At 64.9% G+C, this 55756-nt stretch carries 54 protein-coding genes (1 of these 54 cut by a window edge); 25 read left to right on the forward strand and 29 right to left on the reverse strand.

Features of this window, described 5'->3' with window-relative positions:
* Positions 1–96: 96 nt before the first annotated feature.
* The 9 genes from pqqB (at position 97) to ACFRAU_RS08000 (ending at position 8473) form a co-directional block, all read left to right on the forward strand.
* Complete coding sequence (gene pqqB / locus ACFRAU_RS07960) at positions 97–990, forward strand: pyrroloquinoline quinone biosynthesis protein PqqB (RefSeq protein WP_377999584.1); 894 nt, start codon at positions 97–99, stop codon at positions 988–990.
* Between the two features lie 9 nt (positions 991–999).
* Positions 1000–1692: a pyrroloquinoline-quinone synthase PqqC gene (gene pqqC / locus ACFRAU_RS07965; RefSeq protein ID WP_377996209.1), complete on the forward strand. Its 693-nt coding sequence runs from the start codon at positions 1000–1002 to the stop codon at positions 1690–1692.
* Positions 1679–1957 carry a pyrroloquinoline quinone biosynthesis peptide chaperone PqqD gene (gene pqqD / locus ACFRAU_RS07970; protein WP_377999466.1) on the forward strand — a complete coding sequence of 93 codons (279 nt, stop codon included), beginning with the start codon at positions 1679–1681 and terminating at the stop codon, positions 1955–1957. Before pqqC ends, pqqD begins: the two co-directional genes overlap by 14 nt.
* Positions 1950–3131, forward strand: coding sequence for a pyrroloquinoline quinone biosynthesis protein PqqE (gene pqqE / locus ACFRAU_RS07975; protein WP_377996207.1), 1182 nt, complete (start codon positions 1950–1952; stop codon positions 3129–3131). The genes pqqD and pqqE overlap by 8 nt, the downstream gene beginning before the upstream one ends.
* Positions 3128–3670 carry a manganese efflux pump MntP family protein gene (locus ACFRAU_RS07980; RefSeq protein ID WP_377996206.1) on the forward strand — a complete coding sequence of 181 codons (543 nt, stop codon included), beginning with the start codon at positions 3128–3130 and terminating at the stop codon, positions 3668–3670. Before pqqE ends, ACFRAU_RS07980 begins: the two co-directional genes overlap by 4 nt.
* Before the next feature lie 572 nt (positions 3671–4242).
* Entirely contained in the window at positions 4243–4458 is a 216-nt protein-coding gene (locus ACFRAU_RS07985; RefSeq protein WP_377996205.1) for a hypothetical protein, read from the forward strand.
* 117 nt (positions 4459–4575) lie between these two features.
* The gene (locus tag ACFRAU_RS07990) at positions 4576–6135 is read left to right on the forward strand and encodes a catalase (RefSeq protein WP_377999467.1); all 1560 of its coding nucleotides are present in this window, start codon (positions 4576–4578) and stop codon (positions 6133–6135) included.
* A 569-nt stretch (positions 6136–6704) separates the two neighbouring features.
* Entirely contained in the window at positions 6705–8111 is a 1407-nt protein-coding gene (locus tag ACFRAU_RS07995) for a LytTR family transcriptional regulator DNA-binding domain-containing protein (RefSeq protein WP_377996203.1), read from the forward strand.
* A gap of 83 nt (positions 8112–8194) precedes the next feature.
* Positions 8195–8473, forward strand: a complete 279-nt coding sequence (locus ACFRAU_RS08000; protein WP_377999468.1) for a hypothetical protein — start codon at positions 8195–8197, stop codon at positions 8471–8473.
* Between the two features lie 180 nt (positions 8474–8653).
* Here the strand turns inward: ACFRAU_RS08000 and ACFRAU_RS08005 are convergent, their stop codons facing one another.
* The 6 genes from ACFRAU_RS08005 to ACFRAU_RS08030 all read right to left on the reverse strand — a co-directional run bounded on the left by ACFRAU_RS08005 (position 8654) and on the right by ACFRAU_RS08030 (position 16353).
* A complete protein-coding gene (locus tag ACFRAU_RS08005; RefSeq protein ID WP_377999469.1) occupies positions 8654–10810 on the reverse strand; it encodes a glycogen debranching N-terminal domain-containing protein in 2157 nt (718 codons plus the stop codon).
* 336 nt (positions 10811–11146) lie between these two features.
* Entirely contained in the window at positions 11147–12595 is a 1449-nt protein-coding gene (locus ACFRAU_RS08010) for a sugar porter family MFS transporter (RefSeq protein ID WP_377999470.1), read from the reverse strand.
* 25 nt (positions 12596–12620) lie between these two features.
* Entirely contained in the window at positions 12621–13586 is a 966-nt protein-coding gene (locus ACFRAU_RS08015) for a sugar phosphate isomerase/epimerase family protein (RefSeq protein ID WP_377999471.1), read from the reverse strand.
* Between the two features lie 148 nt (positions 13587–13734).
* Positions 13735–14733, reverse strand: a complete 999-nt coding sequence (locus ACFRAU_RS08020; RefSeq protein WP_377996198.1) for a LacI family DNA-binding transcriptional regulator — start codon at positions 14731–14733, stop codon at positions 13735–13737.
* 116 nt (positions 14734–14849) lie between these two features.
* The gene (locus tag ACFRAU_RS08025) at positions 14850–15761 is read right to left on the reverse strand and encodes an SMP-30/gluconolactonase/LRE family protein (protein ID WP_377999472.1); all 912 of its coding nucleotides are present in this window, start codon (positions 15759–15761) and stop codon (positions 14850–14852) included.
* Between the two features lie 412 nt (positions 15762–16173).
* A complete protein-coding gene (locus ACFRAU_RS08030; protein ID WP_377996196.1) occupies positions 16174–16353 on the reverse strand; it encodes a hypothetical protein in 180 nt (59 codons plus the stop codon).
* A gap of 414 nt (positions 16354–16767) precedes the next feature.
* On the opposite strand from ACFRAU_RS08030, the gene ACFRAU_RS08035 reads away from it, so the two are divergent.
* From ACFRAU_RS08035 to ACFRAU_RS08045, 3 genes are all read left to right on the forward strand, one after another.
* Positions 16768–17112: a hypothetical protein gene (locus ACFRAU_RS08035; RefSeq protein WP_377999473.1), complete on the forward strand. Its 345-nt coding sequence runs from the start codon at positions 16768–16770 to the stop codon at positions 17110–17112.
* Positions 17113–17242: 130 nt separating this feature from the next.
* Positions 17243–18193 carry a cation diffusion facilitator family transporter gene (locus ACFRAU_RS08040; protein ID WP_377996194.1) on the forward strand — a complete coding sequence of 317 codons (951 nt, stop codon included), beginning with the start codon at positions 17243–17245 and terminating at the stop codon, positions 18191–18193.
* Between the two features lie 148 nt (positions 18194–18341).
* Positions 18342–19154, forward strand: a complete 813-nt coding sequence (locus tag ACFRAU_RS08045; RefSeq protein WP_377999474.1) for an SDR family NAD(P)-dependent oxidoreductase — start codon at positions 18342–18344, stop codon at positions 19152–19154.
* A gap of 85 nt (positions 19155–19239) precedes the next feature.
* Here the strand turns inward: ACFRAU_RS08045 and ACFRAU_RS08050 are convergent, their stop codons facing one another.
* The gene (locus tag ACFRAU_RS08050; protein ID WP_377999475.1) at positions 19240–20064 is read right to left on the reverse strand and encodes an NADPH-dependent oxidoreductase; all 825 of its coding nucleotides are present in this window, start codon (positions 20062–20064) and stop codon (positions 19240–19242) included.
* 365 nt (positions 20065–20429) lie between these two features.
* On the opposite strand from ACFRAU_RS08050, the gene ACFRAU_RS08055 reads away from it, so the two are divergent.
* Positions 20430–21707, forward strand: a complete 1278-nt coding sequence (locus tag ACFRAU_RS08055) for a flavin-containing monooxygenase (protein ID WP_377999476.1) — start codon at positions 20430–20432, stop codon at positions 21705–21707.
* 242 nt (positions 21708–21949) lie between these two features.
* On the opposite strand, the gene ACFRAU_RS08060 is transcribed toward ACFRAU_RS08055, so the two are convergent.
* From ACFRAU_RS08060 to ACFRAU_RS08070, 3 genes are read right to left on the reverse strand one after another with little or no spacing between them, the layout of a single operon-like run.
* Positions 21950–23122 (reverse strand): M20 family metallopeptidase, encoded by a 1173-nt coding sequence (locus ACFRAU_RS08060; protein ID WP_377999477.1) that lies wholly within the window; start codon positions 23120–23122, stop codon positions 21950–21952.
* Positions 23112–23783 (reverse strand): DUF1028 domain-containing protein, encoded by a 672-nt coding sequence (locus tag ACFRAU_RS08065; RefSeq protein ID WP_377999478.1) that lies wholly within the window; start codon positions 23781–23783, stop codon positions 23112–23114. Before ACFRAU_RS08065 ends, ACFRAU_RS08060 begins: the two co-directional genes overlap by 11 nt.
* On the reverse strand, positions 23780–24202 hold the full coding sequence (locus ACFRAU_RS08070) for a RidA family protein (protein ID WP_377999479.1): 423 nt from the start codon (positions 24200–24202) through the stop codon (positions 23780–23782). The genes ACFRAU_RS08065 and ACFRAU_RS08070 overlap by 4 nt, the downstream gene beginning before the upstream one ends.
* Positions 24203–24321: 119 nt before the next feature.
* On the opposite strand from ACFRAU_RS08070, the gene ACFRAU_RS08075 reads away from it, so the two are divergent.
* Positions 24322–25251, forward strand: coding sequence for a LysR substrate-binding domain-containing protein (locus tag ACFRAU_RS08075; RefSeq protein WP_377999480.1), 930 nt, complete (start codon positions 24322–24324; stop codon positions 25249–25251).
* Between the two features lie 216 nt (positions 25252–25467).
* Positions 25468–26829 (forward strand): MFS transporter, encoded by a 1362-nt coding sequence (locus tag ACFRAU_RS08080; RefSeq protein ID WP_377999481.1) that lies wholly within the window; start codon positions 25468–25470, stop codon positions 26827–26829.
* Between the two features lie 68 nt (positions 26830–26897).
* Here ACFRAU_RS08080 and ACFRAU_RS08085 read toward each other — a convergent pair whose 3' ends face one another.
* Both ACFRAU_RS08085 and ACFRAU_RS08090 read right to left on the reverse strand, forming a co-directional pair.
* Complete coding sequence (locus ACFRAU_RS08085) at positions 26898–27506, reverse strand: TetR/AcrR family transcriptional regulator (protein WP_377999482.1); 609 nt, start codon at positions 27504–27506, stop codon at positions 26898–26900.
* Between the two features lie 102 nt (positions 27507–27608).
* On the reverse strand, positions 27609–29621 hold the full coding sequence (locus ACFRAU_RS08090; RefSeq protein WP_377999483.1) for a primary-amine oxidase: 2013 nt from the start codon (positions 29619–29621) through the stop codon (positions 27609–27611).
* Between the two features lie 144 nt (positions 29622–29765).
* Between ACFRAU_RS08090 and ACFRAU_RS08095 the strand changes: the two genes are divergently transcribed.
* The 3 genes from ACFRAU_RS08095 to ACFRAU_RS08105 all read left to right on the forward strand — a co-directional run bounded on the left by ACFRAU_RS08095 (position 29766) and on the right by ACFRAU_RS08105 (position 33419).
* On the forward strand, positions 29766–30233 hold the full coding sequence (locus ACFRAU_RS08095) for a hypothetical protein (protein WP_377999484.1): 468 nt from the start codon (positions 29766–29768) through the stop codon (positions 30231–30233).
* A gap of 47 nt (positions 30234–30280) precedes the next feature.
* Positions 30281–31777, forward strand: coding sequence for an aldehyde dehydrogenase family protein (locus ACFRAU_RS08100; protein ID WP_377999485.1), 1497 nt, complete (start codon positions 30281–30283; stop codon positions 31775–31777).
* A gap of 133 nt (positions 31778–31910) precedes the next feature.
* The gene (locus ACFRAU_RS08105; RefSeq protein WP_377999486.1) at positions 31911–33419 is read left to right on the forward strand and encodes an APC family permease; all 1509 of its coding nucleotides are present in this window, start codon (positions 31911–31913) and stop codon (positions 33417–33419) included.
* Between the two features lie 108 nt (positions 33420–33527).
* Here ACFRAU_RS08105 and ACFRAU_RS08110 read toward each other — a convergent pair whose 3' ends face one another.
* Positions 33528–34478 (reverse strand): helix-turn-helix transcriptional regulator, encoded by a 951-nt coding sequence (locus tag ACFRAU_RS08110; RefSeq protein ID WP_377999487.1) that lies wholly within the window; start codon positions 34476–34478, stop codon positions 33528–33530.
* 63 nt (positions 34479–34541) lie between these two features.
* Here ACFRAU_RS08110 and ACFRAU_RS08115 point away from each other — a divergent pair, with 63 nt between their 5' ends.
* A complete protein-coding gene (locus ACFRAU_RS08115; protein WP_377999488.1) occupies positions 34542–35696 on the forward strand; it encodes an epoxide hydrolase family protein in 1155 nt (384 codons plus the stop codon).
* Positions 35697–35787: 91 nt separating this feature from the next.
* Here the strand turns inward: ACFRAU_RS08115 and ACFRAU_RS08120 are convergent, their stop codons facing one another.
* Entirely contained in the window at positions 35788–35985 is a 198-nt protein-coding gene (locus tag ACFRAU_RS08120; RefSeq protein ID WP_377999489.1) for a putative quinol monooxygenase, read from the reverse strand.
* Between the two features lie 54 nt (positions 35986–36039).
* Between ACFRAU_RS08120 and ACFRAU_RS08125 the strand changes: the two genes are divergently transcribed.
* Complete coding sequence (locus ACFRAU_RS08125; protein ID WP_377999490.1) at positions 36040–36381, forward strand: hypothetical protein; 342 nt, start codon at positions 36040–36042, stop codon at positions 36379–36381.
* Between the two features lie 311 nt (positions 36382–36692).
* Here ACFRAU_RS08125 and ACFRAU_RS08130 read toward each other — a convergent pair whose 3' ends face one another.
* The 6 genes from ACFRAU_RS08130 to ACFRAU_RS08155 all read right to left on the reverse strand — a co-directional run bounded on the left by ACFRAU_RS08130 (position 36693) and on the right by ACFRAU_RS08155 (position 41695).
* A complete protein-coding gene (locus tag ACFRAU_RS08130) occupies positions 36693–38012 on the reverse strand; it encodes a flavin monoamine oxidase family protein (RefSeq protein ID WP_377999585.1) in 1320 nt (439 codons plus the stop codon).
* Positions 38013–38093: 81 nt separating this feature from the next.
* Positions 38094–38519, reverse strand: coding sequence for a universal stress protein (locus ACFRAU_RS08135; protein WP_377999491.1), 426 nt, complete (start codon positions 38517–38519; stop codon positions 38094–38096).
* Between the two features lie 129 nt (positions 38520–38648).
* Positions 38649–39515, reverse strand: a complete 867-nt coding sequence (locus tag ACFRAU_RS08140) for a substrate-binding periplasmic protein (protein WP_377999492.1) — start codon at positions 39513–39515, stop codon at positions 38649–38651.
* A gap of 74 nt (positions 39516–39589) precedes the next feature.
* Positions 39590–40252, reverse strand: a complete 663-nt coding sequence (locus ACFRAU_RS08145; protein WP_377999493.1) for an amino acid ABC transporter permease — start codon at positions 40250–40252, stop codon at positions 39590–39592.
* The gene (locus tag ACFRAU_RS08150; protein ID WP_377999494.1) at positions 40252–40899 is read right to left on the reverse strand and encodes an amino acid ABC transporter permease; all 648 of its coding nucleotides are present in this window, start codon (positions 40897–40899) and stop codon (positions 40252–40254) included. Before ACFRAU_RS08150 ends, ACFRAU_RS08145 begins: the two co-directional genes overlap by 1 nt.
* Before the next feature lie 4 nt (positions 40900–40903).
* Positions 40904–41695: an amino acid ABC transporter ATP-binding protein gene (locus ACFRAU_RS08155; RefSeq protein WP_377999495.1), complete on the reverse strand. Its 792-nt coding sequence runs from the start codon at positions 41693–41695 to the stop codon at positions 40904–40906.
* A 486-nt stretch (positions 41696–42181) separates the two neighbouring features.
* Between ACFRAU_RS08155 and ACFRAU_RS08160 the strand changes: the two genes are divergently transcribed.
* Both ACFRAU_RS08160 and ACFRAU_RS08165 read left to right on the forward strand, forming a co-directional pair.
* Positions 42182–42949, forward strand: coding sequence for an SDR family NAD(P)-dependent oxidoreductase (locus ACFRAU_RS08160; protein ID WP_377999496.1), 768 nt, complete (start codon positions 42182–42184; stop codon positions 42947–42949).
* A gap of 61 nt (positions 42950–43010) precedes the next feature.
* Positions 43011–44714, forward strand: coding sequence for an amino acid permease (locus ACFRAU_RS08165; RefSeq protein WP_377999497.1), 1704 nt, complete (start codon positions 43011–43013; stop codon positions 44712–44714).
* 85 nt (positions 44715–44799) lie between these two features.
* Here ACFRAU_RS08165 and ACFRAU_RS08170 read toward each other — a convergent pair whose 3' ends face one another.
* From ACFRAU_RS08170 to ACFRAU_RS08210, 9 genes are all read right to left on the reverse strand, one after another.
* On the reverse strand, positions 44800–45504 hold the full coding sequence (locus tag ACFRAU_RS08170) for a cache domain-containing protein (RefSeq protein WP_377999498.1): 705 nt from the start codon (positions 45502–45504) through the stop codon (positions 44800–44802).
* Entirely contained in the window at positions 45501–46304 is an 804-nt protein-coding gene (locus ACFRAU_RS08175; RefSeq protein ID WP_377999499.1) for a FadR/GntR family transcriptional regulator, read from the reverse strand. Before ACFRAU_RS08175 ends, ACFRAU_RS08170 begins: the two co-directional genes overlap by 4 nt.
* 229 nt (positions 46305–46533) lie before the next feature.
* Positions 46534–47298, reverse strand: coding sequence for a hypothetical protein (locus ACFRAU_RS08180; protein WP_377999500.1), 765 nt, complete (start codon positions 47296–47298; stop codon positions 46534–46536).
* Positions 47299–47496: 198 nt separating this feature from the next.
* Positions 47497–48747 carry a type II toxin-antitoxin system HipA family toxin gene (locus ACFRAU_RS08185; protein ID WP_377999501.1) on the reverse strand — a complete coding sequence of 417 codons (1251 nt, stop codon included), beginning with the start codon at positions 48745–48747 and terminating at the stop codon, positions 47497–47499.
* Positions 48744–48998 (reverse strand): helix-turn-helix transcriptional regulator, encoded by a 255-nt coding sequence (locus ACFRAU_RS08190; protein ID WP_377999502.1) that lies wholly within the window; start codon positions 48996–48998, stop codon positions 48744–48746. The genes ACFRAU_RS08185 and ACFRAU_RS08190 overlap by 4 nt, the downstream gene beginning before the upstream one ends.
* Positions 48999–49085: 87 nt before the next feature.
* Complete coding sequence (locus ACFRAU_RS08195; RefSeq protein ID WP_377999503.1) at positions 49086–50327, reverse strand: NAD(P)/FAD-dependent oxidoreductase; 1242 nt, start codon at positions 50325–50327, stop codon at positions 49086–49088.
* Positions 50328–50382: 55 nt separating this feature from the next.
* Positions 50383–50667 (reverse strand): aldo/keto reductase, encoded by a 285-nt coding sequence (locus ACFRAU_RS08200; RefSeq protein WP_377999504.1) that lies wholly within the window; start codon positions 50665–50667, stop codon positions 50383–50385.
* Entirely contained in the window at positions 50664–50786 is a 123-nt protein-coding gene (locus ACFRAU_RS08205) for a hypothetical protein (protein ID WP_377999505.1), read from the reverse strand. The genes ACFRAU_RS08200 and ACFRAU_RS08205 overlap by 4 nt, the downstream gene beginning before the upstream one ends.
* Before the next feature lie 133 nt (positions 50787–50919).
* Positions 50920–52380, reverse strand: coding sequence for an MFS transporter (locus ACFRAU_RS08210; protein WP_377999506.1), 1461 nt, complete (start codon positions 52378–52380; stop codon positions 50920–50922).
* 93 nt (positions 52381–52473) lie between these two features.
* On the opposite strand from ACFRAU_RS08210, the gene ACFRAU_RS08215 reads away from it, so the two are divergent.
* The 3 genes from ACFRAU_RS08215 to ACFRAU_RS08225 all read left to right on the forward strand — a co-directional run.
* A complete protein-coding gene (locus tag ACFRAU_RS08215) occupies positions 52474–53352 on the forward strand; it encodes a helix-turn-helix transcriptional regulator (protein ID WP_377999507.1) in 879 nt (292 codons plus the stop codon).
* A gap of 93 nt (positions 53353–53445) precedes the next feature.
* Positions 53446–54060, forward strand: a complete 615-nt coding sequence (locus tag ACFRAU_RS08220) for a carbonic anhydrase (RefSeq protein WP_377996156.1) — start codon at positions 53446–53448, stop codon at positions 54058–54060.
* A gap of 101 nt (positions 54061–54161) precedes the next feature.
* Positions 54162–55756, forward strand: the 5' portion of a protein-coding gene (locus ACFRAU_RS08225) for a glycoside hydrolase family 15 protein (RefSeq protein ID WP_377999508.1). Its footprint extends 223 nt past the window's final position; only the first 1595 of its 1818 coding nucleotides appear in the window; its start codon is at positions 54162–54164; its stop codon lies beyond the right edge, outside the window.

The raw sequence follows: 55756 nt of genomic DNA on the forward strand, positions 1-55756 counted from the left end.
CCTTGGTGCAAACAAATTATACTAATGGGGGGGGGTCCCGGACCAACACCGGCCCCGCCCCCCCACCGGCCACACAGCGAAAGGATGTAACCGGTGATGCTCACGCGCATACTGGGATCGGCAGCCGGAGGAGGATTCCCCCAGTGGAACTGCGCGTGCCCACAGTGCCGGGCGGCACGGAGCGGCTCGCGACCCTGCGTCGCACGCTCCCAGTCGTCCATCGCGGTCAGCGCTGACCGGCAGCAGTGGTTCCTCTTCAACGCCTCACCCGACATCCAGTCACAAATAGAGTCCTTCGAGTCCCTGCATCCCGACGACGGCAGTGTGGCTCGGATGCAGGCCGTGCTGCTGACTGACGCCGAGCTTGACCACACGCTCGGCCTGCTCTTGTTGCGGGAGGGTCGCGGACTGGAGGTTCACGCGACGGAGTCGGTGTACGAGACCCTCACCTCGGGAACCGGGATACTGCGGACGCTCGAAGCGTACTGTCCGGTCACGTGGCGACCGGTGGTGCCCGGCACCGAGATGGTGCTAGGCCAGGGGCTGTCGTATCGCGCGTTCGACGTCCCCACCAGCAAGAAAATGCGCTTCCCGGGGGCTGCGGAGAACGGTCGGGTCGTGGGCTACCGCGTCACTGACACCGCCAGTCGTCGAAGCTTGGTCTACCTCCCTGGCGTGCAGCAGCTCACGCCCGACATCCTCGAGGAGCTGGCGGGCTGCTCCGCCTTGCTGGTCGACGGTACCTGCTGGCTCGACGACGAGATGCCCAGGCTCGGCCTGGCCAGCAAGACTTCGCGTGACATGGGACACGTACCGATCGATGGGCCGGGAGGCAGCCTTGAGCTGCTGTCGCCGCTACCCATCGATCGCAAGATCTACATCCATATCAACAACACCAATCCGATTTTGCTCGACGACTCGCCGGAACGACTCCACCTCGCCCGGCATGGCATGGAGGTCGCCGTGGACGGGCTGGAACTGGAAATCTAAGGAGCAACGATGACGGCAGTACTCACACCCGATGAACTCGAGGAGTCGCTCCGCGCGCACGCCAAGCAGTACCACAGCGAGCACCCCTTCCATCGTCGGATGAACCAGGGACAGTCCAGCCGCGAGGAGATCCGGGGGTGGGTGGCCAACCGCTTCTACTACCAAGTGAACATTCCCCGGAAGGACGGGGCGATCCTCAGCAGCTGCCCGGATAGTGAGGTACGGCGCCGCTGGGTCCAGCGGATCATTGACCACGACGGCACCACCGAGGGAACCGGCGGGATTGAGTCGTGGCTGCGTCTAGGTGAGGCCGTTGGCCTGACACGTGAGGAGCTCGAGGACTCACGGCACCTGCTCCCCGGTGTGCGATTCGCCGTCGACGCCTACGTCAACTTCACACGCACCCGTCCATGGGTGGAAGCGGTGGCATCCTCACTGACCGAGTTGTTTGCACCCGATCTCATGGCAGAGCGGCTCTCAGCATTCGAACGCCACTACACCTGGATCGACCCACAGGGGCTCGCCTATTTCCGGGCTCGCATTACCCAGGCGCCCCGCGACTCTGAGCACGGCCTTGAGATCGTGCGGAAATACTGTGTCACTCCAGAAACGCAGGCAGCGGCGGTGGCGGCACTGTCCTTCAAGTGCGACGTGCTGTGGAGCATGCTCGATTCGATTGACCAGGCTTATGGAAATCGTTAACGGGGCCGCCCGGCCGCGGTTGGCTCCACACGTGCGGATGGTCTTCAACGCCGCGCGCGGGGAATACGCGCTGCTCTCACCAGAGACGATTTTGGCCATCAACCCCACCGGCGCCGCGATCGTGGAGTTGTGCGACGCCAAGCGGACAGTCGCAGAGATCGAGGCCGAATTGCGCCGCCGATACGACCAGGTCGCCGACGGCGACGTTCAACGCTTCGTGACGGCCCTCGTCACCAAGCACGGCATGGAGGTAGACCATGGATAAGCCCTACGGGCTGCTCGCTGAGCTCACGTACTCCTGTCCACTGCAGTGCGGCTACTGCTCCAATCCCCTCCAGCTCGACGACTATCGTGACGAGCTGAGCACCGAGGAGTGGCAGCGAGTATTTGCCGAGGCTGCCGACCTGGGTGTGCTCCAGCTTCACCTCTCAGGCGGCGAGCCGCTGCAGCGCCACGACATCGTCGACCTGGTGCAGTGCGCCAACCAGTTGGGCCTGTACACCAACCTGATCACCAGCGGGCTCGGCCTATCCACCCGTCGAGCCGAGCAACTCCGCAAAGCAGGCCTCGACCACGTGCAGCTCAGCATCCAGGCCGATGAACAATCCCTGTCCGACGAGATCGCCGGCACCGTCTCGTTCGAGCGAAAGCACGTGGCCGCGCGGCTCATCAAACAGCTGGGATGGCCACTAACCCTCAACGTTGTGCTGCACCGGCAGAACATCGACCGGATCGGCGGCATCCTCGAGATGGCGCAGGCGATGGAGGCCGACCGTATAGAGCTGGCAAACACGCAGTATGCCGGCTGGGCAGGACCTAACCAGGCCGAGTTGCTCCCGACCAGCGACCAGCTGGAGCGAGCCGAGGCGTCGGTACGGGCGGCTCGAGATCGGTTCGGGGACCGGATGGAGATCATCTACGTCATGCCCGACTACTACAGCAAGTACCCCAAGCCCTGCATGGATGGCTGGGCGAGTCGCCAGTTCACCGTGGTGCCCAACGGCGAGGCCCTGCCCTGCCCGGCCGCCCATGAAGTCGCCCGCAGCCTTGAACTAGCCCCTGCCAGTGTCCGCGAGCACTCTCTGGAGTGGATCTGGGAGAAAGCACCACTGTTTCAGCAGTTCCGCGGCGACGCGTGGATGCCGGACCCGTGCCGCAGCTGCGATCGCAAGGACATCGACTTCGGCGGCTGTCGCTGCCAGGCCCTGGCGCTCACCGGCGACGCTGCCAGGACAGACCCGGTCTGTCACCTCTCGCCGGACCACGGACTGGTCGAGGCGGCGGTGGCGGCAGCAAACGACCCGATGCGGCCGCAGGCCGGCTCTGTGATTCCCCGCCAGCAGGCGGGCCGCACGAAACGGGCGATTGCCCCGACGCAGGGAAGGACGGGGAGGACGCCCGTCCCGCTGTCCGCCACCGTGTTGAAAGGAATATCATGATCGCCCTGATAGGACTCGGATTCGCCCTGGGCCTTGACAACTTTCGGACATCGATCGCACTCGGGGGACTCAAACCGACCTGGCGCCAGTCCATCAGGACTTCCCTGATTTTCGCCGCATGGGATGGCCTGGCACCGGTCGTTGGGCTGCTTATCGGTGAGTACTTGAGCACCAAGATCGAGGGCACGGCCGGGATGATCGGGGCGGTCGGCCTTGCCGGATACGGCCTGTGGGTAACCGTCAAGGCGCTCCGGTCACCGGAGAATGCCGACCTTGACTTGAAGACGGCCAGGCGATGGCTGCCCGTGCCGTTGAGCATCGACAACGTGGCTGCGGGTGCAACGCTTGGCCTCGCAGGCTATTCGCCGTGGATTGCACCCTTCCTTTTCGCCTTCACCACTTTCGTGATGGCGGTCGCTGGACACCAGATCGGCCGCACGGTCGCCAACTTCATCCCCCGCCTTCGTACGGACCTGCTGTCCGGACTCGCGCTCGTGGTGATGGCGGGCCTCATGGTCGCGGGCGTGGAAGCTGACTGATGATGCAGAACACCGACCTGCGCGACCGGGGAGAAGAAAGTGTGCGCCCACCGTGCTACCACTGTGGGGAGCCCTACACCTTGGGGGATGCCGGCCGGCACGCAGAGCCAGTCAGCTGCGATGTCTGTACGCGCTGCAAGATGATGCCCGCTTGCTACACGTGCCGGAACATGTACTGCCCCTGCGATGTGCACCAACACGGAAAGGCTTAGCTCCAGGATTAACGCCGACGCAGGCCGCACCGGTTCGTCTAAGGAATAGGACATGAATCAACAAACACAGGAACCCCCCGGGGGACGTACCAGACTACCCGACCAGCAGCCTGTCCCGGACTGGGCTTCTCTGCAGCCCGGCGACTGCGTTGAGGTCTCGCCCGTCGACTCGATCCTGTATGTGGCCTATGTGGACGACCGCTCAGACGACGGCGGACTCATATGGGTGGTCGAGAGCGGAACAGGGTGCCGTCGTCTGTTTGTTCGTGATGATCCCGTCATGCTGTATTCGATTCGATCTAAAACATTGCCCACCCCAACGTTGGTGGAGCCTACTCTCTCGGAAGGAAGCTGTTAATCATGCCTACTCACGCCACCGGGCATTTGGAAGTCCTCGTTACCGACCCCGGTCGATTGTACGATTTGCTCGACGATGCAGAGGCCGAACTCCGGCAGGTATTGTCGACCGAATGCTGCGCCGGCATCCTGGTCACCCGCCACAATCCTGGCCGGTACACTCTCACGCTCAGCGACGCGGTTCCCTTCGGAGAGACGCGCGAACAGATACTCTCGTGACCGCCGGCCGATGACCCCGCTGCCTGTCGAAGGTTAGTGGACAACAAAGTCTGGAACGGATTGTAGGACCGTCCTCTCCTCAAAAATCCAAGTCGCCGTCTAAGAAATAGGAGAATAATGACTGCCATTTCAACGACCCAGTCAGGTGCGCCGGTTACGTCCGATGCGCATTCGAAGGCTGTCGGTGCTGACGGCGCGATCATCCTCACGGATCACTACCTGGTGGAGAAGCTCGCCCAGTTCAACCGCGAGCGGGTTCCGGAGCGTGTGGTGCACGCCAAGGGCGGCGGCGCGTTCGGCACGTTCAAGGCCACCGAGGACGTCTCCAAGTACACCAAGGCGGCGTTCCTGCAGCCCGGTGTGGAGACCGAGATGCTGATCCGTTTCTCCTCGGTCGCGGGCGAGAACGGTTCCCCGGACACGTGGTGTGACCCGCGCGGTTTCGCGGTGAAGTTCTACACCTCCGAGGGCAACTACGACCTCGTGGGCAACAACACCCCGGTATTCTTCATCCGCGACGGCATCAAGTTCCCGGACTTCATCCACTCCCAGAAGCGCCTGCCCGGCACGCACCTGCGTGACGCGGACATGCAGTGGGACTTCTGGACCCTGTCCCCGGAGTCGGCACACCAGGTCACCTGGCTGATGGGTGACCGCGGCCTGCCGGCGTCCTGGCGTGAGATGCAGGGCTACGGCTCGCACACCTACCAGTGGATCAACGCCGAGGGCGAGCGGTTCTGGGTCAAGTACCACTTCCGCTCCAACCAGGGCGTGAACTCGATCACCGGCGAAGAGGCCGAGGCGCTGGCCGGCTCGGACGCGGACTTCTACATCCGCGACCTGCACGAGAACATCGAAGCCGGCAACCTGCCCTCCTGGGACCTGCACGTTCAGGTCATGCCGTACGAGGACGCCAAGACCTACCGGTTCAACCCGTTCGACCTGACCAAGGTCTGGCCGCACGCGGACTACCCGCTGATCAAGGTCGGCACCATGGAGCTGAACCGGAACCCGGAGAACTACTTCGCGCAGATCGAACAGGCCACCTTCGCGCCGTCGAACTTCGTGCCCGGCATCGCCGCGTCCCCGGACAAGATGCTCCAGGCCCGGATCTTCTCCTACGCTGACGCGCACCGCTACCGGGTGGGTACCAACCACGCCCAGATCCCGGTGAACCAGCCCAAGAACACGGTCAGCAACTACAGCCAGGACGGCGCCGGACGCTTCCTGTTCAACGCCCCGTCGGTTCCGGTCTACGCACCGAACACGTTCGGCGGCCCGGCCGCCGTTGAGCAGTCCCCGGCAGGCGGCTGGGAGAACGACGGCGAGCTCACGCACGCCGCGCACTCCCTGCACGCCGAGGACGGCGACTTCGTCCAGGCCGGTGCGCTGTACCGCGAGGTCTACAACGACGCCGAGAAGGCCCGCTTCCTGGACACCATCACCGGTGCCGTGGGCGGCGTGAAGCGCGCAGACATCAAGGAACGCGCCATCGCGTACTGGACCAGCGTTGACGCCGAACTCGGCGCCAAGCTCCGCGCCAACCTCGGCGCAGCACCCCTCTCCGACGCCGAAGCCGCCAACAAAATCGGCCCACGGCCATTACCAACCCCGTTCCTACACTTCTATCCGGGCTCGGCGTGGTGCTCTACTTGCACACCTTCTCCGATGAATTGAGCCGAAACATGAGAATTGGACCTCATCGAAGCCCACATGGACCGACGGGGGACCGGTGCCCGATCCGCCGGATGACCTCGCCAAGGTGGTCGGTGACGATGAGTACGTGATAGTCCATCCCGGGACGAAAAATATGCAACCTGAATGCAACCCTCCGAGGCATCTACTTGTGAAGTGGGTCACGGATGGGCGTCAGGCCAAGGGGTGGCAGGTCATCAAAGGAAAGAGGAATCATGCCCGAGATACCAAACCGCATTGCCGCCGGCCGCCAGACATGGTGAGCGGGGTTCAGCACTTGCCGTTGCACATGCGCAGGTGGGCGTTGTCCCTGGACTGCGCAGTCTCGAACGTTACCCATACCTCGGTGCTGAGCGCATCACCCTTGTTATCCCCCGCGAGTGCACGCTTGTGCGGACGGGGATTCGAAGCCAAGGTGGGGCCCCACGTTCGACGCCAAGGCCGTCGTCTCCGTGAAGACGGGCCTGGCCTGCAGCCGCCCCCAACACCGTTCACCACGCCGTTACGCGGAGGTTACTACCAGTTGTCGTCCAAGAATAAGGCGGTACCCAATGTCGGGTGATAAGCGACTCCAGCCGATATCCCGAGAGTCGGCCAAAGCCGAGGTCTACAGTGCGTGGGAACGTTTCGTGCAGGGTGAGGATGATGTGTATGGCGTGCGGCCAGAAGTGGCGATTTCTTGGCAGCGATCCCGGGACCAGTACCGGATCGACCCCTTCTTGACGGAGGTGCCAAACGCGCCGGTCTCGCAGGCCGCGTACTCCCTCGACCAGGATGTGGTCTTCGCGGAGTTGGGTTTTTGTGCTGCTGCCATGGCGCACGAAGTAGCCGACGCGGGAGGTGTTGTGACGATCGCCGACGCCGGCGGCAGGGTGCTGACCTCCTGGGGCGACAAGTACACCCGTTCGGTCGCCACTGCGGGCGGTCTCGCCCCGTGGTTCAGCTGGTCCGAGGGTGCGGTGGGCACGAACAGCATGGGCACTGCGCTCGTTGCCCGGCGTGCGGTCATGATCAGACAATCCGAGCACTGGGCGCAAGCTTTTCATGACTGGTCCTGCGCGGCGGTGGCGGTGCGGGACGTGGTGAGCAAGGAGCCGCTTGCCGTCCTGAATATTTCGTGTTGGCGCAGTGACCTGCCGCTATCAACGCGGCAGTGGCTGGAGAGGTCCGTCTCCCGCGCCCAGAACAGCTTGCGTTGGCGGGCCCACGACAGCGGCAGTGAGCTGCTTGCCGCCTACACCCACGCCCGGGGACGGTCTAAAGAGCCACTGGTCGCCGTCGACACGGCAGGTGCGGTAGTGATCGCCGACGACACGGCGAGTGTCATCCTCGGCGTGCCCAGCAACACCCCTGCCGTTGATGTTGTTGGGCGGTGGATTCCGCAGCTCCCGTCGTTCATTCATGCGGCCCGCTATGCGACCACGCGGGCGAACTCGGATCCGGGTTGGACCGGATCGACTCAAATCTTTACCCATCTAGCTGACGAACCATCATTGATCGGATTTCGCCCCGTCTTCCTTCATGGCAATCTGATCGGACACCTGATTTCCTTCGGGTCCTCTACCGGCGAACAGTTCCCGCAGGCAGAAACAGGCGGGGTTTTGCTGGGACAACCCCCTCGTCGCATTGTCGCTCTGCGCGAGGAGAACCGGATGGTGATGCTCCGGACGTCAGAGGTCACGGTGGCCGAAGCGGACGGCACCGGCGTTTGGCTGCACACGGACGAGGGCAAGCTGCGGGCTGCCGCAGCTGGCCTGGATAAACTCGAAACCGATTTGGCCGGCACCGGCAGTTTCCTGCGAGTTCACCGCCAGTATCTGGTCAACTTGAGCCGCATTCGGGAAGTCGAGCGTCGGGACAAGGGCGAACTGGTCCTGGTCATGGACGATCCGAAGAACACTATGGTGCCGGTATCCCGGCGGAACGTTCGCGCGGTACGTGGAACGCTGAGCATCTGAGGCTCGAGCGCCGATAATGAGCCTTCCGTCCCGCTTGATGTGCCCCGGCCCCTTCTCGCGACGCGTAAGGAATAATGCTTTCCATGACCAGCAGGGAGGTCGGTAAGAGGGAAGCCCAAAAGCCGGCCGCGCGCACAGCGTCACACGGTGGCGTCACCACCGGGCTGCCGGAAGCCACGACCGGCAGGGCAAGTCCCGCGAAAGCGGCGCTCGAGCCCGTACCGCCGGTGACACCGGTGGGGATGGGCAAGTCGACGCGGGGCGTGGAGCTCGAATCCATGGACGACATTGACGAGCGCCAGGTCGCGGCGTGGATGAAGCAAGTCGCGTCTGTGCCGGGTGTTGGGGGAAAGAAGCGTTGAGCCGGAGGCTCGCTGCTGACTTTGGGGGACGACGCCCGGACAGACTGGCGCGCCGGCGCTGCCCCGTGACCAGACGTCCATATCGGATCGGCTCGTCCTGATGGACGGCGGTGCACTGGCTGGACATAGGGGGCAGCCCTCATTTGCGGCTTCATCGACTGTTGGCTTGTGCGGGCCCGGCTAGGTCTTTCGGCGCGTCCGGGCACGTTCCACCAGGTCGGCCATCCAGGGGCGGGTTCCGCGGTGAAACACCATGCCCTCGGGCAGTCCCTGAATGCTCGCCTCCGAACCGGAAATGTCGATCGTGATGCGGCCGCCGGCCATGGGGGCATTCTTGATATGAAGGTCGCCGTACGATTTGGGAAGCACCGGATCCATCCAAAGGCCGCCGACGGAAACGTGCGGGTAGTAGCGCATCAAGTTGGTCACAAGGAATATCGGTGTCGTGGCCGCCCAGGCCTGCGGCGAGCACGCTGTGGGGTAGGGGACAGGCGCGGCGTAGCGCTTGCGGTCGAAGCCACAGAACAGTTCGGGTAGCCGTCCTTCCGAGTACTCGGCTGCCTCCAGCAGAGCCGTTGAGATCCGTTGCGCCTGTTCTACGAACCCATAGCGCAGTAGACCGGCCTGGATGACTGCATTGTCGTGGGGCCAGACAGAACCGTTGTGGTAGCTTGCGGGGTTGTAGGCGCCCATATTGCTTGCCAGGGTCCGCACTCCCCAGCCGCTGAACATCTCCGGGGACATCAGCCGTTCAACTACCAGTGGGGCCTTGTCCTGGTCGATGATTCCGTTCCACAGGCAGTGGCCCATGTTGGAAGCGCACGCATCAACCGGCCGCTTCTCGCGGTCAAGCGCGATGGCGTAGTAGCCGCGGTCGGGTAGCCAGAACTGTTCGTTGAACTGTTGCTTCAGTTGCGCCGCGCGATCCCGCAGCTCAGCGGCCAAAGCGTCATCGCCGGCGTCGTACGCCATCCAGGCCCTGGCCATGTAGGCGCCGTAGACATAACCCTGCACTTCACAAAGTGCGATGGGCGGATCGGCCATCCGTCCGTCCGCGAAGTTGACGCCATCCCAGGAGTCCTTCCAGCCCTGGTTAATCAGCCCGTCGTCGTTGAGGCGCGCATACTCGACAAACCCGTCACCGTCGCGGTCTCCATACTCCCGGATCCATTCCAGGGCCCGGTCCGCGTGGGGCATCAGTGCGGCCATTGTCTCTGCGGCAAAACCCCAGCGACCCACTTCACCGAGCACTATCAGAAACAGCGGCGTGGCGTCGACGCTGCCGTAGTAGGCTGACTTTCCGCCCAGGGCCAGTCCGCTGGAGACATCGAGTCTGACCTCGTGCAGGATCTTGCCGGGCTCCTCCTCGCTCATCGGGTGCACCAGGCTGCCCTGGCGGTCGGACAGCGTCTGGACGGTGCCAAGGGCCAAAGAAGGGTCCACGGGCATGGCCATGAGAGACGCCCACAGCGAGTCGCGGCCGAACAGCGCCATGAACCACGGCGCTCCGGCGGCCACCACGATCCGGTCCGGGTGCTCCGGATCCTCGATGCGAAGCGCGCCCAGGTCGTCATAGCTGCGCCGAAGGGTCCGTTCGATGGAGCGGTTGCCTATCTGCAGGACCGGAATCTTAGACACCCACTCCTGCCGGCGACGGTCACGCGGGGACATCTCACCCGCAGCAGAATGAACAAACGGCGACGCGGGGCCGGTGCCGTCGACGGCGGGCACCACACTCACGGTTGCACTCCACTGTCCGTGCGGCGGGACGACAGTCCGGTAGGTCAGCGCCTCCGGCGCCACCTCCGCGCCGGCGGCCGACACGACGACGGCCTTCCGTAGGTCCTGCCAGGCGCCGCGGATCGTCAGGGATTCGCCCTCCGCTGCGCGGGACTCGTCCCAGCGTCGCCGGATGCGTGCCTCCTTCACCTCGAAGAGGTCCGCGAAATCGGATTCAACGCTCAGGACAACCATGCACTCAGCGGCATCCGAAGAGAAGTTGCTGACGGTGATCTCCTCTACGATTCCCGTCCCCACCTCACGCAGGCGCTCCACGATCAGCGCGCTGTCTGCGTACCCGTCCGTGCGAGGAACCCGGCCGGCAAACAAGGCTCGGTATGGTTCTTTCGTTTCCGCCGCCAGCGGTTCCAGTGCCTGGCCATTGACGGTCAGATTCCACCCGGACAGGATACGGGTATCTTCATGGAAAACCCCGTGCGGGTATTCCGGATGGATATCCCCGTTTGCGGAGGAAATGCAGAAGGATGAACCCTCGACCAGAGTGACTGTCCCTGATCCCAGCGGCCCGGCAGCGGTGTCGGCATTCCATCCGGCCATTCCGGCTCCTTCAAAGGATTTCATTCGCGCTACCGACGCTACGCCCGTATGCCGCATGGTGCCAGCCCAAACAAAAGCGGTATTGGGCTCGAAGACACTGCTGGTGAGCCGGAGTATTTCAGGCCAGCGAATGCATGGTTTGGGCGCGTCCCGCAAATACGCTGAGCAAGCCGGGGGAGCGGCCTCATCCGGCGGTTGGTAGCTGACCTGGCGGCATCCTTGCCCGGCAGGAGGGGCCCGTCGCACAGGCCCCGGCAGTACTCCATGTCAACGGCGGTGCACCCCCGTTTCGGGGTGCACCGCCGCAGAGCGGGGAGAGGTGAGCTGTGATGTGACTCAGCGTCTGTGTTGGGTGAGGGGTATCTGCCCGGTGAACCGGAGGGTGAGTTCTTCTTCCACTTTTTCCAGCGTGCGGCCGGTGGTTTCCGGGATTGACCGAATGTAGAAGACCAGTGTTCCTATGTTGATCACGGCGAAGAGGAAGAACGTGGCCCCATGGATGGCGTTGATGAGGATGGGAAAGACCAGGGACACGATCGTGTTGGCGATCCACACGAAGGACACCGCGAGTCCGGTGGCGAAACCGCGGATGCGCAGCGGGAAGATCTCGGCGAGCAGCAGCCAGAAGATCGGGCCGATGCACGCCTGCATGAAGAACAGGAACGCCAGCATGCCTGCCAGTACAAGGTAGGAGCGCAGCGTTGATTCGGGCAGCAGGAAGAAGAAGCCGATGAGTGCCAGCGCGACCGTCAGGCCGGCCTGGCCGGTGATGATGATCGGCCGGCGTCCGACCCCTCTGTGCAGGAGGTAGATACCGAGCAGGGTCCCGATGACGGATACGACGCCGTTGCAGATGGTCGCTACGAGGGCTGCCTGGGTGTCCAGGCCTGTGGAGATGAGCACTGACGGTGCGAAGTACATGATGCTGTTGACGCCCGTTGTCTGGGAGAGGAATGCGATGGCGATTCCCAGCAGGACGAGTTTCCGGACCCAGGGAGTGCGAAGGTCGCGCAGGCTGCCCTGGCCGGTCTTTGCGTCCTGCTCCGCGGTGGCCTGCATTTCCCGGAGCTCGTCGTCGACGTTGTCCGACGGCCGCGTCCGGGTCAGTGACCTTCGGGCCTGGTCGATGCGCCCCTGGCTGACGAGCCATCGGGCTGATTCGGGGACGAGGAGCATGCCCAGCCAAAGCAGCACTGCCGGAAGGGATGCGAGCACGAGCATCCACCGCCAGACGTGTCCGTCGCCTGAAACTGAACCGAGAACGGCGTTCGAGCTGTAGGCGATGAGCTGGCCGGTCACGATCATCAGCTCGTTCACTGTGACGATCTGTCCTCGTCGTGAGGCCGGGGCGAGCTCGGCAAGGAACACCGGCACTGTGGCCGAGGCTCCGCCTACGGCCAGGCCCAGAACGAAGCGGGCAAGGATGATCATGGCGGTGTTCGGTGCCATCGCACATCCGATGGCACCGATGAAGAAGATCACCGCGAGCAGCATGATGTTGCGCTTGCGGCCCTGGCGGTCCGAGAGGCGACCGCCGAAAAGCGCTCCAAATGTTGCGCCGAAGACGAGGGCGGCAGCGACCAGGCCCTCCTCGGCGGGCGTGAGATCCAGTCCGCCCTCATTTCCGGGCAACGCCATGAAGGGGAGGGCGCCGCTGATAACGCCGGTGTCGTAACCGAACAGGAGGCCGCCGAGGGTTGCGATCGCGGTGATTAGCTCCAGTTTGGGGCCGGAAGGCGCCGCGGAGCCTGTCTTGCGGAGTGCGGGAGACGTCGTCGTCTGCATGTGCTGTCCTTTGGTGGGGGAGTGGTCAGATCCGGGCGGGGGCCCAGTCCGGGGCGTCGCGGAGAACCACGGATCGCAGGAGTTCGGCCGATTTGCGGACGCCCTCGCTCGAGTTCACAATGACGTCCTCGTGCTCGATGTTCAGGGGTCCGGTGTACCCGACGGCCTGCAGGGTGTAGACGAAGTCCGCCCAAAAGGCGGACCCGCCGGGGTGGCCGAGGCCGAGGGTGACGTAATTCCAGGAACGGTCCACGGTCCTGGCCGGCGGGAGGGTGTCGAGGATGCCGTTGACTGCCGTGTTGGGTCTTTCGATCCGGGCGTCCTTGGCGTGCACATGGAAGATCGACGGACCGAGCGCGCGGATGACTGCGAGGATGTCTGCGCCCATCCACATGAGGTGCGAAGGATCGAGGTTGGCACCCACAACATCGTCCCCAACAATGCCCTGGAGCCGCTTCAGGGTGGCCACGTTGAAGACGAGCTGCCGTCCGTGCATCTCAAGGGCCAGGCGCACGTTGAGGCGACGTGCGAAGGCAGCGAGCTCCACCCAGTAGGGCGTTGCGACGTCGGTCCACTGGTAGTCGAGGATCTCGAGTGTTTCCGGGGGCCAGGACGTGGTGATCCAGTTCGGTGATTTCTCACCACGGGCGCCGGGGAGCCCGGACATCAGCACCACAGTCGGCACGCCCATCTCAGAAGCCACCTTGATGGTGTCGCGCACCACCCGGTCATGCTCGGGCCCGGTCACCGGATGGAGCTGGTTGCCGTTTGCGTTCAGGGCGCTCAGCGTGAGGCCCCGCGAATGGATGGCATCAGCGAGGGCGTTGCGTGCGGTGGCACTGGAGGCGAGGCCCTCGAGGTTTGCGTGCGGGGATTCGGACCAGTTGCCGGTGGCGATTTCCACGGTGTCCAGGCCTAATTCGGCGGCAGTGTCGAGCACTTGCTCCAGGGGACGGGACCCGAGCGAGTCGGTGATCAGGCCGAGCTGCATGAGCGTTCCTTTCGTACGTCGTAGGGCGTGGGTCTAAAGGTTTAGATCCAACAACTTCAAATCTGATCTAAACCTTTAGATTTCTCAGCTTAGGCTTAATGTCCTGACATTACAACAAGTGCCTTGAAAGAATCCGGCTGGAGCGACGCTAGGCCGTCTGGCCGCGCACGAACTCAACGGGCAGGACGATCTCCCGGTGCTCGTCCGCTGGCTTCGAGATGAGGTCGATAACTGCATTGGCTATCTGCTCCAGCGGTTGGCGCACTGTGGTCAGCCGCGGGGTGATCATCTGCCCCCAGCCGATGCCGTCGAAGCCACAGATCGCGATGTCTTCGGGCACCCGGACGCCGGCGCGCTGCAGCTCGAACAGAACCTGGATGGCCAGGAAGTCATTGCCGGCAAAGTAGGCGTCGATGGTCCTGTCTTTGAGCAGCAGTTCGGCCGCGACGGCACCGGCGTCGGAGGTGCGGATCTCACCGAAAGCTGCGTGCGCCACCTCGAGGCCAACCTTGGCGGCTTCGTCGACGAAGCCGGCGCTGCGGCTTTGCGACGTCGGCAGGCCCTGCGGCGGGCCGGTAACCAGCGCCCGCCGGCGTCCGAGCGAACGGAAGTGCCGCGCCACCATGCGTGCTCCCGCATCATTGTCCACAGATACCGCGCCGAGGCCGGCGTGGGAAGTGATCTCATCGACGATCACAATCGGCGGCCCCGAGTCGAAACGGGACTCGACTTCAAGCACGGCGTCGCTCGTCATCGGGACGTAGATAATCCCGTCCGGAACTTCGTCGAATACGGTGTTGAGATAGGACACCTCGCGGGCGCGGTCCAGTTGGCAGTTCATCAGCGAGAGCATCCAGCCCCGGCTGCTTGCCGCATTCTCGATGGCTGCGACCAGTTCGGCATAGAACGGGTTGGTGACATCGGGCACGACGGCCGACAGCGATCGTGAGGCACCGCGGCGCAACGCGCGGGCATGCCGGTTCCGCTGGTAGCCCAGCCGGCGGACCACTTCGAGGACCCGCTCACGCGTGCCATCCGCCACCGGTTGCTTTCCCGCCAGAACAAAGCTGACTGTAGCCGTCGAAACGCCCGCCTCGCGGGCTACGTCAATGATTCCTACACGCTTCGCGTTCTCATGAATAGCCACTGTGAAGTGATCATATCGGCTTCCCTGTTATTGGCACCGCCGACTCCGACACGCAACGGATACTCGCACGGTTTCAGTGCGGTGTGTAAGCGAAAGTTGCTATCCCCATTTGCTGGCTAGTTCTGTGCGCGCGGACCGGATCCACCAGTTGGGTTCGTCCTTTGAGCGGCGTCGCGTGTGCTGGTGCGAATCCGGTAGAGGCTGGTGGTCGCGGTGATGTAGAGATCGTGGCCGTCCAGGCCGCCGAAGCAGAGGTTTGACACCCTCTCGGGCAGGGGAACGGTGGCAAGGAGCTCTGCGGACGGGGAGTAGACCTGCACCGAGGGACCGGCCGAGGTCCAAATCCTGCCTTCCAGGTCCACGCGGAGGCCGTCGGCCGGGCGGTCGTCGTCGAACTCAATGAAGCTGCGGCGATGGCTGCAGGCCCCGTTGGTGACGTCGTAAGCTTCGATCCTCAGCGGCACGCCATGGCTGGGACCGGCGGTGTCCGCGACATACAGTACGGATTCATCGGGGGAAAAAGCGAGACCGTTCGGGTGGACCAGGTCTTTGATCACGTCAGTGAGCGTGTCGGTCGCCGGCTCATAGCGGAAGACGTAGCAGCCGCCGTACTCTTGCACGCCCTCGTGCCCCTCCACGGTGCCGGGCAGGATCCCGTACGGCGGGTCAGTGAACCAGATCGTCCCGTCCCTGGCGGTCACCACATCGTTGGGCGAGTTCAGCCGCCTGCCCCGGAAGGAATCGACCAGAGCCGTCACAGTACCTTCACGGTCGCGCTCAACCCGGCGCTGTCCGTGGCTGCACTGTACAACGCTCCCGTCGGCGTCCAGGGTCCGGCCGTTGGTGAACTCGACTGCCGTTGCGTACTCGCGGGTCATACCCGTGGCGGGGTGGAACTCGAGGATGCGGTCGTTGGGTATGTCGCTCCAGCGCACGGTCTGGGATGAGGGCACCCACACCGGGCCCTCGGCCCACACGGTGCCGGTGAAAAGCCGCTCCAGATGGCCAGTCATCAGTTCCGAACCCATACAGTTTCCTCCTTTGGTCTATCCAGTTTCCCTGCCAGTCGTGAAGGATCCGGCCACGGCGCGCACACGTGCTGATTTTCTCCAGCCATCGCGTGAAAAGGTCCATTCGCCGGGTTCCGGTTCGAGGGGCTGCGGCTGCGTCCAGTGCGTCGTCGACGACGATGAGGCAGTTTTCCCGGGCCTGCGGCCAGGGGTGTGGAGTGGTGCTCACCAAACGCGGCTGGAGAGCGTGAAGAAAAGCGACCTGCGCAGCCGGGTGGCGGTCGGCCGCCGGAATCAGGTAGGGACTACTCGTGCAGGAGGGGCGGGGCCGGGTGTTGACTTGGTTTCGGGCCGGCGGCGACGAGTGCCTCTGAGACCGGGCATCTCCCCCCAGCCGCCGCCGGCCTCCATCACGCTTGGGCCAGCATCCTCAGATGAAGGGATACACCGGGAAGATCTCGGGGAAGTCCAGCTGGCTCGTGGGCCGGCAGGGTGCTTCCTCGTGGCCGGCCGACGAGGGGCCGGTGTCTTGGTGGGCGAGCGGGAAGAGCTGGAACGCGGGCGGTATCTGTTCAGTGAGGTCATTGCTGGTCGCTGACTGGTCTGGCATTCCTGGACCCCTTTGCTCCCGCCGGAACTCAACCCGGCCCCCTGACTGAATGCGCCCCGCGATGAGGCACTGTTGACCGCTCTGACAAACCCGGGACCACAACGCCCGGATCCGCTGCATGTTGCCAGTCTTCCTGCCGTCCCTCAATGGCCGATCCGGCTTGCCGCAAATTTTGATCAAGAACCCTGAAGGTGAGCACGTCACCCAGTGACCGGAGTCAATGCTCGATGTCCCTTGGATGAGGACGGATCCCCCCGTGGCTTCCAAGGTCCGTCGGGAAATCACCGTCAGCTGCCGCAAGAATCTGGAGGACAGACAAGGTGGATCCTCTTGCAGACCGGGGATCACCGGCAACACGCCGGTGTGTACGGCCGCATGAGCCGGGCGTACCGGTGCTGGCGAAAGGCACCACCGATGACGCTCCTTCAACTCCAGCCACCCGTCAATTCCTGGCAGTGGGACGCCCAGTTCCAACCAGGTCCGGTGTGCGCAGTTCCGCAGCCAACGCCGACGACCCCTGCACACCCGGCCCCTCGGATCAGCCTCCTGCAGTTCCAGCTCAAGCGCCTGATCGACGACCTACTCGCCCAGCCGGACCTCGACGTGGAAACCCGCATCGGCTTGCTCGTGCACGTGGCTGAGAACCCTGGGCGTCCCGAGCACGCCCTGCTCGCCCACCTCCGCGACCTCCTGGACGCGGAGGACCTCCCACCGTACGAAGCCTGCCGTAGGCCCGGGTCACGCACTGCCGGTTCATAGTCGGCCGTTCCTGCTGCGGGGTCCCCGGGGCCCGGTGATGCAGCCGTGGAATGCAAATGCAGATATGAGTGCAGAGGGTTCCGTCGCGGGCCTCCTCCCGACGCCGCTTAAGGTTGGGTACGGTATCCCCATGGCGGCATCCGAGAAGCGAGAAGACTCCGGCTCCACACTGCTGACTGTAATCATCGCCTTTACGGCGAACGCCCTCGTTGCCGCGGCCAAGTCCGTGGCAGCCTTCCTCACCGGGTCTGCCTCCATGACCGCAGAAGCCGCGCACTCGTGGGCAGACACCGGCAACCAGGTGTTCCTCTTCATGGCGGAACGACGCTCCCGACGCCCGCGGGACGAGAGCCATCCGATGGGCTACGGGCGGGAAGCCTATGTCTGGTCGATGTTCGCGGCTTTCGGGCTCTTCACCGCAGGGGCGGTGGTGTCCATCATGCACGGCATCCAGCAGATCATCACGCCGGAACCCGCGTCCGACTACCTGGTGGCATACGTGGTCCTGGCCGTGGCCTTTGTGCTCGAAGGAGTGTCCTTTGTCCAGGCTTTCCGCCAGACCCGGGAAGCAGCCCAAGAGCTGGAACGGCACACCTTGGAGCAGGTCCTGATCAGCTCCGATCCCACCTTGCGCGCCGTATTTGCCGAGGATGCTGCCGCGCTCGTCGGCCTGGTGGTCGCGTTTGCGGGCGTGTTCCTGCACCAGGTCACCGGTTCGCCTTTGCCGGACGCCGTGGGCTCGATAACCGTCGGCGTTCTGCTGGCGGTTGTTGCAGTTGTGCTGATCGACCGCAACCGGCGCTTCCTGGTGGGCCAGGGAGTAACCCCGGACATCGAACGTTCCATGGCCCGGCGGCTGCTCGAACACCGGGACGTTGCCCGGCTCACCTACCTTCACCTGGAGTTCGTCGGCCCCCGCAAGCTGTACCTCGTCGCGGCCGTGGACCTGCAGGGCGACCACCCGGAACACGAAGTAGCGGTGGCCCTGCGCCGGATTGAGCGCGAGCTGGAGGACCACGAAACGGTGGAGGAAGCCGTGCTGACGCTGGCGACTCCGGATGAAACCGCCTTGCGCTTCTAACGTTTTCCGAAGTGTTGTCAGTACCCCCAGAGAAGCGATGAGCGGCAGAAGGGGCTGGGAGTGCCTTGCAAGCCTGCCTGCGGTGGCCCCCGGCGGCGCCCCGGCCTATCATGGGCCGCGGAACCAGAGATCAGCGGGGCTACCAGGCATGAGCAACCATCTACGCAACGAGGAAACGCCACCTGCACACGTGGCGCTGGTGACAGGTGCGAGCCGGGGCGTCGGCCGGGGCGTCGCCCTCAGCTTGCTGGCGTCGGGGTTTCGCGTTTACGGTTCCGGCCGGTCTATCGAGCAGGCCGACCTGCCGCAGGAGATACGGCGCCAGCGCTGCGACCATCTCAACGACGACGAGACGGCGGGAGTGTTTGACGTGATCCGGTCCGGGAGCAGCGGCCTGGACCTCCTCGTCAACTGCGCCTGGGGCGGCTACGAGAAGATGGTCGAGGACGGGAAATTCACGTGGGCTGCGCCGTTCTGGGAGCAGCCGGCCCACCGCTGGACCGGGATGATGGACGCCGGCGTGCGCGCGGCGTTCGTGTGTTCGGCCCAGGCGGCGCGGATGATGACGCCGCGGCGCCGCGGCCTGATCGTCAACATCAGCTTCTGGGCGGCGCAGCGCCACCTCGGTAACACGATCTATGGCATCGCCAAGGCGGCCACCGACAAGATGACCTCCGACATGGCCGTGGAACTGCAGCCCTTCGGCATTCCCGTCATCTCGCTCTATCCCGGCCTGGTTCGAACCGAATCGGTCCTGGAAGCGGCGAAAAGCGGTGTGTTCGACGTCGCGACCAGCGAAAGCCCCGAGTTCATCGGCCGTGTGATCAACGCGCTGTTCCACGATCCGAACCTCCTGGCGCGGACCGGGCAGGTGCTCGTTGCCGCAGCCGTCGCGAAAGAGCTCGGCATCGTCGACGTCGACGGGACCTCACCGCCGGCGCTGTCACTGGCAGACATCTGAGAAGGGCCCACGCCCCCGGTGGCAACGTCACGCGTCGCATGCTGTCGCCCGTCGGAGGCGTGGGGCCGTCAGAGCGAGGTCGCGGTCAGCGTGACGGGAGCCCGCGGCGTCCGAGCGCGTCGCGCATGCGGTCGCGTCCGTGAAGGCTGGCCCGGTCGCGAACGCGCTGCAGCACGGTGCTAATCCATCCCCGCGGTTCGCCTTGGGATTCGTAGTAGGCAGACAGCGTCGCATCGTATTTGGCGACGGATTCCTCGCTGGGCCGTGTGTAGCGTTCGCGGTGCCGGACCACGTCCTGCGGGAGCCTCGGTTTGATTCCGCCTGGCGCGGTGGGGTCGGGATGCCCGACCGCGAGTCCGACAACCGGAAAGGCGCCGGGCGGTAGCTCAAGAACGCCTGAGAGTTCCTCCGCGTGGTTGCGCACGGCGCCTACGTAGACGGTTCCGAGCCCGAGCGACTCGGCTGCGATGACTGTGTTCTGTGCGGCGAGGGCTGCGTCGACGAATGCAACCAGCGTGGTTTCCATGAAGTCGATGCCCGCGGTCCGGGCTTCCTGCCGCTCCGCGATGAGCCGATTGCGGGCCCAGTCGGCGACGAAGACGAGGAAGACGGGCGCCTGGCGAATGAAGTCCTGGTCACCTGACAGGAGGGCGATCCTGTCCTTGTGGGCTGGGTCCCGCACCTCGATGACGCTCCAGGATTGAAGATTGGATGAGGTGGCAGCCGACTGGCCAGCGGCGATGAGTGTGGAGACTGTGTGTTCGTCGACCGGGGCGTCAGTGAAGCTCCGGACGGACCGGTGGCGGTACAGAAGTGCCACAGTCTCGTTAGCCGGCACCGGATAGGCAGAGTCGTCGGAATCACCGTAACGGGCCGCGACCAAGCCGTCGACGGGTGTTGCGAATGTCATTTGACCTCCAGGGCAGTCGTGTCCGCGCCGCAGTCGAAGACCGGGGCGCCTTTGTATTCTGCACCAACGTGTCCGGCATCCTCACCAGCCGTTCCGCACCGCTACGTCCGGCGACGCCGCATGAACCCGTGACGGCAAGAACGCATCAGAATTTCAGATGTGATTGCCCTGTTTTATGAGCTATGCAGATGCACTTGCCTCAAGTGAAAATGGATCAACCGTCACTTGTGAGGGCCACAGCGGCCGAGATTCCAGCCGGAACTCCCAAAGACGGGATCGGCTGCGTGCGCGACTTTCAATGTCGTCCGCGTGGGGGAACCGCATGGAGGAGCGCTGGGGCAATTTGCTGAAATTAGGAGATCGACATGATTAGCCAAGAGGTTGAGGTCCTCATCGTAGGCGCAGGTCAAGCCGGGGTTGCGATGAGCGAGCATCTGAGCGAACGCGGGATATCGCATCTGGTCCTGGAGCGGCACCGTATCGCCGAGCGCTGGCGCACCATGCGGTGGGACTCCCTGGTTGCGAACGGTCCGGCCTGGCATGACCGCTTTCCGGGCTTGGAATTCGCGGACATTGAGCCGGGGGTGTTTCCGTCAAAGGAGCAGGTGGCTGACTACTTCGTTGCCTATGCAGAGAAGATTGGTGCACCGATCCGCTGCGGCGTGGAGGTGACATCCGTGCGCAGGAAAGTCGGCGCACCCGGATTCCATGTGGAGACATCGGACGGGAACTTCGACGCACGCTACGTCGTGGCAGCAACGGGGCCGTTCCAGCGGCCGGTGATTCCCGCCGTCGTTCCCGAAGCTGCCGACCCCGTGCAGATCCACTCCAGCTCGTACCGGAACCCGGCACAGCTTCCGGATGGGGCCGTTCTCGTCGTCGGGGCCGGGTCCTCTGGTGTGCAAATTGCCGCCGAAATCCAGCGCTCGGGCCGGCAGGTCTTCCTCTCGGTCGGTCCGCACGACCGTCCCCCGCGGAGCTACCGCGGACGGGACTTTTGCTGGTGGCTCGGGGTGCTTGGCATGTGGGACGCTTCCACCCCGGCGGCGGGCGGAGAGCACGTCACGATCGCGGTGAGCGGTGCAGACGGCGGCCACACTGTCGACTTTCGCGCCCTCGCCGAGAGCGGCATCAAGCTCGTGGGCCGGACCGAGGCGTTCGAGGACGGAACCATGCGCTTCGCCGAGGATCTCCGTACCAACATCGCGAACGGCGACGCTCACTACCTGGAGCTTCTCGATGAAGCTGACGCGTACATCGAGCGCAACGGCCTCGACCTCCCCGAGGAGCCCGAAGCCCGCACCCTGGGGCCCGATCCGGAGAGCGTCACGGATCCGATTCTCGAACTCGACCTCGCTGGCGCAGGTGTTGCCTCGATCGTTTGGGCCACCGGCTTCGCCGTCGACTACAGCTGGCTGAAGGTGGACGCCTTCGACGCGAAGGGCAAGCCGCGGCAGCAACGCGGAGTCTCGACCGAGCCTGGCGTCTACTTCCTGGGGCTGCCGTGGCAGTCACGCCGCGGATCCAGCTTCATTTGGGGCGTATGGCATGACGCCAAGTACGTCGCTGACCAGATTGCCATCCAGCGGAGCTACCTGGCCCACAACGACCAGCACGCCCTGGTGGCGAGCGGCGCGGTGTGATGGGGAGCGGTGTGATGGGGCCGGGATAGGGCGAACCAGCACAACGAACGGCAAAGGGGACCATGCCACGGTGGCATGGTCCCCTTTCGCTGTGCCCGCTGCTGCTCCGCGCGGGGATACCGGCCCGGCAAGACCCCGGTATAGAGGGAGTCCAGCAGGAAGAGGCAACAGGAAGGGGCCCGTTGCATGGAGCACAGCCCATGCAACGGGCCCCTATAAGACGGGCCCCTAGAAAAGTCTGGCTACTCCGCCAGGAAGTCCAGCGCAGTGAGCGCCAGAGCCGCAGCGCCGTCGTGGATGGCAAGATTGGCTGCCTCGCCCACGCAATGGGCCGCGAACTCCGGTTGGTGGTTGGCTGCAGGGAAGCAGCCGAGCCCTATGTAGGGGTGGATGGCCGGGACCACCTGGGAAACATTGCCCATGTCAGTGGAGGCCCGGTTCATGGTCGCTTGCTCCGGCGGCGCGTTGAAGTCCCTGCCCAGGGATTCTGCATTCCTGACGTACAGCTCCAGCGCCCGCAGGTCCGTGCGGAACTCCGAATAGGGTTCCGATTCCGGGACAACTGTTAGCTCGCAGCCGGACGCCAGGGCCCCGGCTTCGAAGCAGCGATGGACCCGTTCTTCGAGCTTGCCCAGCTGGGCGAGTGAGTCAGCACGGACATACCAGCGGCCTTCGGTCGTCTCGGGTATGGCGTTGGGGGCTTCACCGCCCCGCGTTTGGATCCCATGGACGCGCGTACCGGCAGGCAGCTGCTGGCGGAGGAGACCCAGGGCGACCTGGGCAACGATGAAGGCGTCGTTGGCATTCACGCCCTGGTCCGGATATGCCGCGGCGTGAGCTGATTTACCCCGGTACTCCACGTGGTTGTGCGCCACAGCGTAGGGACGGGCCTCGGCTGAGTCGACAGGGCTGGGGTGCGCCATCATGGCCAGATCCAACCCATGGAACGCGCCCTTCTTGAGCAGCTCGATCTTTCCACCGCCGCCTTCTTCCGCGGGCGTTCCGTAAAGTTCCACGGTCAGGTCCCGCTCGGCAGCAAATTGCGCGAGGGCAACAGCAGCGCCGCACGAGACGGCCGTGATGATGTTGTGGCCGCATGCGTGCCCGAGGCCCGGAAGGGCGTCGTACTCGGCCATGAGCCCGATGCGCCGCGCGCCGTTTCCGATGACGGCCCGGATGGCGGTGGGGAAACCCAAATACTCCTTTTCCACCTCGAAGCCATGCGCCGCCAGGTAGTCAGCGGTCCAGCCGGCGGCGCGGTGTTCCTGCCAGCCAAGCTCCGGGTTGGCATGGAGGGTCTCCGAGAGTCGAATCAGGGAAGGCTGCTGGGCGGTCACGGCCTCCAGCACCCGGGCGCGCTGACCGCGCTCATCGCGCTGAACAGCCGGACTCACCGCGGCCGGTTCAGCGCTCATCGCCGGCCACTCCGTAGCTGACCGAAGATGCGGGGTCGAGCCCGCGAATCACATAGTCCTGCCGCTGCGGAAGCCACACTTGCAGCAGATCTTCAAGCGCAGGAATCGGGTCCTCATGCCAGTCCACACGCAGGTCCGTGTCCCGCCATCCATGGCCGGAGACCACCGAGATGCCGGCCGAGTGAACGGACCCCGCCTCACCGCCGGCTGCCTCGGCCGCACGAAGGGCAGCCATGAGCCGCAGTTCCAGTTCCCCTGGCGTGGCTTCAAAAGCGTCGCACAGGGCCTGGGCAACACCGGGATGGGCGAGCATGTTGCCGGCGGCCACACTGTTCGGTCCACGGCCCTCGCCGGACACGCCGAGGGTATGATCTCCACTGAACACCGCGGATCCGCCTTTGGCGTCCAGGACCACCAGCTGCCGGTAGTCCACCGCAGGTGATTCACGCACGACGGCGTCAATCGCCTCTTGCGCGGAATAGCCCGCCTGGAGCCGGTCAAGCAGGGCACAGCCGAGCCGGGGATCAGTGATGTTCTGGGAGCTGACTGCGCCGACGCCGTCGCGCAGGTGCGCGCAGCGTGCGGCGACTGCGGGCGAGGACGAGGAGACAGCGATGCCAAACCTGCCCTGCCCGTCCGTGGCAGCGATGCTGAAGGTCACGCCTGCCCCTTAGTGGAGAGCACTGCCGTGGCGTCAATTTCCACGAGCCATTCGGGCCGTGCCAGCGCCTGGACAACGATCCCGGTTGATACCGGAAACACGCCCTTGAGCCATCGGCCCATGGTCCGGTAGACCGTTTCCCGGTAGCGCGGGTCGACGAGGTAGACGGTCACCTTGACGATGTCTTCGAGGCTGCTGCCGGCCTCCTTGAGCAGCATGTCAATGTTGGCCATCGCCTTTTCCGTCTGGGCTTCGACGTCGCCGATACCGACCGACTCCCGTGTCTCCAGATCCTGCCCAATTTGGCCCCGAAGGTAGACCACGCCGTTGGCCACCACCGCCTGGCAGAGATCATTGTCCAGGTTCTGCTCGGGGTAGGTGTCTTTCGTATTAAACGTACGGATACGCTGGTGCTTCACGTGGCTGCTGCCTTTCAGTCCTGTTTCTGGCGGATGCTCGTATCCTTCACCTTCCCGTGGGCTACTGAATCTGTCCAACAGTTCTTTTAGAACGATTGCATCGGTAATTGTGATGCAGCGTGTATCCTCGTTCCATGGATGTGACGCTGACCCAATTGCGCTATTTCGTGGAAGCGGCTGCACAGCTGTCCATGACAGGCGCGGCTGCGCGGCTCAACGTGGCGCAGTCCGCCGTATCGGCTGCGATAGCCCAGCTGGAGCGCCATGTCGGAACGCAGTTCTTCATCAGGCAGCGCTCCAAGGGTCTGGTGCTGACGCCGGCCGGCGAGCTTTTTGTTCGCGACGCCCAGGCGATCCTCGCCCAGGTTGAAGAAAGCATTGATCACGCCCGCGGAGAACACCAAAGCGTCGCCGGCCGCATCCGCATTGCGTGTTTCAGTACCCTTGCGCCGTTCCTGCTCCCTGGCGTCCTCACCAAGCTGCGGGAAGACCACCCTGCCCTTGAAACGGAAGTCATCGAGACCGATACCTTGGGGTGCATCAACGCGCTGCTCAGCGGGCAGGCAGATTTGGCGCTGTGTTACGACCTTGACCTGCCGGACGTCATCGCCACCTCTGTGGTGGATACGGTAAGGCCCTACCTGGCGCTTCCGCCGGACCACAAGCTTGCCGGGAAGGAAAATGTGCCGCTGTCGGCGCTTAGCGGGGAGTCCTTCGTGTTGCTGGACCTTCCCCACACGCGTGACCTCATGCTTTCGATTGCCCGCCTGGGCGGCCAGGAGCCGGACATTCGGTTCCGCTCCGCCAGCTATGAAACCGTCCGGACATTCGTCGCCCGGGGGCTGGGCTACTCAATCCTTCACCAGCGGCCCCAGCATCACCTGACGTACGACGGCGGCCGGCTGGCCGCCGTCGAAATCCGCGACGATGTGCCTGAACTGAAGACCGTCCTGGCCCACCTGAAGTCCCACCGCCCAACCGCCAGGGTCCGGGCGGTAGCCCAGGCGGTCAGGCACCAAATAGTTGCGGCAAAATCGGCGCGCCCCTAAGGGGCCGTTCAAACCCGCATCTGATCTACAGATGCAGTTTGTGTAAAAAATCTATTCGACAGATTGAACAGCGCCATTCGAGAATGGTTATGCCAGCATTCGGGCGTGACTCAAGTCACGTGGCCTGGCGGCGCAGTTCTGCAGGTCGGTCAACGTCGACCACCGTGGGCTCGCTCTCCCCATCCCAGCATCGGATCTTTTCCTCCAGGAGGAACTGTGAACACCAATAACATCGAGGGGCAGATCAGCCGGAAGGGCTTGCGCACCAGCGTTGCTGCCGGTTCCATCGGCGTCTTTGTCCACTGGTTTGAGTGGGCCATCTACGCCTATCTGGCCTCCACCATCGCCGTCGTCTTCTTCCCCCAGCAGGACAGCACAGCGGCGCTGCTTTCAGTCTTCGCGGTCTTCGCCATCAGCTTCGGAGTCCGGCCCCTGGGCGCCCTCGTCTTCGGAACACTGGGCGACAGGATTGGCCGCAAAAAGACCCTCTCCATCGTCATCCTCTCGATGAGCGCGGCGACGCTGGTGGTCGGACTCCTGCCCACCTACGACGCGATCGGCCTGTGGGCGCCCGTCCTGCTCGTCGCGGCCCGTGTGGTGCAGGGGCTCGCCGCAGGCGGCGAATTCGGCAGTGCGGCGGCATTCCTCGCAGAGTACTCGCCGAGGAAGCACCGCGGGTTCGGCGTCAGCTGGCTTGAGTTCGGCAGCCTCCTCGGCTTCCTGGCGGCGTCGCTGGTGGTCTTCGTCCTGACCAGCGTCATGGACGCTCAAACCATTGCCGACGGCGGCTGGCGGATTCCGTTCCTGATCGCCGTTCCGATGGGCATCATCGGCTTCTACATCCGCTCCAAGATCGAGGACACTCCCGAATTCCGTTCACTCGAGCAGCTGGACAACGTCCCCCAGAGCCCGGTCAAGGAGGTGTTCACCCGGCACTGGAAGCAGCTCCTGCAGATGAGCGGCCTGGAGATCATGATGCACGTGACCTTCTACGTTGTGCTCGTTTACCTCCTGACCTACCAGGAAAAGGTCCTGGGCTTCGATGCCGGCACGGCCGCCCTGCTCTCCACCGCCGCATCCGTGGCCGGGCTGATCCTTGTACCGTTGGTGGGGGCGCTCTCTGACCGGGTCGGACGGAAGCCGGTACTGGTCGCAGCGGCCATTTCCCTGGTGGTGCTGGCCTACCCGCTGTTCCTGATCATGCACTCCGGCGCATCCTGGGCGGGCGTCGTCGGCACCGTCGGCCTGGGCATCATCCTGGCCCTTATCCTCGGCGTCCATGCGGCAGCGGCAGCCGAACTCTTCCCAACCCGGACACGGCAGACGGGCCTGTCGGTCGCCTACAGCGTCACCGCGGCCATCTTTGCGGGCACCGTACCGTACGTCCTGACCTGGCTCATTGCCCGGACCGGCAACGAAATGATGCCTGCGTTCTACCTCATTCTCGTTGGCCTGGTGGGGCTGGCTGCCGTGCTGAGCATGAAGGAAAGCAAGGGCAAGGACCTTCTCGGAGAAGAGGACATCCACGCGGCACCCCGCCAAACCGCGCCGGCCGCCAACGCGCCCATTCGTCACTGACACAATCGGCAAGCAATCCGTAGCCCGGGCTCAGAATATGAACCCGGGCTACGGCCGCGCCCGGCGCCTCACAGGCCAGGCCGGCCGGAGGCGAGCCGCGCCAGGGCGCGCTCCACCAGGTGACGCTGCCGCGAACCTGTGACGGCATCCGGATCCAGCATGGCTGTCACGTGCAGGCCCATCATGATGTTCAGCAGCTCATCGGCAACCGCATCCGGATCGGCCAAAGGTTCGCATTCGCCGTCGTGCTCTGCCTGGGCGAGGAAGCCCATCACCAGGCCGCGCCAATGCAGCAAGGCGTCCCGCCCGACGGCGCGCAGGGCGTCCTCCGTCTGCGCGCGCTGCCAGAAGGAGACCGCCACACGGGCCTCGACCACGGTGAGGGGATCCGCCGGAATGATTTCCAGACAGAGGCTGCGCAGCGCCGAAAGACCCCGGCGTCCGGCAGTGCCCGCTGCGATCCGTTCATTGGTGCGCTCGCAGATCAGTTGGTACGAGGCCAGCAGCAGGGCGTCCTTGCTGGGGAAGTAGTAAGCCAGCACGCCCGGTGCCGCGTATCCGCATTCCCGGGCAATGTCCCGCATGCTGGCATTCTCGATACCCTGCCCCGCGATCAGCCGCCACGTGGTCTCGATGATGGAACGGCGCCGTTCCTGGTGATCGACCAAGCGGGGCATGCTGCTCCTTCGTTCGCGGCGGTGGCTGGGACCGTGAGCACCCTACCACCGCGGGGACGCGCCTGCGCGCCCCCGCGGCGCGGGCCGTCAGTGCCCGCCGGTTCAGTGCGCGCAGTGGCCCGGACCGGAATGCCCGACGGCGGTACCTCCCGGGGCGGTATTCGCGCCTTCGCTTCCGGTGCTGCAGTGGCCGGCTGCCGACGGCGGCACGTTCAGCGTGGGGTTCTCGTCGAAGAAGCCGTGCGGCTTCAGGGTGAAGCCGGTGGTGTCCACGGGCATGATGGGCCAGTCCTCCGGGCGCGGGAAGTGGGTCAATCCGAAGGAGTGCCACACCACCAGGTCCTGCCCGTCGATGTCGCGGTCCTGTGCCACGTAGGCGGGAAGCCCGGCGCCGCCCGGGTGCTGGTTGACGAAGTCGCCTGCCGCGTAAAGCTCCTCCTCCGCGTGACGTGTCACCCAGAGGTGGTGCCGGGCGAAGGCAGCCCGGGACGCGATCGAGGAATCTTCCGCCATGGCCAGGGTGGGGTTGCCTTCCGGGTAGAGCGTGTAGCCCACCGGGTGGCCGAGGCGGTTCAGCGAGTCCGGGTTGCTGATGTGCCACACACGGCCTTTGGCGCCATCGGCGTCGCGCACAGCTTCCGATTCGCGGGCCAGCAGGGTGCGCTTCTGTGTGAACGCATTGCCGTGCGGGTTACCCGGGCCCTTCGGCAGGCGGACGAGGTCCAGTTCCTCAACACGGTTCGCGTCGCCGTCGATCATCATGTCCAGCCGGGCGCTGAAGAGGTGCTGGTGGTACGGAGCGCCGAGGCCCGGGGCGATCTCCGACGCGTACGCATATTCCTTGTCCGGAAGCGCTGCCGTGAACACGATGCCCGTTGCCTTCGCTTCGAACTCGATGGTGCCATCCAGGTACAGGTACCAGTAGAAGCCGTAGTCGTAGTTGCCCACGGTGGTGAAGAAGGAGACCACCAGGCGGCGGTTGCGGCGGACCTCGTTGGAGCCGGCCCACTCATCCGTGTGTTTCCAGAGGATTCCGGCGTCCTCCTCGTGGATGCAGATGCCGTTCTCGATGGTGCGGGGATTGCCGAAGTCATCCGCAACCACGGGGGACATGTAGGTAATTTCACCCAGGCAGTCGCAGCCGAGCTTGAGTGAGTTCGCGTCGCGGCCCACCAGGTATTCGCCGGAGTCGAAGTAGTTCTGCCAGCTCCTGTAGGGGGAGGGGTCGCCGTACGGGACCACCATTTCGGAGATCGATGCACGGTGGACCACCGGGCGCCTCCGTCCCTTGTGCGAGTGGTGGAGCTGGTGGAGAACCAGCCCTTCGCGGGCGTCGAAGCCCACGCGCAGGTCCCAGCCCGCCCAGGTAAGGTGGTTGCCTTCCAGGGTGAAACTGGGGCCCTCGGGCTGCGTGATCTCGATCGGCAACAGGTCAGTGCGGAGCTCGCCGCGGATCGCGGGGTCCGTGTAATTGCCGTTGACCTCCGGGACCGGGACCGGGCCGTCGTCGATCAGGTGGTTGACCCGCCCGTTTTCCACATCCACGAAGGCCACCAGGCCGTCGATGGGGTGTGCCCACGGGTGGTCTGCCGGGTGGTCCTGGCGGAATCCCAAGCCCCGCAGCAGCCGCTTGCCTTCCTCGTTTCCGTACTCGAAGACACCCGCCGACAGGGGAGCGACGCGGACCTGCGCCGGGGTCAGGCCGCGGATTGCAAGGGCTGCGTTCCACTGCGGGTCTTCGGCCAGGATGTCCTCGATGATCCCGAATTCCTCCAGGAGGACGGGCAACTGACCGTCGATTTCCGGGTCCAGCTCGCGCTGATCAAGGACTTGGCCGGCGGTCAGGGAGAGGCGTACGTCGAGGGAACGTGACAGCGGCGCATCCCAGAGCATGGCCCGGACCAGGCGGACGGCATCAACGGCGTCTCCTTGGAGGTCACTCTTCGGCGGTTCAACCAGGCCGAGGTATGCGAAACGGGTGGTGTCGGCCACGAGACCGGCCGCCGCCAAGATCCGGCGGGCCTCGTGGATTTCCCGGGCCGAGAGCTGCTCCAGCGGGTGCTGCGCCAACGGGGCCTGCAGCGGCGGGGCCAAGGGGGTGGTCTGAAGGGTCATGGCACTTCCTGAAGTCGATTTTTGATGGTACAACTGTTCAACCAACGCTTTGATGTTAGCCACTTCACAAGCCCGGCGTAAAGTCCCTGCCTCCACAGCACGGACCAACACGGACCCACAGCACGCCGGGGAGCCAGGAGAACCATGGACCAGCGAACCTGTTCACCCCTTGCACCCTTCCCGGGCGCCCTCATTCCAGCCGGCATAGTCGGTACCGCTGCAGCGGGGAGTGCCGCCGCCCATGTGCTGGCGGCCGCCAGCGGTGCGGCGGGAGCGATGGCCTGGTGGATGGCTGCCATGGGTGCCGCCTGCCTGGCCTGCGCCGCACCGCTGGTGGGCGGGCGGCTCTGCGCCGGGCGTGCTGCCGGGCATCTGTTGGCGATGAGTGCCGGCATGATCCTCATCCATCTGGTCCTGATGGTGGCGCCCGGCGCCGCGGGCCATCACGGCAATGGCGGCCCCGCATCATCGCCTGGCCATGAGCGGGCCATGCTGACCCTCATTGCCGTTGAACTGCTGTGCCTCATGAGTGCTTCAGCGGCCCTCCGCCTGACCCGGGGCAAGCCGCCCGGAACTGTCGGCACCGCAGTCCGTGCCGCCGTCGAACACTAACAACCACGCACTGAACCGCCCCCGAAAAACCAACCCCAGGAGCCATTATGAACAGCACTTCCGCCACGCTTTCCCTTGACTGGCACGGCCGGGCTAACGCCCTGGCAATCGACGGCAGGGCCTTCATCGACGGCCGCCGCGCATCCGCGGGCGAACCACATTCCCGGCCCATCACCAGCCCCATAGATGGCCGCGTCCTCGCTGAGTTGGCTGCCGGCGGCCCCGCCGACGTCGATCGCGCGGTGGCCGCGGCCCGGCGCGCCTTCCCGGCGTGGTCCCGCCTGGGGGCCGAAAAGAGGAAGGGCCTGCTGCTGGCCCTGGCCGCCCTGATGGAGAAGCATGCCGACGAACTGGCACTCCTGGAGACATTGGACAGCGGGAAGCCAATCCTGCAAACCACCACCGTGGATGTCCCCGGTGCCATTTCCACGCTGCGCTGGTACGCCGAGGCGGCGGACAAGCAAAGCGGGGAACTGCCTGCCGTCCCGCCCGGGGCCACCGCGCTGGTGACGCGCGAGCCCTTGGGAGTGGTGGCCGCCATTGTGCCGTGGAACTTCCCGCTCGAAATCGCGGTCTGGAAGCTGGCTCCGGCGCTCGCCTCCGGAAATACGCTGGTGCTCAAGCCGGCCGAGCAGACGTCCCTGAGCGTGTTGCGCCTTGCCGAATTGGCCGCTGAAGCCGGGCTGCCGGACGGGGTCCTGAACATCGTCACCGGCACGGGCCGGGAAGTGGGCGCGGCCCTGGCGCAGCATATGGACGTCGACGCCTTGGCGTTCACCGGCTCCACCGCCGTCTCCCGAACCCTGCTGGAGGCCTCCGGCCGCAGCAACCTCAAGAGGCTCAGCCTCGAAGCCGGCGGCAAGAGTTCCAACATCGTCTTTGCTGACACGGCCGACCTCGCCACTGCCGCGGCGAGGGCAGCCTTCAGTGCCTTCTACAACCAGGGCCAGGTCTGCTCCGCCAATTCGCGCATCCTGGTCCAGCGGGGTGTCCATGACGAGTTCGCTGCGTTGCTGGCTGCCGCCGCGGCCGCCTATCGGCCGGAAGATCCGCTCGCCGGCCTGGCAGGAAACGGTGCGCTGATCAGCAGTGCCCACACTGACGACGTCGAACGCTGGATCGTGCGCGGCCGCACCGAGGGTGAAGTGCTTTTCGGCGGTGAGCGGCGTGAGATCCGGGGCTCTGATGCCTACCTGGAGCCCACCCTGTTGGGCGGTCTGGGGGCCGGGCACGATGTCCACCGCGAGGAGATCTTCGGGCCCGTGGCCGTGTTGCACGCCTTCGACACGGAGGACGAAGCGGTGCGGCTGGCGAACGCCACAGACTATGGATTGGCGGCATCCCTGTGGACCTCGAACCTGTCCCGGGCCCACCGGGTGGCGGGGGAGCTGCTCGCTGGAACAGTCTCCGTGAACACCGTGGACGCACTGGGCAACACCACGCCGTTCGGGGGCTTCAAACAGTCCGGATTCGGCCGCGACCTGTCCCTGCACGCCTTCGATAACTACACGGCGCCGAAGACCACGTGGATCCAGTTCGGCTGAGGAAGGACACCGCCATGAAATCGATCGAACAAGGGTCCGCCGAAGGCCGCGCTGTCTACAGCCGCCTCCACGACGGCGCCCTTCCCACCCTTCTCGCGCAGTAGCAAACTTAAGCAGTAGCAAAGGACCGATCATGGATCAGCCAATAGCCTCAACGCGCCTTGCCCAAGAGCAAAGCCAGCATCTGCAGAAATCCCTCGGCCGCTTCGACATCCTGTTGCTGGTGGTGGCGGCCGTCATCTCGGTGGAGGTCCTCGGCCAGGTCTCCGGGTTTGGCGGGGAAACCTTCACCTGGACCCTCATCCTGGCCATCACTTTCATGGTTCCTTATGGCCTCATCTTCGCGGAGACCGGCGGCGCGTTCACCGAAGAAGGTGGCGTGTACGTCTGGACCAGGATGGCCTTCGGCCGGGTTGTCGCAGCTATCACGTCCCTTTTCACCTGGGTAACGCAGCCTGTCTGGGTGGGCGGCGCCATGGCGTTCGTGGCAGTGGAAACATGGTCCGAATACGTGGGCCATGTGGAGGCCGGCAGCGTCAGCGACTACATGTTCAAGCTGGCCTTCATCTGGATTACGGTGACCTCAGCCATCGTCAGCCTGAAGCACGGTAAATGGCTGCCCTCGCTCGGAGCCATCCTCAAGGTCGCGTTCCTGACCTTCTTCATTATCGTCACCATGGTCTACGGGCTGCAGCACGGTTTCAACGGACTGGACCTCGGCTTCTTTTCGCCCACCCTGGCCGGCTTCCTCGGCGTCACCCCGCTGCTGCTGTTCTCGTTCCTTGGCTTCGAGTCCGGCAACAGCGCCGCGGGGGAGATGAAGAACCCGGCCAAGGATGTTCCCGTCTCGGTGGCCCGCTCCTCGATGATCGCCGCCGCGAGCTACCTCCTGCCGATCCTGGCCATTCTCCTGGTGGTGCCGCTCGACAGGATCACGGGCATCGGCGGCCTGTTCGGCGCAGTGGCCACCGTCTACACGGTGTTCGGCCCGGCCGCTGAGGTCATGCTGGCCATTTCGGCGGTGATCTTCTGCTTCGTCCTGGTGTCACAGGGCGCAGCATGGATGATCATCAGCGACCGCATGCAAGCCATGGCAGCCGCCGACGGCTCCTTCTTCGGAGGCTTCTTCGGCCGCTTTCACCCCAGGCTGGGTACCCCGATCCGGGTCAACACGCTCTCCGGGGTGGTGGCCACGTTGTTCATGCTCGCGGCCATGCAGCTCAGCGGAACCAGCAGCGCACTGTTCGGCGTGGTCCTGTCCATCGCCATCTCAACGTTCCTGCTCAGCTACCTCTTTGCTGTCCCAGCCGCGGTCCGGCTGCGGAGCAAATACCCCCTCGCCGACAGGCCCTTCAAGGTTCCCGTCCCGGACGCCGGTTTCCGCATTCTGGGTGCCATTTGCTTTGCCTGGATCCTGATCGGCTCGTGGGTGGCGATCTTCCCCGGAACACTCGAGGTCCTCTTCGGCCTGGAGTACGACTTCGAGGCAACCTGGGGCGTCCCGCAGTTCACCTTCGAGGCCTTCGCACTCGGCACACTCGGGTGCATCCTGGCCTTGGGACTCGTGGGATATGCCCGTGGCAAGAAGGTCCGCGACGCCGTGGCGCCCGTGGGCGCTGCCGCTGAGCTGATCAACGACTGACGTTTTTAGAGGTACGACGGCGGCGGGTCACCTTGGGTTCCCATGGAACCTGTGGGTGGCCTGCCGAACGTTGCCCGCGAGACGCATGCCCCCTGCCGGGCCGGGGTATTAGTCGGTCGCGCTGGCGAGCCGGGCTGCCAGCGACCTGATGTGCGCCACGAGCTCCGGCGGTTCGTGCACCTGGAAGTCGAACCCTTTGGATGCCACGTAGATGGCCAACTCATCCGGCGAGTTGGACCCGGCCCGCAGGGTGCAGCTGTGCTCGTCGATCGGCTCCAGCGCTCCCGTGGTGGGGGCAATCCGCTCCGCCGCGGTCTCGGCGCTGACATACAGGGTGAACCGGGCCTGGTAGCGGTAGGCGGACGTGGAGATCTCCCGCGAGGTATAGGTGCTGATATCCGGGTCAGGCGGGGTGCGCGGCGTGAACCGGGGGCCAGCGGGCGTGCGCGGATCGAGGCGGTCCACGCGGTAGGTGCGCCAGTCCTGGCGGTCGACGTCCCAGCCGATGAGGTACCAGCGCCGGCCTGCGTGCACCACCCGGTGCGGCTCGGTAGTGCGGATGCTGCTGGTTCCGTCGTGGGTGCGGTAGTCGAAGCGAAGGCGCAGCGAGTCGCGGCAGGCGGCGGCGATGGCGGTGAGGGTGCCCGGGTCGACGGTGGGGCCGGAGTTGGCCATCGGCACCACCATCGACTGCAGGGCGTTGATCCTGTGGCGCAGCCGGGACGGAAGCACCTGTTCGAGCTTGGCCAGCGCCCGCACTGAGGTCTCCTCGATGCCGGTGATCGAACCGCCGGCGGCCGTGCGCAGGCCCATCGCGACCGCGACGGCTTCGTCGTCGTCGAGCAGCAGCGGCGGCAGGTCCGCACCGGCACCCAGCCGGTAACCGGCGGTGCCGGCGGTGGCCATGACGGGGTAACCGAGGCCGCGAAGCCGGTCGATGTCGCGGCGGACCGTGCGTGGAGTGATCTCCAGTCGCTCGGCCAGTTCGGTGCCGGACCAGTCGCGTCGGGTTTGCAGGAGGGAGAGCAGTCGCAGCAGCCGTGCCGAGGTTTCCCACATGATCTGAAGTCTGCCACAGTCCTAGGACCGGATCTGACCTAACCGGTTCCTAGAGTTATTGGTATGGAGAACAACACAGAGATCCGGCCCTTCACCATCGACATTCCCCAGCCTGACCTGGACGACCTGCGCGACCGGCTCGCCAGAACCCGGTGGGCTGCGGACCTGCCCGGTGCCGGCTGGAGCCGCGGGGTGCCGGTGGGCTACCTCAAGGAACTGGCCGAGTACTGGCGCGACGGCTACGACTGGCGCTTCTACGAGCGGGAGCTGAACAAGTACCCGCAGTTCACCACCGAGATCGACGGGCAGAACATCCACTTCCTGCACGTCCTCTCGCCCGAGCCAGGCGCCCTACCGCTGATCCTGGCCCACGGCTGGCCCGGCTCGATTGTAGAGTTTCTGAACGTCATCGGCCCGCTGACAGACCCCAGGGCACATGGCGGAGACCCGGCGGACGCGTTCCACCTGGTGATCCCGTCGATCCCCGGCAGCGGATTCTCCGGACCCACCGGCGAGACTGGCTGGGACACCAACCGGGTGACCCGGGCCTTCGCTGAGCTGATGGACCGCCTCGGCTACAGCCGCTACGGCGCGCAGGGCGGGGACACCGGCGCGGTCATCTCGCCGGGGCTCGGCCGGCTCAACCCGGACAAGGTGGTCGGCGTGCACGCGAACGGGCTCTCCGCGTTCACCGAGGTCAACCCGGCCGAGGCCGGAGAGCTGACCGGGGCCGAGCGGGGGCGGCTGGATCACCTGCAGTACCTGAAGACCGAGCAGTCCGGCTACATGATGATCCAGATCACCCGGCCGCAGACCCTGGCGCACGGGCTGCACGACTCCCCGGTGGGGCAGTTGGCCTGGATCGTGGAGAAGTTCAAGGAGTGGACCGATCCGGCCGCCGAACTGCCCGAGGACGCGGTGGACCGGGATCTGTTGCTCACGAACGTGATGCTCTACTGGCTGACCGGCACCGCCGGGTCCTCGGCCAACAGCTACTACGAGACCGCGCACGCCGGAGCCTGGGGCGCGAGTGAACGTTCCACGGTGCCGACCGGGGTCGCGGTCTTCCCCATGGACGTGTCCATCCGGCGCACCCTCGAGCTCGAACACACTGTGGTGCACTGGTCCGAATTCAGCCGCGGCGGTCACTTTGCCGCCATGGAGGCCCCCGGCCTGCTCGTCGACGACATCCGGGAGTTCTTCAGCAAGCTGCGCTGAACCACCCCTGGAACGTCGCCTGAATGGGAACCAGCCCAACTGACTCGCAGTTGTTGTCGTTTTCACGCGTCAAAAGGACAACAACTGCGAGTCAGTTGGGCGGGCGGGTCGCATCGGTGTATTTCTCGTACATCACGAAGGTGTCCGGATCGTCCAGGCTCCGCTGGGCATGGAACATGAGGTTCTTCGGTCCGGCCCTGATTCCCGGGCCCAGCTCCCAGAGGACATCTGCGATGTGCTCGCCCTCTCCGGGCATCGTAGTCCAGGTGGCGATGATGGTGTGAGCCATGGTGTTCCTTTCGTCAGAAGGCGGGACCTGGCGGAGGACCAAACCTCCATCGCCTTGATTCAGAGTTTTGCCCGCTCCGACAAACCCGTGGCGCTCATTTGCCATGCGCCCGGAGCCCTGCGGCACGTCACGGGCCAGGACGGACGTCCACTGGTTCACGGCAGGAAAGGCACCGGGTTCACCAACTCCGAGGAGGAAGCCATTGGACTCACAGAAGTGGTGCCCTTCCTGGTGGAGGATGAGCTCACGGCCAAGGGCGGGTTCTTCACGCGTGGACCGGGTTGGGCTTCCCACGTGGTCCAGGACGGACTGCTCATCACAGGCCAGAATCCCGAATCGTCCCGGGCAGCCGCCGCGTCTTTGCTGCAGGAGCTGAGGGTTGAAACGACGGCCTAAAGGACCTTCCGGACTATCGTTTCGAATTCCGCAATGCTTTCCCCGGCAAGTGAGGCAGCGAGGTCCGCGTCACCGTCAGCGATTGCCCTGATCAGCGATTGCCCTGAGAAGAACGGAATTCTCCCTGGTATGGCCGGCTACAGAGGGGAGTTTGTCCAGGAGGTAGCACCAAATGCGAGGGGCGAGGTTGTCATATTGAATGAGGATTTCCTGGAGGCGGCTGTTGGCCGCGGCCTGGAAGCAAAATCAGGCTCGCGAAGCCAAAATCAGCGGCATGGACCCGGATGAGGGCCCATGCCGCTGTGGCGCCGCTAGCCTGTTGGTTTCAGGGAGGCCCGAATCAGGGAAGCAACCCGTTCCGCTTCTGTGTAAGCCCCGTGGGTACCGGCCGTCTCCGACGTATAGTCGCCCGCGAAATGCAGCGATCCGACGGAACGCTGAAGCTCAGGAAGGGCGCCTGCGCGTTCCGGGCTGAGCAACGCGAAACAATGCTGCCAGGTCTGTGCGTGGACACCGAGGATCCGGCCCCGCAGCTGCGGGGCCACGGTGAACACGTCTTCCATCCACTCGCCGATTCTGTCTTCGTCGTCGCCAAACCCGGGCAGATAGCCCGAGGAATTTCCGTAGCAGGTCAGTTGGAGAATGTTCGCGTGGGAAGTGTATTCGGTTCCTCCGGGGACAGGGTTGATGATGGCGTCGAAGGGCATGCCGACCGTCACGATGAAGGCCCAGTCCTTGAACTCCGGGAGCCCTTCAATGTCCGCAACGATGTTCAGCGTGGTACTGCCAGGGCTGGCGACCCTGTTGAGCGCCGACGTCTTCCAGCCGGGCAGGTTCCTGACGACGTCCGGAACGACAGGTGCGGGAACGGCCAGCACCACATGCCTGGCAGTCAGCTTCTCTTCACGGTCCTCGCCCGTCACCGAAACTTCGTAGACGCCTTCCTCCTCGAGCAGGGCCACGTCCGTTACTTGGGTGTTGTAGCGGACAGTGTGCTCCGGCAGGCGCTCCAGAATGGCTCGCGGAATGGCCTGCATGCCGTCCAAGGCGAAGAGGCGGTTGTTCTTCTCCCGGGCCAGGTAGCTGGCGAAATAGCGGAGGGCGTACTTCGCTGAGAGATTGGCCGGGTCGCCCACGGCGCCCCCACGGATAGCGGTGGCAACGATGTCCCGGACAGCGGGCTGGAGGCCTGCGATCCGTTCAGCGACTGTCTCACCGGAAAGCCGGTCGAGTTCTCCGGCTGAAGTCCTGTCATCGACATAGTCCTGGTATTCCGAGAGGGAGGTATCAATGAACTTGATCAGCTCGGTCTTCTCGGTCTCGGTGAGATTGAGCCCGGCCACAACATCCTCGTTGGTTTCTGCCACCACGGTCCTGCCGTTGACATGGATGCCATACGTTTCCGGGAGGAAGGGGACGGTCTGGATCCCCAGCTCGTTGACGAGCTCCTCTGACTTTGTTCCCTTGTAAACGAACATGGCGCCGGAATTGGCCGACGTTCCGGCAAGCTGCACTGTGTGCGACCGGCCACCGATGTCATGGCCGGACTCCAGGATGAGGACGTCCAGCCCTGAGTCGCGCAGAAAGTACGCAGTGCCAAGTCCCGCGGCACCGCCGCCAACAATTATCACGTCGTGCAATTTGGGCTCCTAAGTGGAAAATCTTTTTTTCGGATTCCGCGGCCCTTGTCTCTCTTCGCCGCGGGTAAGTGTCTAGTCGTCGTAGGTGTTGGCTATGTAGACGTCGCAGGGTGCGTTGTGAGCGACACTGTTGGCCACGCTGCCCAGGACGCGGCCGATGCCCCGCATCCTGCGGTTGCCCACCACAATGAGGCGGGCCTCTTTGCTCAGCGCTTCCCTGATGAGGGCATCTGCCGGCCTGCCGGGGGCCGCAGCGTAGGTGGTCCTGATGTCCCCGCCCAGGGTGTCGGCTACGGTCCTGGCAACGTGTTCGGCCTTGTCGGCGTCCGAAACGAGCCATTTGCTGCTGCCGGTGCCGAAGACGTCGGTGCGGTCACTGTCGAAGGCTGACACCACATGGAGGGTCGCGCCCAGTGCTGTGGCGAGGTCTCTCGCGGCCTCCGCAGCCTTTCTCGCCGTATCACTGCCATCGACCCCTACAACAACGATGCCGCTCATGTGCATGCTCCCTCGCTTGCTTTAATACCCGAAAAAAATCTAGGGCACCGTTTCGGCGCCTTTGGACCGTCATCAGGGCGGCGCCGGATAGGACATCCAGCGCCGCCGTGATGTAGAACGACGCTCCCGTCAGAGTTCGCTGGGTGCGCCCGGCTCTCCGACTGCTGCGTCGATCCCGTACTTCCCGAGCAGCTTCTTGATGGTGCCGTCTTCGCGCAGCTTCTTAATGTCCTCGTCCAGCGCCTTGCCGAGCGTGTCGTTGTCGAGGCTGGACGGCAACATGACCTGGCCCACCGCAGCGAACTGAGGGACGCGCGGGTTCGGCTTGACGTCGATCACCTTGGCGCCCTCGATGGGGGCGTCCTTGAACCGGTAGTTGGCGGATGCGGAGGATGCCACGAGCGCGTCGATGCGGCCGGCTTTGAGGTCTGCGTAGATGGACTCGTCGTCCTGGTAGATCTTGAAGTTGTCTCCAAGCCACTTCTGCATGCTGTCGTTCCAGAGGTTGCCGGCGACCGAGCCAACCTTTTTACCCTCGAGGTCGTTGCTGGTCAGGCCCTTGGTGGAGACGATCGCCTGGGGATCACTCCACAGCGGTGTGCTCATGTAGACGATCTTGGTCCGTTCCTTGGTGCGGAGCCAGTTGCCCGAGCCGATGTCGACGCGCTTGGACTGCACGGACGGGATGACCGCTCCTGCGCCGCCCGAAGTGCTCACGGTGACTTTGAGGCATTCGAGTTTGGCGATCTCGTTGATCAGGTCACCCTCCATGCCGGTTACGTTCTCGCCGTTAAGGATCGTGGCGGGTGCATAGTCGTAGCTGGCGACGGTGAGCTCGCCCTGGTTGAGGGTTTTGAGGCCGGCGTGGGCCGGCTTGCAGTCGGATGCGACGCTGCTGGTGTCGCTGCCGCCGCAGGCGGTGAGGGAGATGGCGAGCAGGCCGGCGGCGCTGCCGGCGGAAAGTGCGCGCGCGAGGGTACGGGGAGTACGTGACATGGTTTTTCTTTCTTTGCTGAGGTGGTTGGGCGGAGTGCCCGGGAGGAGTGGAGCGGGGTGGGTGGATTGGGGGTTCACGTGCGTTGCAGGTGCCGGCCGAGGCGGTGTTCCAGCAGCCGGACGAGGCCGAGGAAGACGAGGGTGACGGAGCCGTAGATCACGGCGGTGAGGAGGTAGACGCTGAGGTATTCGAAGGTGATGGAGGCGATTTCGAAGCCCTTGGACATCAGTTCCGGCACTGAGATCACGAAGGCGAGTGCGCTGCCTTGGAAGACGAGGACGGCGAGCCCGGCCAGGGGCGGTGTGGAGATCCGGAGCGCCTGGGGCAGGATGATGAGCCGGAACCCGGTCCAGCCGCGGAGCCCGGAGGTGAGTGCGGCTTCTTTCTGTCCCAGGGGTACCGAGGCGATCCCTGCGCGGAAGTATTCTGAGGCGTAGGCGCCGGTGTTCCAGGTCAGGGCGATGATCGCCGTGGTCAGTGAGGTCAGGGTGATCCCGGCGTCGGGGAGACTGAAGTAGAGCAGGTACAGGAGCACCAGGGCGGGCAGGCCCCGCCCGATCTCCACGAACAGGAACGAGATCCACTGCAGGGGTGCGGGTTTCGCCGCTGCCATGACGGCGAACAGCAGGCCGAGCGGGAAGCCGAAGAGCAGTGAGAGTCCGGTGAGCTGGAGGCTGACCACGAGTCCCGGGGCGAGGGCTGGCAGCCAGCCGAGCCATTGGGTGAGCATGTCCATCACGCGACTCCGATCTTCCGGCGCAGGGTGAGGTCGACCCGGCGGGAGACGAGGGCGACGATGAGGCTGATGATGATGTAGAGCACCCCGGCAATGATGAACGCGAGAAGGCCCTGGTGGGTCTGCTTCGCGCCCTGCTGGGCGTAGTAGGTGATTTCCCGTACCCCGATGGTGGAGGCCAGGGCGGAGTCTTTGAGGAGTCCGATGCCGTAGGTGGCGATGGCGGGCAGTGCGACGCGGAACGCCTGCGGGGTGATGATGTGTCCGATGGTGGTGACGGTGCTGAGTCCGAGGGCGTGGGCGGCTTCGCGTTGCCCGTCGGGGATGCTGAGCAGGCCGGAGCGGTAGATTTCGGCCATGAAGGCGGAGGCGATGATGGAGAATCCGATGATCGCGGCCTGGATGGTGGTCAGGCGCAGCGAGTACTGGGGCAGGCCGAAGTAGATCAGGAACAGCCAGGTGATGGGCGGGATGACCCGGACGATGTTGATGTAGAGGGTGGCGATGGTGCGGATGATCGCGATGGGGGAGCGGGCGGCTCCGACGAGGACCAGGCCGATGATGCCGCCGATCACCAGGGATGCGCCGGTGACGTAGAGGGTGAGTCCGACGCCTTGGGCGATCGAGGACAACAGTTGGGTGATCATTGCGTCACCGGTCCAGGACGGCTTTGAGGAACTGCCGGGTGCGTTCGTTGTGCGGGTCCGACATGACCTGCTCGCTCGGGCCGATCTCGAGTACGCCGCCGTTGCCCATGACCATGATGCGGTTCGAGACGTCGCGGGCGAAGTGCATTTCGTGGGTGACCACGAGCATGGTCATGCCCTCGTCGGCGAGGTCGCGCATGACGGCGAGGACCTCCAGGCCGATCTCGGGGTCGAGGGCTGAGGTGGGCTCGTCGAAGAGCATGACCTTCGGGGACAGTGCGAGGGCGCGGGCGATGGCGATGCGCTGCTGTTGGCCTCCGGAGAGGCGGGCGGGATAGGCCGTGGCCTTGTCCGGAAGGCCGACGCGCTTGAGCAGTTTTTCTGCGGTTTCCTGGGCCTGTTCCTTGCTGGCGCCGAGCACCTTGCGCTGGGGCAGGGTGATGTTTTCCATGACGGTCAGGTGGGGGAAGAGGTTGAAGCTTTGGAAGACCATTCCGGTCACGCGCCGGAGGTGGTCCAGGCTCGCCTTGTCCGGTAGCTTCCCGCCGGCAACAACGCGGGCTCCGCCGATTTCGATCGTGCCCTCGGTGGGCGTTTCCAGGTAGTTCAGGCAGCGCAGGAACGTGCTCTTGCCCGCCCCCGACGGGCCGATGATCGAGACCACCTCGCCCTCGCTCATCACCAGATCCACGTCCGACAACACACGGGCTGCTCCATAACTCTTGCCGAGCCCGGAGACCACAACCTCACCAGAGAGAGCGATCGGGGAAGCTTTTGTGCCAAAACTGAAGCTCATCCTTTGTTCCTTGAGATAGCGGACGCATCAAGCCTGAGATGTGCATGAGATCTGCGCCACAACGTTTACAAATACAGGCACGTCGACGAAACCGCAGTCAACAGATATATCAGTGCGCTCACCGCTGCTTGGGTACGCAGCACGGCACACCTCTGTGCGCTTGCCGCTGAGCCAAAGCGGAATCGCCTTGCAGCAGCGGCACCCTCGGCAAGCTCGACTGCTGCGGCTGCTTCAGTCGTGCCTCGCTTGAGATGCGCTTGAGATGCATGAAGTAGATCACAGAAACCGGTATTAGAGCAATACTTTAGGAATATATGTTTTATAGTCCGCGATGCCGAAGTTGCGGGGGAAGCAGATAAAAACCTTTAAAACTAAAATCTATTGCCCCAATGGGTGAGCCCCCTTACAGTAGAGGAAATCGCCCGGCGTGACCAGCATCACCCCGATGCGTCAGCCCCCCCACCCAGAACCCCATGGAGGTACATGATGAATGCCCTGACCCTGACCGGCCAGGTGGCCCTGGTGACTGGAGCCGGCCACGGAATCGGCCGCGCCAGCGCCTTGGCGCTGGCGGAGGCCGGCGCCCTGGTGGTGGCCTCCGACATGGACTTCGCACGCGCCGCTGAAACTGAGCAGCTCATCAAAGACGCGGGCCATAAAGGTGTGGCCGCAGTTGCCGACGTCACCGACGAAAAGGCGATGGCCGCCGTCGTCGATGACATTGTCCGGACGCACGGCCGGCTGGACGTTGTCCACGCAAACGCCGGCGTGCTCATGGCGGGAACCGCCCTGACGCAGACCCTGGATGAGTGGGACAGGACCTTCACGGTCAACGTGCGCGGCACGTTCCTGACGGTGCGGGCGGTACTCCCGCAGATGATCAGGCAGAAGTCGGGCGCGATCGTCATCACGGCGTCCGTTTCCGGCCTCATCGGGGAGCCGGACCTCGTTGCCTACAACACCTCCAAGGGCGCGCTGGTGAACCTTACCCGGCAGCTGGCGATTGAGTACGCCAAGGATGGCATCCGCGTCAACGGCGTGTGCCCGGGATGGATTGAAACAGGCTTCAACGACCCCGTGCTCGGCCACCTCGATACCGAGGAACTCGGTCAGCTCGTCGGAACGCAGGTACCCTTGGGGCGCCAGGGGACACCGGAGGACATCGCCCCCGCGGTGGTATTCCTCGCCTCGGACTGGGCCCGGTACATCACCGGGCAGCTCCTTCCCATCGACGGCGGACTGACGTCAATGTAGACGCCCGCCCTCCCGTCCAAACCATCGGCTCCAGGCCCTCAAGACCCAAGGACTTCCTGCCATGTCTGTCACCCAATCACAGCGGTCCGGTTCACAAAGGTCCGACGACGAAATCCTCGCTGATATGGGCTACAAGCCCGAACTCAAGCGTTCGTGGTCCGGCTTTTCCAACTTCGCCATCTCCTTCTCCGTCATCTCCATCCTCAGCGGCCCGTTCATCAGCTTCTTCATCGGCTGGAACAACGGCGGTCCCATGGCCATCAGCTGGGGCTGGCCGGTGGTGTGCGCACTCATCCTCGTGGTGGGCCTGTGCATGGGGGAGCTCGTCTCGGCGATGCCCACCTCGGGCGGCATGTACTACTGGGCGGCCAAGCTCGGCAGCCTCCGGTCCAGCTACTTCACCGGCTGGCTGGACTTCCTGGGCCTGCTGGCCATCGTCGCTGCCGTCTCGTACGGCTGCGCCACGTTCATCGATGTGACCCTGTCCTCATTCAGCTCGGCCTGGGCCGACGGGTACTCGCTGACCCGCGTGTTCCTGATCTTCATCGGCGTTCTGGTGGTGGTCACCCTGCTCTCGATCTTCTCCAGCCACCTGCTGGCGATCTTCAACAACATCTCGGTGTGGTGGCACGTCATCGGCACCGTGGCGATCATCGCCATCATCATATTCGTGCCGGAACGGCACGCCAGCATGGCTGACGTGTTCACCCAGCGGATCAACAACTCCGGATGGTTCGACGGCGACACCACCGGCATGGGCTTCCTCTTCCTCGTGCTTCCGCTCGCCGTGATCCTGCCGCAGTTCACCGTCACCGGCTACGACGCCTCTTGCCACATGTCCGAAGAGACCAAGGGCGCCTCCAACTCCGCCGCCAACGGCATCTGGCAGGCCATCCTCTACTCGGCCATCGGCGGCTGGATCCTGCTGCTGGGCATCCTCTTCGCCGTCCAGGACGCCGACGCCGTCACCGCCAGCGGCGGCAGCGTGGTCACCGTGCTCAACCAGGCGCTGAGCGGCCCGTGGGTGAGCACCGTGCTGGTGATCTCCACCGTGGGACAGTGCTTCTGCGCCATGGCCTGCATGACCTCCACCACCCGCATGCTCTTCGCCTTCAGCCGCGACGGCGCTGTACCCGGCGCCCGCCTCTGGACCCGCCTGAACAAGAGCGGCGTGCCGCTGTACAGCGTGGCCCTGGTTGCCGTCCTGGCGATCATCCTGACCCTGCCCGCCCTCGTGCCGGTGGACATCAACGGCGCCCCCGTTCCCGTGGCCTTCAACGCGGTGGTCTCCATTGGCGTCGTTGGCCTGTACCTGGCCTTCGGCATTCCGATCTACCAGCGCCTCCGCAAGGGCTCCGCCTTCCGGCGCGGCTCCTGGCACCTGGGCCGCAACTACAAGTGGCTCGGCATTATCGCAGTGCTGGAGATTGCACTGACCACGGTAATCGCCCTCCTGCCGAGCTCCCCGGGCGGTGTCCCGTGGAACCTCGAGTTCGACTGGAAGTTCGTGAACTACACGCCGCTGGTGGTGGGCGGAACCCTGTTGGTTCTCTGGCTGGCCTGGGAGATCCGGGTCAAGCACACCTACACCGGCCCCCGCCACACCGTTGACCTGCCCAGCGGGCTCACCTCCGCGGACGAGCTGGAGATCGAGTACGAAGAGCACCACCCCGGCCACCACCACGCTGCCGCGCTGCATGGTGAGCCGTCGCCTGGCAAGGCACAGGACCGGGCTGAAGACGCCCGTCACACGGACCTGAGGTGAAGTAGCCGGCCCGCTATCACCACTGTCTCGCCATTACCGCTGGCTGTCCGAACAAGGGCAGCCAGCGGTCGTTTCAGCGGTGGGTTTAGCCGGCAACAATAAGCCGCCACGGGGCAGTGGAGAGATCCGCCACCGGCACGGGAACTGACCCGGGGCCGCCGTGCGGACCCTCGAAGCGCGTGCCGGGGGCAAACCGGGCGCTGTTGGACGCCACCACCTTGCCGGTTTCCGTGATCAGCGCGACGTGCTCGTCCCGGCGGCCGAGGTTGAGCAGGAAGGTCCTCTCGATGGACTCCATCGAAAGGTCTGCCCCCGCCACCGCCACTGTCCGCTGTTCATGCAGCACCGGCCGTGACGCGGTGACGATCTTCATGTCGGCGCCGCCGAAATCAATGTACGGGCCAATGAGTTCGGGCCGGCCGGACGCGAGGGGCCGCTCGTACCAGGTCATCTCGGTGTAGTCGTAGTAATTGATGGACGCGGGGTTGAGGTTGTGGGGGATGAACACCAGCCTTCCCCCTACGAGGCTCCACCACTGGTGCCACGCATCGGCGTCGCTGAAGAGGCCGCGGGCAACGGAGACGCCGGCGCTGTCCACGAGGCCGCCGTGCTTGAGGACGATGTCCTCAACGACGGGCCTCAGGGATTCGAGTTTGGTCCGTGACGTCCCCGGCGCCGCAAGAATGTCGGTGGTGGCCTTGTCCAGCACCGCCAGGTCGGCGAAGACGCGCTCGAGGCTCCGGCCCAGGGCCAGGGCGGTTGACTGCAGGACCTCGTCGATGGGCTTCACCGCTGGTCCGCCAGGTCCGCCAGATCCGAGGTGAGGATGGCCAAGCGCTGGTTGATGATGAGGGCGCCTTCCCGTTCGAAGTGGGTGATTGCGGTGTTCTCGGCCGCGCCTGGGTCTCCCTGCTCGATGGCTTCGAGGAGTGCCTCGTGTTCCGCCACGGCGGTGGATTGCGCGTCCAGCCATGCCTGGCCCCATGTCAGCGGGGAGAGCTCGGCGTGGATCTGGATCAGAAGGGCGGTCAGGCGGCGGGACTGCGCCGCCACCCCCAGCCCGATGTGAAGGCGGGCGTCCGCCTGGCGAAGCATGTGCGGCTCCGAGCTCGAAGCGAAGCGCTGGGCGAGCTTCCGGAGGCGACGCACGTCCTGCTCGTCGGAGCGCCGGGATGCAAGCCGTGCCGCCGAGCCGGCCGTCGCGGCGGCGAGGTCGATGAGGTCACGCAGGTCGTCGCTCTTGTGCCGGCGGAGGTGCTCGGTGATCTCGGCTTCCCGCACCGGGAGCACGCCTGCCACATAGCTTCCTCCGCCGCGTCCCCTGCGGGTGCCCAGGAGCCCCTTGCTCCGCAGTACGGCGAGGGATTGGCGAAGGGTGAGGGGCGAGACGCCGAGGTGTTCGGCCATGACCGATTCCGGCGGGAGCCGCTCACCCGGGTTGAGCAGGCCCATCCCAATGGCGCTCTCAAGCTGCAGGGTCACCTGCTCGGCGCGGCCGGAGATGTCTTGGCCCTGGGGCCGGACCTGGGCTGCCATCTCCAGGGCACGGAGGGACACGGAGCCACCATCATCCCTCACGTCATTCGCCATGGGTCCGGCCAGCTCCTCGTCGCGCGATATCCAACAGATAACAATAAGTTTTAGACTATCGAGTTCTGTGGGCAGCCTCGACCAGCCTCCCGTCTGCCGCGAAAAACGCCAAGCGTGCCGCCCGGGCGGGAACTCACGGTTGAGAACCCGCACCGAACGGCACGCCTGTGCTGTTGTCAACGCCGCAGGCCCCGGCTGATTGCATGTCCGCACGGGGGGCGAGGCCCTCTTAGGCGTACGCCAGGCTTAGCAGCAGCGCTTTGAGCTCGGCGTACTGGCCGGTTGCCATCCAGGCTTTTGCCGCGCCCCTGTTCTGGAAGCCAGGGTCGTTGAAGAGAACCCGGGTGTTCAGGCCGCCGTTACCTGTGGGCACAAGATTGCACCATGATGCGACGTCCTGGCCTTCCGCCAGGGACCGCGGATCGGTCAGCCCCATGACGTATACAACGTCCCCGCCACTTCCGTAGCCTTCCGCGGCGAATCCGAAGGCCGGCGCCGTACCGTCCGGTGAAGTCATTCCCGGAACTGGCGCCTGGTCGAGCACCCGACGCGACACTGGACCGCCGGCGCAACCGGCGGTGAAGCCATTGCCCACGGAGAGCAGATCGTTGCCGGCACCGTCGGTCACGATCGCTTCAACGCCCGGGACGCCGGCGGGCGGGACCACGGTTCGCACCGTCCATGTCGCCGGATAGGTGAAGGAGACGTGTCCATCGGGGAAGGTGAAGGTCTTCAGGGCCGGAGCTGCATGCTTCTTCGATGCGGGGCGGACCACTGACGCGGGCACCTCACTGGCGGCCCCGGCCGCCGGCGCTGCAGTGGACGATGATAGGAAGGCCAGCCTGGGCATGGATTCGGCCCTGCCATTCACGGTTGCGTTGGAGCCGGCGGCAGGATCGCCTCCTGGCTGTGTCCCGCATCCGGCAAGCACAAGGCTTGCGGCAAAACCTGCCGTTGTGACGGCTGTCAGGAATCCGGCGCGATTGAAATTCATTTTCTGTACCCCCAGTATCTGTGACGGCGGGCCGATCGGCCCGCTCAATGACCAGGTTTCCGGGACCTCGCCCGGGAGTTACCGCCAGACCGAAGAAAATTCTTTTCCGCCCGCGCACGAGCCGGCAAATCGAGCTCGCTTCGCACATCGGAGTGCCACCCGGCTGCGGCTTCTTCGCGGTCCCGGTGCGGGAGCTGCCTAGCGCAGCTCCCGTCGGGCGGTGCCCCCGTTGAGCAGGTCGCTGATGCGGGCAGGCACCAGCTCACGGAGGAAATCCAGCTGTCCCGGGGCTTGTGACGCAGCGGCGGCTGCTGCAATTGCGTCAAGCGCTGACGCCGCGGTCTGCCGTGCGTCGTCCTTATCCATGCCCCAGGCTGCGCCTTCCCGCACGAGGTGGTCCAGTGTGATGTAGCCGAGCCGGATCTGCCCGGCGATGGCGTGGCCGGCATTGTTGCTCGGCGCATAGAGCAGCAGCGTGGGGGCCACATCATAGAGCGGAGCGAGCAGCACCTCGCCGCCGTCCCGCAGGATGAGTGAGTAGTTTTTGGAGTGGGCATCCCCGTTGCCGACGGCCAGGTTGAAGGTGACGGCCCGGAGCAGGTCCCTGCGGAACCCTGCGTCGTCGCGCGTGTGCGGGGCAGCTGCATTGACTAGGCGGGTCAGTCGCGACGGCGGGGCCGAGCTGCCTTCGTATTTGGCTTCACTGGCCAGCGCCAGCGCCTGGGTGAAGTCTTCCTGGTGCAGCCGGTTTCCGTCCGGCGCCCGGTCGAAACGGTCCACGACGATGGCCTGGCGGGAGCCGAACATCTGCAGGCGGGTCTTGGCTGCGGGTATGCCGGCAGCCGCCGCCGTTTTCAGTGCCCAGTCCTCGGAGGTGAGGAGGCCGGGGATGGTTGATTCCAGGGGTTCCGGCTTGATGATATGGGTGGACACCGCTCCGCGGCCCGGCCATGCCCAGCCGTCGTCGTGCCGTGTCAGCAGCACCTTGGACTGGACCCCGCCCAGGGATGCGGTGATCAGGAAGTCGTCGGGCAGGTCCCACGTTGGGAGCGACTCCACGACCGTGGTGACCTCGTGCTCAGCCATGGGTATGGCGGCGCCCGGCACCTCGGGGGAGTCGCCGGGCGGCAGGATTTGAACTGCGCCGGCACAGTCCGCGCCGAGGACGCGCAGGAGCCCGAAGGCGTCAGGAGTGGACAGCCGGTTTTCCTTGGCGATGTGGGACCGCACCTGGCCTTCAGGCAGGAGCCCGTCGAAGAAGTCGTAGACCTCCGGACCGTCGAGCCTGTTCCGGCTTACAGGCATGGACAGGGACAGCAGAACCGACCCGGAGCCATACTCCGCCAGGGTGGCCCGGTCGTACTGGAAAGACAGTCGAAGCCCGCTGCCTTTCAGCTCGCCGATCCGCCGGCCGCGAAGGAAAACATCAAGGCTCTTCCGGGCGGTCACGGGCGGACCTGAAGCTTTGAGAACCGTGGCACCAGGGCGACGTCGCGGCCCAGGACCCTGATGGCCTGCATGGCGACGACGACGGACACCGCTTCTCCCTGCTCCAGCCTGATGATGGTTCCCCGCGTCACCTTGAGCCGCCCGGCCAGGTCCTGCTGGGTCAGGCCAGCCTCCTTACGGGCGTCGCTGACAGCCCGGCCCAGGGACGGTGCGTCCACCGCACGGTAGAAGGGGGTCTGCTCGTGTTCCATATATCGATCATATTGACAAAAACTTGGTTTGTTCAATATTTCAAACATATCGTTATATGTTGGAAATGTTTGATATTTCCAACAAGGCTAGTCGGGCCTGCCGACGACGACGTGTGACGGGCTGTGCGTGACGTATCCAGTGAGCCAGGAGGACAGGGCGCGGATCTTCTGTTGGGTGCCCGGAAGCAGCGCGAGGTGAACCCCGAGCCAGGAGAGGAACGCCAGTGGCCCCTGGAGCTGGATGCGTTTGCGGCCGAGTTCGGCGACGGCGGCGCCACGGCCGACCATGGCCATATACCCCTTGTCCCAGTAGGCGAAGGGCTGCCGTGTGTCGCCGGTAAGGTCAGCGCGGATGTTGCGGGCGGCCCATTTTCCGGACTGTTCAGCAACAGACCCGAGCTGCGGCAGTTTGGCGCCGGTGGCGTCGGTGATGTTAGCCGAGTCACCCAGGACGTAGACGCCTTCGGCGCCGGGCGCGGTCAGGTCCGGCAGCACGTCGATGCGTCCGCCTTTCCCCTGCGGCAGGCCGGATTCTGCGATGATTTTTCCGGCTTTCAGGCCCCCGGCCCACACGACGATCTGCGCCGGAATGATGGTCCCGTCCGCCAGCGTCACGCCGTCGGCCCGGACGTCGGTAACGCCCTGGCCCATATGCAGCTGAACCCCGAGTTGTATCAGCCGGTCACGGGTGTAGGCCTGCGACTTGGCTGAGAAGGGCATGAGCACGTTCGGCAACATATCCACGAGATGCACGCGGCACCGGGCTGCCAGCTCGGGCGAAAAATACTTCGGAACCAGGTACTTGATGTTCTCGGCGAGGGCGCCGGCGGTCTCAACTCCTGTGGGGCCGCCACCGACCACGACCACGTCTGCCCGGCCGGACTTCGCACGGTCTGCGTGGTCCAGGATCGCGGTGAGGGCAGTGCTCAGGCGGGTGGCATCGGCCACTGAGTACAGCGGGTAGGCATGTTCTTCGGCACCGGGGGTGTTGAAGAAGTTCGGTACCGCGCCTGCGGCAATTACCAGGATCTTCGCCTGGTAGCGGGAGCCGTCGACAGTGGTGACGGTACGGGTGGCGGAATCGACCACCGTCACCTCCGCAGTGAGGACCCGGACAGTTTTGGTGCCGCGGAACACGGAACGCAGTGGCCGGGCCACGGCGGATACGCCGATCTGCGAAGCGGCCACCTGGTAGAGGAGAGGCTGGAACTGGTGGTAGTTGTTCGCGTCGATGAGGAGTACCCGGATGCCTTTGCGCCCCAGCTGCTCGGCTGCTGTCATGCCGGCAAACCCGCCGCCGACCACGATCACCTGATACGTATCGTCCATTCGTGCAACATACCCTGCCGGGCTACGGTGCAACAGGGCGTGTTTTCGGTTCTGGTCAATCCATGTTTACTGCCGCTGTGACCCCGGGGTGGTTGATGACGAACGCGATCGCCAGCTCGATGAGGCTCAGCCCTGCCTGCTCGGCGGGCTGGGCGAGTTCCTCGACGATGTGGAGCTTGCGCTGGTTGGCCGGGCTGGTCATGTCGAAGCGGGCGCCCGGGCGGGCGCTTGACGTGGGTGTGGACGCCGAATCTTTCCGCCAGCGCCCGGAGAGCCAGCCGCCGCCCAGCGGGCTGTAGGTCAGGGTGCCCATGCCGTGGCGCTGCACCGTGGGGATCATGTCTTCTTCGATGCCGCGGACCAGGATCGAGTACGGCGGCGGCGGCGGGAGTTTTCGACCTCGCGGATGATCCAGCGGCGGGAACCGGCGCGATGGTTCGGGTCCTCGCTCATGGGCATGAAGAACTTCGTGACGAGAAAGACGTCGTCACTCCGGCCTCGAGGGCACGGTGGATGTCCATAGCTTTCAATGTGCTCAGGTGGGCGGGGGTTGAGGGAGGGCACGTCAGTACCCCTTTTGAGAATGGGTGGTTCAGCCGACGGGCTCCGCCTGAGGGACCGGTACGGGCGTCCGAGGTGTTGTGGTCCGGTGGGCGGCCAGATCTGCCGGCAGTATGAGGGCGGCAGTGACGGCCAGGCTCAGGAGCAGCAGGACGCTGCCCGTCGTGAGGGCGACGCTGACCTGCCCCGCGAGGTGCGCCGCGGCGGAACCGCCGGCGTGGGCGGCGGCTGCTGCCGCGACTGCGATGCCGAGACCGAGGCAGGTGCCCACCTGGTGGAAGGTGTTCACCAGGCCCGATGCGGCGCCGGCGTCTGAGGCGGGCGCACCGATGATGCCGAACGAGGTCAGTGGCGCGAAGGCCAACCCCTGGCCTGCGCCGATGAGAACCATTGGCAGGGCGACACCGGTCCAATACGACGAGTCCACCCCGGCGCGGCTGAGCCAGAACATCCCGGCGAGGGTGGTCAGAATCCCGGCCAATAGGGCCACCGAGCCCGGCATCCGCCTGATCAGTCGCGGGATGCTCATCGCGACGGCGAAGTTGACCGCGGTCATCGGCAGGAACCCGAGACCCGCCTGCAGCGGGTCGAAACCGAGCACCTCCTGGAGGAACTGGGTTGTAAAGAAGAAGAACCCGATCATCGCGCCCAGATACAGGAAGCGGGCAACGTAGGCACCGGCGCGGCGGCGGCTCGCAAAGAGCCGCAAGGGCATGATCGGTTGGGCGGCCTTGCGTTCGATCAGCACGAACACGATCAGGAGTACGACGCCGGCACTTACGGCCAGGGTGGTGACCGGCGAGTCCCAGCCGGCGTCGGCGGTGTTGATGATGCCGAACACGAGGGCGCCGACGCCCAGCGTGGCGGTGAGCGCGCCGAAGACATCGAAGCGGCCATGGGCGCGGCCGGTTTCCGGCAGGAACCGCGGAGCGAGTGCGATCATCGCCGCGCCGATGGGCACGTTGACGAAGAACCCGGCGCGCCATGAGATCCAGTGGGCAAGCGCACCGCCGATGACCAGCCCGAGGCTGGCTCCGATACCTGCGGTGGCACCGTACAACGCCACGGCCCGGGTGCGCTCACCGCCCTCCGGGAAGCTCGCCGTCAGCAATGACAGCGAGGCGGGTGCGACGATTGCTGCTCCGATGCCCTGTACTGCGCGGCCGGTGATCGCCCACCATCCCGCCGGTGCCAGGCCGATCAGCAGCGACGCGAGGGAGAACACCACCAGCCCGAAGACGAAGACCCGCCGGCGCCCCAGCAGGTCCCCGGCCCGTGCACCCAGGAGAAGCAGGCCGCCGAAGACCAGGGTGTAGGCGTCCTGAACCCACGAGAGCTCGCCGGTGCTCAGCTGCAGCTCGGCCTGCAGGTTCGGCAGTGCGGTGAAGATGACCGAGTTGTCCAGCAGAATCATGAAGTAGCCGACGAGGATGATTGCCAGGATCGCAGCCGGGTGGGCAGCCGTTGTGGGTGCAGGTTTCATGCTCGCCATGCAACCGTGATTTCTTAGGGGCCGGGAGTTCCTGTTGTTCCAAGTAACGCCAGTGCCTCCCTCGGGCACCAGCCGCCGCGTAGCGTTAGTGCCATGACACATAGCGACGACGTGCGGAAGTTCCTGACCTCCCGCCGGGCCAGGATCACGCCCGAGGAGGCTGGCCTGCCCGTCTATGGCGGCAACCGCCGGGTCACCGGCCTGCGCCGCGAGGAAGTCGCGATGCTCGCCGGGATGAGCATCGACTACTACATACGCCTGGAGCGTGGAAACCTCACCGGCGCCTCGGACAGCGTCATCGAGGCACTCTCCCGGGCGTTGAAGCTCGACGACGCCGAAACGGCCCACCTTTTCGACCTTGCCCGTGCCGCCACAGTTTCCCCGCGCGCCCGGCGCAAGCGGAGCCCGCAGATGGTGCGGCCGAGCGTGCAGCGCGTTATCGACGCGATCACCACCGCCCCGGCCTGGGTCCGCAACGACCGCGGGGACGTCCTTGCCTCCAATGAGCTCGGAAGCGCTCTTTACCTTGACCTGATGGCAGAAGAGACCACACCGCCGAACAGCGCACGGTTCACGTTCCTGAACCCGAAAGCGCGGGAGTTCTTTGCCGACTGGGAACGCAGCGCGGACGACATCGTCGCTGTCCTGAGGTCCACAGCCGGGAAAAACCCCTACGACAAGGACCTGACGGACCTGATCGGTGAGCTCTCAACGCGAAGTGAGGAGTTCCGCACCCGGTGGGCCAGGCACGACGTGAAGTACCACCGGACCGGCCGTAAACGGCTCCACCACCCGATCGTCGGGGACCTGGATTTGAGCTTCGAAGCACTGGAACTCGCCGCTGATCCGGGGCTGCGTATCAACGTGTACACGGCCGATCCCGGGACGCCGTCGGAGGATGCGCTGAAAGTCCTGGCCAGCTGGGCGGTCACCCAACGGGCCACGGCAGTCCCCGTCGAGGAGAAGAATTGACCAGTGATCAGATGACGGGCATCCCGGCGTCGAGATTGTCTTGAAGGTCCCGGCCGGGGCTTTGTAGGTTGGGACGCCCGTACAGTAAGCAGGGTGAGCAACAGAGTCAGCCCGTACGACGCATGGCAGCGCCTGCTCGAAGGTAACGGTCGTTTCGTCTCGGGCGATTCGAAGCACCCGAACCAGAACGCCTCGCGGCGCAGCGAATTGGTGAACACCCAGAACCCGTTCGCAGTCATCTTTGGCTGCGCGGACTCCCGTCTGGCTGCCGAGATCATTTTCGACGTCGGCCTTGGCGACGTTTTCGTTGTGCGTACCGCCGGGCATGTTATTGATGACGCCGTTCTCGGCTCGCTCGAGTACGGCGTATCGGTCCTCCATGTTCCGCTGATCGTTGTCCTCGGACACGACAACTGCGGCGCCGTCACGGCCGCGAAAGCTGCCGTGGAAACCGGAGAACTGCCACAGGGCCACATCCGCGACCTGGTTGAACGGATCACACCGTCGGTGCTGAGTTCGCTGCGTGAACACAAGACGGACGTCAATGAGATGGTCGTGGAACACGCCAAACAGACCGTGCGTCGGCTGCTGGACAGTTCACGGATGATTTACGAGGCGGTGGACAATTACTCCACCGCCGTGATCGGCGTCGCTTACCGGCTCGAAGAAGGCCGGGCGCAGCTCGTGTCCACGTCTGGTGTCCTCTAAATCCAGTAGCCAATCAGGGCACAGGCCAGCGGCTCGCAGAGCACTGAGGTTTTTTGTTCCGCGGCCTGACGGGGACAAGCCAGTTGTGCTTTAGTAAAGCCATGGCTGCTCCCATTGAGGACTACGCGCTGCTGTCGGATCTCCAAAGCGGGCCCCTGATCTCCAGGAACGGGAGCATTGACTGGCTTTGCTTCCCGCGGTTTGATTCGCCGTCGCTGTTTAGTTCCCTGGTTGGAGTCGAGAGCCATGGCCGCTGGCTACTGGCTCCTCGCCAGTCCGAAGCTGTGGTGGTGAAGCGGCATTATGTCGATTCAACATTCGTGTTGGAAACAGTCTGGAAGACGCCCACGGGACAGGCCCAGGTCACGGACTTCATGCCGGTGGGGCATACGGGTTCGTCGATTCTGCGCCGGGTCACCGGCCTGGAGGGGCGGGTCCAGATGTGCCAGGAACTCATCATCCGCCCGCGGTACGGCACCGTGGTGCCCTGGTCCCGGCGGATCCAGGACGGTGCGGCTCCCGGCGGAATGGTGCTTTTGGCCATGGCAGGCCCGGATGCCGTTGCGCTGCGGGCGCCGCATCTGCCTGAGGCCCACGCGCACGGGCACTCGGGTGAATTCGATGTGGCGGAGGGCGAGGTGGTCGACTTTGAACTGACGTGGTTTCCTTCACACCGGCCTGTCCCTCCGGCGGTCGACGTGGACGCCGCACTCGAACAATCCATCGATTATTGGACGCGATGGGGCAGTCACTGCCGTTCAGACGGTCCTTACGGGGGCGCGGTGAAGCGTTCCCTGCTGGTGCTGAGGGCGCTGACGAATTATGAGACCGGGGGCATCGTTGCCGCGCCCACGACCTCCTTGCCGGAGGAGTTCGGCGGCCCGCGCAACTGGGACTACCGGTATTGCTGGCTTCGCGACGCTGCGTTGACGCTGGAATCCATGCTGACCCACGGCTATGAAACCGAAGCTCTCCAGTGGCGCAACTGGCTGCTCCGGGCACTCGCAGGCGAGCCGGAAGATCTGCAGATCATGTATGGCATCGGCGGGGAACGGGACTTGCCGGAGAGCGTGCTGGACCATCTGCCCGGTTACCAGGACTCACGTCCGGTGCGCGTTGGGAATGCTGCGGTCGCCCAGTTCCAGGCCGACGTCGTGGGTGAGGTTATGGTCGCGCTCGAAAGGCTCCGCCTGGCCGGCGGCAAGGAAGACCATTTCTCGTGGGCGCTGCAGCAGATCCTGCTCGGATACGTTGAGAAACACATCGGGGACAAAGACTTTGGCCTGTGGGAAATGCGTGGTGACCCGCAATTCTTTACACACTCGCGGGTGATGATGTGGGCCGCCTTCGACTGCGGCATACGGGCAGTCCGGAACCATGGCCTGGACGGACCTGCTGACCACTGGGAACAGCTGCGCGGGCAGCTGCGGACGGAAATCCTGCGCGAGGGATTCGACCCGGACCTCAACTCCTTCACGCAGACCTACGGCGGCGGGCAGACCGACGCGGCCTTGCTCGTCATGCCCCAGGTCGGCTTTCTTCCTTATAACGACGAGCGCATGCTGGGAACTGTTGCGCGCCTGGAGGAGGAACTCCTCACCGACGACGGGCTGTTGTTGCGGTACCGCACCGAAACCGGCGTCGACGGGCTGGACCCGGGGGAACACCCCTTCCTTGCATGTTCCTTTTGGCTGGT

This window comes from Arthrobacter sp. NPDC056691 (genome assembly GCF_042791415.1).
GTDB lineage: Bacteria > Actinomycetota > Actinomycetes > Actinomycetales > Micrococcaceae > Arthrobacter.

Excerpts from the sequence above, each read along its gene's own strand:
- pqqB (WP_377999584.1), top strand. The coding sequence starts at position 97 with ATGCTCACGCGCATACTGGGATCGGCAGCCGGAGGAGGATTCCCCCAG.
- pqqC (WP_377996209.1), top strand. The coding sequence starts at position 1,000 with ATGACGGCAGTACTCACACCCGATGAACTCGAGGAGTCGCTCCGCGCG.
- pqqD (WP_377999466.1), top strand. The coding sequence starts at position 1,679 with ATGGAAATCGTTAACGGGGCCGCCCGGCCGCGGTTGGCTCCACACGTG.
- pqqE (WP_377996207.1), top strand. The coding sequence starts at position 1,950 with ATGGATAAGCCCTACGGGCTGCTCGCTGAGCTCACGTACTCCTGTCCA.
- ACFRAU_RS07980 (WP_377996206.1), top strand. The coding sequence starts at position 3,128 with ATGATCGCCCTGATAGGACTCGGATTCGCCCTGGGCCTTGACAACTTT.
- ACFRAU_RS07985 (WP_377996205.1), top strand. The coding sequence starts at position 4,243 with ATGCCTACTCACGCCACCGGGCATTTGGAAGTCCTCGTTACCGACCCC.
- ACFRAU_RS07990 (WP_377999467.1), top strand. The coding sequence starts at position 4,576 with ATGACTGCCATTTCAACGACCCAGTCAGGTGCGCCGGTTACGTCCGAT.
- ACFRAU_RS07995 (WP_377996203.1), top strand. The coding sequence starts at position 6,705 with ATGTCGGGTGATAAGCGACTCCAGCCGATATCCCGAGAGTCGGCCAAA.
- ACFRAU_RS08000 (WP_377999468.1), top strand. The coding sequence starts at position 8,195 with ATGACCAGCAGGGAGGTCGGTAAGAGGGAAGCCCAAAAGCCGGCCGCG.
- ACFRAU_RS08005 (WP_377999469.1), bottom strand. The coding sequence starts at position 10,810 with ATGGCCGGATGGAATGCCGACACCGCTGCCGGGCCGCTGGGATCAGGG.
- ACFRAU_RS08010 (WP_377999470.1), bottom strand. The coding sequence starts at position 12,595 with ATGCAGACGACGACGTCTCCCGCACTCCGCAAGACAGGCTCCGCGGCG.
- ACFRAU_RS08015 (WP_377999471.1), bottom strand. The coding sequence starts at position 13,586 with ATGCAGCTCGGCCTGATCACCGACTCGCTCGGGTCCCGTCCCCTGGAG.
- ACFRAU_RS08025 (WP_377999472.1), bottom strand. The coding sequence starts at position 15,761 with ATGGGTTCGGAACTGATGACTGGCCATCTGGAGCGGCTTTTCACCGGC.
- ACFRAU_RS08030 (WP_377996196.1), bottom strand. The coding sequence starts at position 16,353 with ATGCCAGACCAGTCAGCGACCAGCAATGACCTCACTGAACAGATACCG.
- ACFRAU_RS08035 (WP_377999473.1), top strand. The coding sequence starts at position 16,768 with ATGACGCTCCTTCAACTCCAGCCACCCGTCAATTCCTGGCAGTGGGAC.
- ACFRAU_RS08040 (WP_377996194.1), top strand. The coding sequence starts at position 17,243 with ATGGCGGCATCCGAGAAGCGAGAAGACTCCGGCTCCACACTGCTGACT.
- ACFRAU_RS08045 (WP_377999474.1), top strand. The coding sequence starts at position 18,342 with ATGAGCAACCATCTACGCAACGAGGAAACGCCACCTGCACACGTGGCG.
- ACFRAU_RS08050 (WP_377999475.1), bottom strand. The coding sequence starts at position 20,064 with ATGACATTCGCAACACCCGTCGACGGCTTGGTCGCGGCCCGTTACGGT.
- ACFRAU_RS08055 (WP_377999476.1), top strand. The coding sequence starts at position 20,430 with ATGATTAGCCAAGAGGTTGAGGTCCTCATCGTAGGCGCAGGTCAAGCC.
- ACFRAU_RS08060 (WP_377999477.1), bottom strand. The coding sequence starts at position 23,122 with ATGAGCGCTGAACCGGCCGCGGTGAGTCCGGCTGTTCAGCGCGATGAG.
- ACFRAU_RS08085 (WP_377999482.1), bottom strand. The coding sequence starts at position 27,506 with ATGCCCCGCTTGGTCGATCACCAGGAACGGCGCCGTTCCATCATCGAG.
- ACFRAU_RS08090 (WP_377999483.1), bottom strand. The coding sequence starts at position 29,621 with ATGACCCTTCAGACCACCCCCTTGGCCCCGCCGCTGCAGGCCCCGTTG.
- ACFRAU_RS08095 (WP_377999484.1), top strand. The coding sequence starts at position 29,766 with ATGGACCAGCGAACCTGTTCACCCCTTGCACCCTTCCCGGGCGCCCTC.
- ACFRAU_RS08100 (WP_377999485.1), top strand. The coding sequence starts at position 30,281 with ATGAACAGCACTTCCGCCACGCTTTCCCTTGACTGGCACGGCCGGGCT.
- ACFRAU_RS08105 (WP_377999486.1), top strand. The coding sequence starts at position 31,911 with ATGGATCAGCCAATAGCCTCAACGCGCCTTGCCCAAGAGCAAAGCCAG.
- ACFRAU_RS08110 (WP_377999487.1), bottom strand. The coding sequence starts at position 34,478 with ATGTGGGAAACCTCGGCACGGCTGCTGCGACTGCTCTCCCTCCTGCAA.
- ACFRAU_RS08115 (WP_377999488.1), top strand. The coding sequence starts at position 34,542 with ATGGAGAACAACACAGAGATCCGGCCCTTCACCATCGACATTCCCCAG.
- ACFRAU_RS08120 (WP_377999489.1), bottom strand. The coding sequence starts at position 35,985 with ATGGCTCACACCATCATCGCCACCTGGACTACGATGCCCGGAGAGGGC.
- ACFRAU_RS08135 (WP_377999491.1), bottom strand. The coding sequence starts at position 38,519 with ATGAGCGGCATCGTTGTTGTAGGGGTCGATGGCAGTGATACGGCGAGA.
- ACFRAU_RS08140 (WP_377999492.1), bottom strand. The coding sequence starts at position 39,515 with ATGTCACGTACTCCCCGTACCCTCGCGCGCGCACTTTCCGCCGGCAGC.
- ACFRAU_RS08145 (WP_377999493.1), bottom strand. The coding sequence starts at position 40,252 with ATGGACATGCTCACCCAATGGCTCGGCTGGCTGCCAGCCCTCGCCCCG.
- ACFRAU_RS08150 (WP_377999494.1), bottom strand. The coding sequence starts at position 40,899 with ATGATCACCCAACTGTTGTCCTCGATCGCCCAAGGCGTCGGACTCACC.
- ACFRAU_RS08155 (WP_377999495.1), bottom strand. The coding sequence starts at position 41,695 with ATGAGCTTCAGTTTTGGCACAAAAGCTTCCCCGATCGCTCTCTCTGGT.
- ACFRAU_RS08160 (WP_377999496.1), top strand. The coding sequence starts at position 42,182 with ATGAATGCCCTGACCCTGACCGGCCAGGTGGCCCTGGTGACTGGAGCC.
- ACFRAU_RS08165 (WP_377999497.1), top strand. The coding sequence starts at position 43,011 with ATGTCTGTCACCCAATCACAGCGGTCCGGTTCACAAAGGTCCGACGAC.
- ACFRAU_RS08175 (WP_377999499.1), bottom strand. The coding sequence starts at position 46,304 with ATGGCGAATGACGTGAGGGATGATGGTGGCTCCGTGTCCCTCCGTGCC.
- ACFRAU_RS08180 (WP_377999500.1), bottom strand. The coding sequence starts at position 47,298 with ATGAATTTCAATCGCGCCGGATTCCTGACAGCCGTCACAACGGCAGGT.
- ACFRAU_RS08190 (WP_377999502.1), bottom strand. The coding sequence starts at position 48,998 with ATGGAACACGAGCAGACCCCCTTCTACCGTGCGGTGGACGCACCGTCC.
- ACFRAU_RS08195 (WP_377999503.1), bottom strand. The coding sequence starts at position 50,327 with ATGGACGATACGTATCAGGTGATCGTGGTCGGCGGCGGGTTTGCCGGC.
- ACFRAU_RS08200 (WP_377999504.1), bottom strand. The coding sequence starts at position 50,667 with ATGATCCCCACGGTGCAGCGCCACGGCATGGGCACCCTGACCTACAGC.
- ACFRAU_RS08205 (WP_377999505.1), bottom strand. The coding sequence starts at position 50,786 with ATGCCCATGAGCGAGGACCCGAACCATCGCGCCGGTTCCCGCCGCTGG.
- ACFRAU_RS08210 (WP_377999506.1), bottom strand. The coding sequence starts at position 52,380 with ATGGCGAGCATGAAACCTGCACCCACAACGGCTGCCCACCCGGCTGCG.
- ACFRAU_RS08215 (WP_377999507.1), top strand. The coding sequence starts at position 52,474 with ATGACACATAGCGACGACGTGCGGAAGTTCCTGACCTCCCGCCGGGCC.